The sequence below is a fragment of the Streptomyces sp. NPDC002868 genome (assembly GCF_055563295.1).
In genome coordinates this window covers 354,349-398,856 of sequence record NZ_JBVHDR010000004.1, presented here as the reverse complement: position 1 = coordinate 398,856, position 44,508 = coordinate 354,349, and the positions used below count along the sequence as shown (strand labels likewise).

The following is a 44,508-nucleotide window of genomic DNA, read 5'->3' as shown; positions in this document are numbered from 1 at the left end:
CCGGGGCGGTCGGGATCACCGGGCAGTCAGAGTGACCGGGGCGGTCGGGATCACCGGGCAGTCAGAGTGACCGGGGCGGTCGGGATCACCGGGCAGTCAGAGTGACCGGGGCGGTCGGGATCACCGGGCAGTCAGAGTGACCGGGGCGGTCGGGATCACCGGGCAGTCGGAGTGACCGGGGCGTTCGCAGCGCCGGGGAGGCCGAACCCACCGGGCGTAGCGGGAGGCACGGCCGTCACGGCGGGCGTGGCCGATCACAGGGCTGCCAGCACCTCGCGGGCCGCCCGCTCGCCCGAGCGCACAGCCCCTTCCATCAGCCCGTGCATCAGCGTTGCCGTCTCCGTGTTCGCCCAGTGGATCCGCCCCACCGGCCGGCGCAGTGCCGGGCCGTAGTTGGTCAGCGCCCCGGGCGGGAAGTGACCCACCATCCCGCCCAGCGACCACGGCTCGGCGGACCAGTCGGTTTCCAGGTAGCCGGTGGGGGACTGAGCCCGCGGGCCGAACCGCTCGGCGAGCGCCTTCAGCCACGCGTCCCGCCGCTCCTTGGGCTCCAGGCGGCCCATCTCCAGGGCGCCGGGGCCGAACGCGAAGGTGCTGAGTACTCCCGGCCGTCCCGAACGCGGCGTCTGGTCGATGGTGACCGAGACGGGCGACTGGGGCGCCAGCGTCTGTCCCGACAGGCGCTGCTTCCGCCAGAACGGCTCCGGGTAGACCGTGTGCACCCGGATGACCGCCCCGGGCACCACCCGTTGCAGGAGGTGGTGGTGGTCGGCGGGCAGCGGCGGATCGAAGGCGATCCGGCCGGCCAGCAGGGGTGGCGTCGCCACGATCACCCGCCCCGCCCGCACGGTGAGCGCGTCGCAGCGGACCTCCACGTCCGTCCCGTTGCGCGTGATCTGCCGGACCGGGCAGGACAGATGAACCGCATCCCCCAGGCGCTCGGCCATCCGGCGGGCCAGCTCCGGCGCCCCGCCGTCCACCAGGTGGGTCTCGGTCCGCCGGCTGTCGGTGTAGTAGGTGAAGCCGCCGCCGCCGCGGGCAAGGACCAGCGCCCCCAGCAGTGAGACTTCCGCCGGGTCGGCACAGAACACCAGGTTCATCGACGCCCTGGCCAGGGTGCGGGCCGTGTCCGAGGGCACGTTGAGCGGGTTGGAGAGCCACTCCCCGAGCGTGCGGGCGTCCAGTGCCCGGGCGCCATGTGCCTGCCAGGGGGCGTCGGCCGGAAGCCGCCGCGCCATCCGGTCCAGGCGCATGAACGCCACGCCGAGGGAGGCGACCGCCGCCGGTCCGATCTTGGGGATCAGCCCCCGGTAGCGGTGGTTGACGCCGTCCAGGCGCAGGATCTGATCACCCTGCTCGTACTGCGGGTACACCTCCAGGCCGACCTCCCGGCAGAGGTCGAACATCCGCTCCTGGCCCTTGCCCAGCCAGGATCCGCCCGCCGAGATCACCGGGCCCTCGGGCAGCTCGCGGTTCCACACCCGCCCGCCGACCCGGTCCCGGGCCTCGAGCACCACCACCTCGCGGCCGGCCTGCGCCACCTGCCGCGCGGCGGCCAGACCCGCGAAACCCGCACCCACCACGCACACATCCGCATCCCGGCGTTCCATGGCTCACCTCCGGGGTGCAGCGTTCCCGCCCGCGGCCCGTCGCGCCCTGCGGGTCACCCAGCCGAGGATGATCAGAACCCGTCCGAGGGAGCCACCGGCCCCGGATGGCCCCACCCGCCCGGCCGGAGCGCACCGGTCCCGTCAGGTCCCGTCAGGTCCCGTCAGGTTCCCGCGCTGGAGGCGCTCCATCTCTCGCCTGTCCCTCTTCGTCGGGCGGCCCGCCCCCCGTTCCCGGACCGCCACCGGGGCCGTGAACTCCCTCGGCGGAGGCGGCGGGCTGTTGTCCACGTAGCACTGGGTCGCCACCGGTGGGCCGACCCGTTTACGGACAATCTTCGAGACGACCACCAGGCGTTCACGGCCCGCGTGGAACAGCCGCACCTGGTCCCCCGCCCGCAGCGTGTGCGCCGGCTTGACCCGTTCGCCGTTCACGCGGACATGTCCCGCCCGGCAGGCCGACGCCGCCTGCGAGCGGGTCTTTGTGAGCCGGACCGACCAGATCCATGCGTCGACCCGTACGGTCCCCTCGTCCGAAACCTCTGCAGCCATACACCGACTCTACGATTCGACCGCCTCCGAGGCGCAAGGACGCAAGGATCGCCACCCACGGCGCCCCCACCCCACCGCCGACGTTCATCCGACTACGATGCGCACGTTCTCCCTTTACGGAGGCCTTCACTCCGCAGCGGGCGTTCGTTTCTGAGATGCCGGCATATGTCGTGCGGCACAAGGGCATTCAGCACCAGGGCGTTCGGAGAATCCCATGCGCAACAGCTCCGGCAGAGGGCTACAGCCCAATGTCCTCGGCACGTTCGACACCATCGTGATGGCAATCGCGGGCAGCGCTCCCGCCTATTCCATCGCGGCCACCACCGCCGTACTCGTCGCGTCCGTCGGCCTCGCCGGACCCGCCGCGCTGCTCTACTGCGCCATACCCATGCTCGGCATCGTGCTGGCCTACAGCAGACTCGGCCGGATCGATGTCAACGCGGGCGCCGGCTACTCCTGGGTGGGCCGCACCCTCCATCCCTTCCTCGGCTTTCTGTCCGGCTGGGCGCTGGTGGTCTCCGCGACGATCTTCATGGTGGCCGGTTCGCTGCCGGCCGGTGCGATGACCCTCGGGCTCTTCGACCCCGCGCTCGCCGAGAACACCTTCCTCGCGACGGCCGTCGGCGCCGCCTGGTTCCTGGCGATGCTGCTCGTCGTACTCGGCGGGGCGCGGCTGACCGTACGGGCACAACTCCTCATGTCCGGCGTCGAGCTGCTGATCCTGCTGTTCTTCATCCTCGCCGCGCTGCTGCACAACGGAGCCGCCGCCGCCTTCGACTGGTCCTGGTTCGGCTTCTCGCACTTCGACGGACCGGCAGGATTCGCCTCCGGCGCGCTGGTCGCCGCCTTCTACTACTGGGGCTGGGACGTCACGAGCAACCTCAGCGAGGAGACCCGCGACAGCCGCCGCACCGCCGGACTCGCCGCGCTCGTCGGCGTAGGCGTCGTCTTCCTCCTCTTCGAGGCCTTCACGGTCGCGGTGAACGTGCTCCTGACCGCCGACGACATCAAGGCCGGCAGCGCCAACGTCCTCGGTGTGCTCGGCGATGCGATCTGGCCCGGCGTCGGCGGGAAACTGCTGGTCGTGGCGGTGCTGCTGTCCACCGTCGCCACCTTGGAGACCACCCTGATCCAGGTGACGCGGTCGCTGTTCGCGATGGGCCGGGACCGTACGATGCCCGCCGCGCTCGGCACCGTGCACCGCCGGTGGAACACCCCGTGGGTCGCGGTCGCCGTCGTCGGTGCGGTGGCGCTCGCGATGTTCGTCGCCTCCACCGCGCTCGGCTCGGTCGGCGATGTGCTGTCCGCCGCGGTCGCCGCCATCGGCCTGCAGATCGCGTTCTACTACGGGCTCGCGGGCATCGCCGCAGTCGTCGCGTACCGCAAAATGCTGCTGACATCCGTACGCGACTTCGTCCTCGGCGGCGTGTGGCCGCTGCTCGGGGCGGTGTTCATGCTCTGGATCCTCTTCGAGGCGCTGAGCGAGCTGAGCGGGGCCTCGATCGCGATCGGCATCGGCGGTCTTGCCGCCGGTCTGGTGCCGATGATCCTGTACTGGCGGCAGGGGAGTTCGTACTACCGTCCCGCCCGGCTGGACGCGACCCGCGCCGTCGCCGCCGAGGAGCAGTACGCCAACTCCGCTTCGCGGAATCCGGATTACGCCGACAAGTCGCTGGCCACGGACTTCTGAGGGAAGTGCCGCAGATGGCCGCCGCTCGCCGCCGTTTCGTACCGGACTTCGATCCCGCCCTCGGAGACCGGCCGCTCGCCGACGCCGTCCACGACATCGTCATCGGCCGCTGGCAGGGCGTACGGGATCTACTGCGCGCCACCGGCGACGACTGGCCGCTGCGCACCCACCGGCTGCGGCTGCTCGCGCACGCGGCGGCGGGCTCGTCGGCTGTGGAGACCTGGCGAGCGGCGGAGCCCGACAACCCGGACGCGGCGGTGCTGCGGGCGGCGACGGAGGTCGTACGGGTCTTCCACCAGGCGATCGAGGCGGGCCGCGGGGTCGGGCTCGACGAGGCGCGGCTCGATGTGGCGGTGATGGCCTGCCTGAGCGCGGCCGACGCGCGGCCGGCCGATCCGATGCCGTGGGTGTCGCTGCTGACGGTGGCGCGGCTGTACGAGACGGGGATTTCGCGGCGCGAACTGCGCTCCTGGTTCGACGAATTGCGCCGCCGCGACCCGTTCAACATCGAGGGCCATGTGCAGCTGCTGCGCTACTACTCGGCACGCTGGCACGGCACGCACGGCAGGATGTACGACTTCGCCCGCGACGCGGCAGGCGCGGCGCCGCCCGGGTCGCCACTGCCGGTGCTGGTGCAGATCGCGCGGGTGGAGGAGTACCGCTATGCCACCGAGGGTGTGCTGGGCCGGGCGCCGGTACGGGACTTCGGGCGGCACTGGCACCACGAGCTGGCGGTGACCGAGGTGCAGCGCACCTGGGAGCGCTGGATCGGCGGCCGGGCACAGGGCCCTGCCGTCCCGGAGGAAGTCGGTGAGCTGAACTATCTGGCGCACGCGGCCTGTTACGCGGGGCTGAGCGAGGAGGCCCGGCTGCTGTTCGAGCTGCTGGGGACGCGGGCGGCGCGGGTGCCGTGGTCGTACACGGGCGACGCGACGGAGGAATTCACGAGGTGGCGCGCACACGTGCGCGCCACCTCGTAAAGCTACGACTTGTACGACTTACACGCCTTACACGCCGATGTCGCGGCCGTCCTGGCGCCAGACGGAGACGACCGACGGACGGACGATCTTGCCCGGTCCGTCCGGCCACGCGCTCGCGGGCTTCTCGACGGACGCGCCGTCGATCTCGCCCGGGTGCTGGACCGCGACCAGAACGCGGCGGTCCTGGATGATCGGGCCGCAGGTCTCGGCGCCGGCCGGGACGGTCAGGAACTGCTTGAGCTCACCGCGCCGCTCGCCATGGGTCGCGACGCCGAACAGACCGTCGTGGGAGCCGAGCTGGTTGCCGTCCGTGGAGATCCACAGGTTGCCGTACGGGTCGAAGGCGACGTTGTCCGGGCAGGAGATCGGGCTGACCTTCTCCTTCGGGAAGCCCGCGAAGTACGTCGACTGGTCGTTCGGGTCGCCCGCGACCAGGAAGAGCCGCCAGGCGAAGCCGTCGCCGGCCGGGTCGTCCCAGTTCTCTGCGAGCTCCAGGATCTGGCCGTGCTTGTTGAGGTTGCGCGGGTTGGCCTCGTCCGCACCGGCCTTGCCGGGCTTGCCGCGGTCGGTGTTGTTGGTCAGCGCGACGTAGACGCGGCCGGTGCGCGGGGACGGCTCGACGTCCTCGGGGCGGTCCATCTTGGTGGCGCCCACCTTGTCACCGGCGAGGCGGGTGAAGATGTACACCTCTTCGGCGGACATGCCGGGGACGAACGACTTGTCGCCGCTGGCGAGCGGGATCCAGATGCCGCTGCCGTCGAACTCGCCGTCGTTCGGGAGCTTGCCGCTGCCGTCGATCTCGGTCGCCGGGCTGTCGCCGGTGAGCTTGGCGACGTAGAGCGTGCCCTCGTCGAGCAGCGTGCGGTTGTGCTCGCGGGCGGCCCGGCTGCCGCCCTTCTTCATCTGCTTCGACGAGACGAACTTGTAGAAGTAGTCGAAGCGCTCGTCGTCGCCCATGTAGACGACGGGACGGCCGTCGTCGGTCAGGCGGGGCTGCGCGGCCTCGTGCTTGAAGCGGCCGAGCGCCGTGCGCTTGCGCGGCGTGAAGTCCGGGTCGTACGGGTCGAGCTCGACGACCCAGCCGTGGCGGTGGGCCTCATTGGGCTCCTGCTTCAGGTCGAAGCGCTTGTCGAAGAGCTCCCACTTGCGCTCGGTCGCGCCGGTGCCGATGCCGTAGCGCTTGTCGGTGGCGCTGGAGCCATTGGCAAAGTACTGGTTGAAGTTCTCCTCGCCGTGGAGCGTGGTGCCCCAGGGGGTGGTGCCGCCGGCGCAGTTGTTGAGCGTGCCGAGGACCTTGGTGCCGGTCGGGTCGACGCTCGTACGCAGCAGGGCGCTGCCCGCGACCGGGCCGGTGACCTTGAACTCGCTGGTCGCGGTGAGGCGGCGGTTGAGCGGGTGGCGGCCCACCGGGGTGAGCTTGCCGCTGCGGTGCTCCTCCTGGACCACGACGACGGACAGGCCGTGCGCGGCCCAGGCGATCTCGACCTGCTCGCGGGTCGGATTGGCGGCGTCGTAGCCACGGAACATCAGGACTTCGTCCGTGTACTCGTGGTTGGCGACGAGGATCTGCCGCCCGTGCTCGCCGCGGAGGGGGAGCAGGGAGAGGAAGTCGTTGTTGTAACCGAACTGGCCTGCCTGCGCCTTGGCGGTCTGATTGTCGGCGTCGAAGGCGGGGGCGCCGCGGAGGATCGGGTCGCCCCACCGGATGACGACGTTCTGGGAGTAGCCGTCGGGGACGGTGACCTTGTCGTCCTTGTTGGGCGCGACGGCGGCGAAGCGGAGCCCGCGGGCTCCGTCGGGCTTGCCGGGCGTGTTTCCGTGACCGTCCGTGGTCGCGGGCGCGGCGACGGCCTGGTCGCCGCCCTGGCCGATGACGGCGGCGGTGCCGGCGGCAGCGGCGACGGTGACGACGGCGGCGGTGCGCATCATCGATCGTCTCGAGAGCGCGCCGGCTATGACGTCGCCGACGTACTCGTTGTCGCTGGTGTTGGGCACTTCGTGGAAGCAGGCGTCGCCGCAGCGGTAGCGGCAGGTGAGAGCGGAACGACCGCCCGGGTGGGTGTTCGAGTTCAACAGCGGCAGCAGTTTGCGCACTTCGTCCTCCTACGGCGCAGCCTGCGCCGACATGGTGTCGGAATATGTTCCGCCGCGACGTTAGGGGCGTACGTGTGCAATGCGGCAGCCGTGAAGTGAACGGGGGATGAATCCGGCGCGGCTGAGGCGGGGTTGACAACGAGGGCCTGCCCCTGCCGGGGTCACGGCCCGGTGGCCGGTAACCTTACGTGTCCGCCCTGGCCAGGACACCCTATGGACGCCCGGCCCAAGTGTGGACATTCACGCACTCACTCATGCGAAAGGCCTGGCCCATGGGCATTCGGAGCTTGCTGCGCAAGGTGTTTGGACGCGACCAATCGGAGCTCAACGAGTCGGCGGCAACCTCCGTCCCGCCCCAGACCGAACGCTCGGAGCCGCCCACAGCGACGGTCCCGGCCCCGTCCCCGGCGGAACGGGCGGCGGCGGACCTGGTCTCGGCGGCTTTCGACAACCCGGCCCCGAGGGGCGAGGGCGCGTCGGTTCCGGCACAGGCGTCGCCGGACAGGGTGCCGCCGAGCCCGACGGAGGCGGAGGCCGCTGCGGCTACCGCCGAGCCGGTTGTTGAGCCGGTTGTTGAGCCGGAGCCCACCGAGCCTGTGGCCCCCGCTGAGGCGGAGGTCGCCCAGGCGGAGGTCGCCCAGGCGGAGGAAACCGAGCCCGAGCCCGCGGCGGAGGCCACCGAGACCGGCCCCACGTCCGAGCCGGAGGCCGACGAGCCCGCAGCCGCTGAGGTGGCGTCGAAGGCCACGGCCGAGAAGACCGAGCCAACCACCACGGCGGAGCCGGAAGAGGAGACTGCGGCCCCCACCGCGGCGGAGGCCGATTCGGCCGCCGAGACCAGCACCGCGCCCGAGCCGGAGGCTGTTCCGGCGGAGCCGGAGAACGAGGTCGACGAGCCCGTGGCCGAGGAGGTCACTGCGGCATCTGCCGAGCCGGAGGCCACCCCGGCCGCCGAGGCCGACACCGAGCCCGAGGCGGAGACCGAAGCCCCTGCCGCTGCCGCTGAGGCGGAGACCGAGGCCCCTGCCGCTGCCGCTGAGGCGGAGACCGAGGCCCCTGCCGCTGCCGCAGCGGACGCCGAAGCCGAGGAGAGCACCCCGGCTCCCGCCGCCGAGGCGGAGCCGGAGACAGACGCACCCGACACCACGCCCCAGCCGAAGGCCGACGCGCCCGAGCCCGTCGCCGCGGCCGTCGTCGAGGTCGAGCCGAAGGCCGACGCAGACGCAGTCGCCGACATCCCGCCCCACCTCGCCCCCCACTACGCCGCCGCCGACGCCGCCCTCAAGCAGCGAGGGCTCACCGGGACCCGCGCGCGTGTCTACCTCGTGCTCGACCGGTCCGGGTCCATGCGGGCCTACTACAAGGACGGCAGCGCCCAGCACCTCGGCGAGCAGGCCCTCGCGCTCGCCGCGCATCTGGACGACGACGCCACCGTCAACGTCGTCTTCTTCTCCACCGAGATCGACGGCACCGGCGAGCTCACCCTCCCCGCCCACCAGGGACGGATCGACGAGCTCCACAACTCCTTCGGCCGCATGGGGCGTACGAACTACCACCTCGCCGTCGAAGAGGTCCTCGCCCTGCACGCCAAGGCCGACGCCGACACTCCCGCGTTCGTGATCTTCCAGACCGACGGTGCGCCCGAGTCCAAGACCGCCGCCACCGCCGCGCTCGCCGCGGCCGCCGACAAGTCGGCACGGGTCTTCTGGCAGTTCGTGGCGTTCGGCGAGCACGACGCGAAGGCCTTCGACTACCTCCGCAAGCTCACCGCCGACAACGCCACGGGCAACACCGGCTTCTTCCACGCCGGCCCCGCCCCCCGCGAGCTCACCGACGCCGAGCTGTACGAAGGGCTGCTCGCCCGCTGGCAGAGCTAAGCCACCGGCAGCGTCACGGTGACGGCCAGTCCGCCCTCAGGGCCGGGCTCGGCCGTCACCGTGCCGCCGTGGGCGTCGGCGATCGAGCGGACGATCGAAAGACCCAGCCCCGCGCCGGGCCCCATCCGGTCCCGCCCCTCCCCCCGCCGGAACGGCTCGAACAGCACCGGCACATCCTCCGCCGCCACGACCGGCCCGGTGTTCCGCACCGTCAGTACCCCGTCCGCACAGGCCACGTCCACCGTCCCGTCCGGCACGTTGTACGCCACCGCGTTCGCGACCAGGTTCCCCACCAGCTGGGCCAGCAGCAGCCGGTTCCCCCGCACCACCCCCGCCCCGCCGGAGCCGGACCCGACCGCCGCCTTCACCTCGTGGCGCGCCGCCTCCGCCGCCACGACCTCCCCCAGGTCGACATCCTCCCGCTCCGCAAGTCCCCGCTCGCTGCGCGCCAGCACCAGCAGCCCCTCGATGAGCCGCTCGCTGCGCCGGTTGTTGTCGAGCAACACCGTTTTCGTACGGGCCAGTTCCTCCGCCGAAGCCGACTCTTCGAGCCCCACCTGGATCGCCGTACGCTGCGTCGCCAGCGGCGTACGCAGTTCGTGCGACGCGTTCGCGATGAACCGCCGCTGGCTGTCGAACGCCATCTCCAGCCGCGCCAGCAGCGCGTCCAGCGTGTCCCCGAGCTCCTTCAGCTCGTCGTCGGGCCCGCTCGCCCCGATCCTCTCGTGCAGCGTCCGCTCCGACAGCCGCCGCGCCTTCGCCGTCATCGCGTGCACCGGCCGCAGCACCCGCCCCGCCGTCCACCACCCCACCGCGACCGCGCACAGCGCCGTCCCCAGCAGGGCGAACGCCGACCAGATCAGCATCTGCTGCCCCGCCGCGTCCCGGACGCTGTCGGTCAGCTGGACGACCGTGACTCCGCGCACGTCCGTCACCGGCGGCGCGGGAACTGCGCGCCGCCTTATCGCGGCGACCTCGTCCTCCGTACCGGCGCGGGAGAGCAGATTGACGATCCCCAGCAGCACACCGCCGAGCACCAGAAAGACCCCGCCGTAGACGAGCGCGATCCGCGTCCGGATCGTCGACCCGGGCCCCAGGTAAGGACGGCTCACAGCGCGTACCCCACACCCTGCACCGTACGGATCAGCGGCGGCTCCCCCAGCTTGCCCCGCAGCTTGCTCATGCAGACCCTCACCGCGCCCGTGAACGGATCCGCGTGCGCGTCCCACGCCCGCTCCAGCAGCTCCTCCGCCGAGACCGTCGCCCCGTCCGCCTCCAGCAGGATCTGCAGTACGGAGAACTCCTTCGGCGACAGATCCAGATCCCGCCCGTCCCGCTCGGCCGTCCGCCGCACCGTGTCGAGCCGCACCCCGTGCCGCTCCAGCAGCGGCGGCACCGTCCTGGCGCTGCGCCGGCGCAGCGCCCGCACCCGGGAGACCAGCTCGGGGAACTCGAAGGGCTTGCCCAGATAGTCGTCGGCGCCCAGGTCGAGGCCCTCCACCCGGTCCTCCATGGACGCGGACGCGGTCAGCATCAGGATCCGCGTGCGGGACGCGGACGCGACCAGCCTGCGCGCCACGTCGTCGCCGTGGACCCGCGGCAGATCGCGGTCGAGGACGACGACGTCGTAGTCGTGCAGCCCCAGATACGCGAGCGCGGCATCCCCGCTGTACACGGTGTCGACGGCGAATCCGGCCCGCCGCAGCCCGGTCGCGACCAGCTCGGCCAGGACTTCCTCGTCCTCGGCGACCAGTACCCGCATATTGCCGTCCCCCTGCTCCCGCTCCCCACGCACCCGCCGCGCCCGCCTCTCCGCCCAGGATGCGCCTTTCTACGGGACGAGATGTTTCGCAGACCTCTCCGCCCCCTTTAACCGGGTGAGTGGACCTTCCGCGGGCCGTTAGGATTTCGACCATGGCGGCCACTGGATCCGAGAAGCAGGGGGCGAAGGCGTACTACGTCTCGACCCCCATTTACTACGTCAACGACGCTCCTCACCTGGGCCACGCCTACACGACCGTCGCAGGCGACGTGCTCACACGCTGGCACCGTCAGCGTGGCGAGAAGGTGTGGTACCTCACCGGCACGGACGAGCACGGTCAGAAGATCATGCGCACTGCCGAGGCGAACGGCGTCAGCCCGCAGGAGTGGTGCGACAAGCTCGTCGAGGAGGCCTGGAAGCCCCTCTGGGAGCACCTGAACATCGCGAACGACGACTTCATCCGTACGACGGAGAAGCGGCACACCGACCGTGTGCAGGAGTTCGTGCAGGACCTGTACGACAAGGGCGAGATCTACAAGGGCGGGTACGAAGGCCCGTACTGCGTGGGCTGCGAGGAGTACAAAATCCCCGCCGATCTGCTCGACGGCGAGGGCGAGTACGCCGGGCAGAAGCTCTGCCCGATCCACAAGAAGCCGGTGGAGATCCTCAAGGAGGAGAACTACTTCTTCAAGCTCAGCGAGTACGGCCCGAAGCTGCTGGAGTTCTACGAGGCCAACCCCGGCTTCATCCAGCCCGAGTCCGCCCGCAACGAGGTCGTGAACTTCACCAAGCAGGGCCTGCAGGACCTCTCGATCTCGCGCTCGACGTTCGACTGGGGCGTCCCGGTGCCGTGGGACCCCAAGCACGTCATCTACGTCTGGATCGACGCGCTGCTCAACTACGCGACGGCGGTCGGCTACAACGAGAACCCGGCGAAGTTCGAAGAGACCTTCCCGGCCAATGTGCACCTGGTCGGCAAGGACATCCTGCGCTTCCACGCGATCATCTGGCCCGCGATGCTGATGGCGAACGGCCTGCCGGTGCCGGGTCGCGTCGCCGCGAACGGCTGGCTGATGGTCGGCGGCGAGAAGATGTCGAAGTCGAACCTGACGGGCATCAAGCCGCAGGACCTGACCTCGCACTTCGGCGTGGACGCGTACCGCTGGTACTTCCTGCGCGCGATCGCGTTCGGCCAGGACGGGTCGTTCTCCTGGGAGGACTTCACCGCCCGGTACACCAGCGAGCTCGCCAACGACTACGGCAACCTCGCGTCCCGTGTCGCGGCGATGGTCGGCAAGTACTTCGGCGGCGCGCTGCCGGAGGCGACGGCGTCCGGCGAGGCGGAGAAGGCGGTCCAGGCGGGACTCGCGAAGGCGGTTGCCGAGGCCGACCGGAAGATCGGCGAGGAGCTGGACTTCCAGGGCGGCATCCTGGCGGTCTTCGACTTCGTGAAGCAGGTCAACGGCTACATCACGGAGCAGGAGCCGTGGAAGGTCGCCAAGGACGAGTCCGAGGAGGGCCAGGCCCGTCTCGCGACGATCCTGTACACGGCGGCCGAGTCGCTGCGGGCGGTCGCGGTGCTGCTGAACCCGGTCATGCCTGAGACCTCGCAGGCCCTGTGGGACTCGCTCGGCGCGGAGGCGTCGCTGGGTGCCCTCGGTGACCAGCGGGTCCAGGACGCGGGCGAGTGGGGCAAGCTCCCGGCGGGCGTGACGGTGACGAAGGGCGCGGTGCTGTTCCCGCGCCTGGAGGAGAAGCCCGCGTAGTCAGGCGTACGAAAGGGGCCCCGGACCTGGTCCGGGGCCCCTTTCACGTATGTCAGCTCACGTATGTCAGCTTCACGTATGTCAGCGTCCCAGCGCCGCCGCGTCGCCCATCACCACCACCGGCCGCTTCGCCGGGTCGAGCCACCGCAGCAGCTGCTTCATCCGGGCGAGCGGCAGTGAGACGCAGCCCTGCGTGGGGCCCCCGTGGTCGACGTGGATCCAGATACCGCCGCCCTTCTCCGCGCCGAGCGGCCGGGTCCAGTCCAGTGGGCTGTTCCCTGGCTCGCGGTTGTAGTTGATGGCCACGACATGGTCGAAGGACCCCTCGAGAGACTCCCCCTCGAAGCCGGTGCCGGGGGCGTCGAAGACGGGTCCCTCGTCGTACGGGAGCTTCGTGCCGGGGTCGGGCAGCTTGCCGCCCGCGTCCGTGAGGCCGAAGACCCCGATCGGCGAGCGATTGTCGGCCGTGCGGTGGTCGTCGGTCCAGCCGAGCAGAGCGTTGTGCGCCGGCCACGGGTCGGAAACGGGCTTCCAGCCCCGGACGGGATCCCGCTCGTAGAGCATGGCGACGGACTGATTGGAGTTGGGGTGGTTACCGACCACCACGACCGCCTGCCGGTTCGCCTCGGTGATCTTGGCACGGGTCCGTGGTCCGAGGGAGGGGATCTCCTTCGGCAGGATGGTCTGCGCCTGGGCGCCGAGCTGCCCGGCAGGGCCCGACTTGGCAGCGTTGCTCGCGGGTCTCTTCGCAGCAGCGGGCGCAGTTTTGCCGGTATCGCCCGCGCAGCCAGTGAGCAGCAGACCAGCGACGGCCAGTGCGACCGCCTGGAACGGTCCTGTGCGGAGGGACATGTGCGGGCCTTTCAGTTCGACAGCGTGATGTGCTTCTTCGGGGTCGGCGTCGGGGTCGGGGTCGGGCTGGGGCGTCCTCGGCCGCCTCGTCATTGAATCGGACATATACGATCATCTGTCGCGTTTCGGTCACAACGCGTGAGGCGTCGCCGGAGACACAGAGGCTGACGTAGATCACTGAGTCCGGAGCGGCCGGGACTCCGCCGATCAACAGGACCGGCCGGCTGCGTCGCCGCGAAGCCCCGGGACACCGTCGGCCGGTTCTGCGGGTCGGCCGGCATTGCCAGCGCCTGCCGGCCCGCGGGCAGCCGAAGCGTGAGGCCCGCGTCGCCGGTCTGCAGCCACGTCACCCGCGGCACGCAAGAAGGGCCCCGGAACCGTTCGGTTCCGGGGCCCTACGACGAAGGGGGTGCGTGTCAGCCGGTGCCCTCGTGCGTATCGTCGGGGTCGACGCCGAGCGTGAGCGAGGCCTGAACTCCCCTGGCTATGCGGCCCTTCTTGTACTTCAGAGTGAGCAGGCCGCCCTCGGCCCCGTTGCCGGGGTAGATGGTGTCCTCTTCGAGCGTGGTGCGTTCCGTGGTGCTGGTGGAGTACGGCGCGACCTTCGCGGAGTCCAGCACCGCCTCCTCTGCGAAGAAGAGCTGCCCGGTGTGGCAGGTGTGGCCGCCCTCGTAACCGGCGCTCGTGAGCTTGCCGCCGACGTGGACCTTGGTGTGGATGTGGACGCAGCGCCCGCGGTACCAGCCCGGGAACACGGTGGTGAACTCCACGAACCCGTTCCGGTCGGTCAGCTGCGTGCGCGCAGATACCGCTTGTCGTCGGTGGGCTCCTCGTGCCCGCCAGCGCCGCCACCGGGCCCGCCGACGGCGGCACCCCCGTCGGCGTACCACTCGGCGCGCCGCTCGGAGGCGTACCGCCCCCACCCCCGCCACCCGTACTGAGATCCTCGTAGCCGGAGTAGATCCCCAGCGCATCGCAGTGCCAGATGTCGACGGCCGCCCCGCGCAACGGCTTGCAGGTGTCGGTGTCGATCACCTTGAGCCGGAGGGTCATCGGGATGCCCTCCCGGTCCTCGGTGATGTCCCGGCGGATCTTGTCCGCGTCGATGTAGTACGGACCTTCGGTCGTCTCCGAGGTAAGGCGGTAGCACTCCTCGCCCGCCCCGGAGGGCTTCTTCTCCGAGCTCTGCCCGGCCGACGCGGTGCCGACCACCGCACCACCGATGCCGATCGCTGCCACGGCCGCACCGCCCGCGACGATCAACCGACGCCGCGTCATGTCCCGTTTGTGAGCGGGTCCCTGGATTTCAGTCATGACCCCGGACGCTAGGGAGCGGACCTGGCAGGGGTGTGGGTGCGGCCTGTGAGTTCCTGTGAACGCCGAGGGGGCCCCGGGACCTTCCGGTCCGGGGCCCCCTCGGCGTACGTACTACTTCGCGGGCTTGTCCTTGTCCGCGACCGGCTTGCGGAGCGCGATGTTCAGCTCCCGCAGCCGCGCCTCGTCCAGCTCGGTCGGCGCGCCCATCATCAGGTCCTGCGCATTGCCGTTGAGCGGGAAGGCGATCGTCTCGCGGATGTTCGGCTCGTCGGCCAGCAGCATCACGATACGGTCGACGCCCGGCGCGATGCCGCCGTGCGGCGGGGCGCCGTACTGGAAAGCGCGGAGCATGCCGGAGAACTCGTGCTCGACGGTCTCCTTCGAGTAGCCCGCGATCTCGAACGCCTTGAACATGATCTCGGGCTCGTGGTTCCGGATCGCGCCGGAGGACAGCTCGACGCCGTTGCAGACGATGTCGTACTGCCAGCCCAGAATGTCCAGCGGGTCCTGGGTCTCAAGGGCCTCGAGGCCGCCCTGGGGCATCGAGAACGGGTTGTGCGAGAAGTCGATCCTGCCGGTCTCCTCGTCCTTCTCGTACATCGGGAAGTCGACGATCCAGCAGAACCGGAACACGCCCTCCTCGAAGTGGCCGGCGCGCTTGGCGGCCTCGACGCGGACCGCGCCCATGATCTTGGAAACCTCTTCGAAGTCGCCGGCGCCGAAGAAGACCGCATGGCCGGGCGCGAGGGAGAGCCGCTCGGTGAGGACCTTGACGTTCTCCTCGGTGAGGAACTTGGCGATCGGGCCGGTCAGCGAACCTTCCTCGCCCACGCGCACCCAGGCCAGGCCCTTCGCGCCGTGCTCGACGGCGAAGTCGCCGAGGCCGTCGAAGAACTTCCGCGGCTGGGAAGCCGTGTCCGGCACCGGCAGCGCGCGTACGTGCTTTCCGGCGAAGGCCTTGAACTCCGAGCCCTCGAAGACGTCCGTGATGTCGACGAGCTCCAGCTGGGCGCGCAGATCCGGCTTGTCGTTGCCGTACTTGAGCATCGACTCGCGGAACGGGATCCGCGGGAACGGCGAGGTGACGTGCCGGCCGCTGCCGAACTCCTCGAAGAGCTCGGTCATCAGCTTCTCGATCGGCTGGAAGACGTCCTCCTGCTCGACGAAGCTCATCTCGACGTCGAGCTGGTAGAACTCGCCCGGCGAGCGGTCGGCGCGGGCGTCCTCGTCGCGGAAGCAGGGCGCGATCTGGAAGTAGCGGTCGAAGCCGGAGATCATCAGCAGCTGCTTGAACTGCTGCGGGGCCTGCGGCAGCGCATAGAACTTGCCGGGGTTCAGCCGGGAGGGGACCACGAAGTCGCGCGCGCCCTCGGGCGAAGTCGCGGTGAGGATCGGGGTCGCCATCTCGTTGAAGCCGAGCGCGGTCATCTTGTGCCGGATGGCGGAGATGACGGCCGTACGCAGCATGATGTTGCGGTGCATGCGCTCGCGGCGCAGATCGAGGAAGCGGTACTCCAGACGGCGCTCCTCGTTCACGCCGTCGTCGGCGTTGATGGTGAAGGGCAGCGGCGCGGCCGCGCCGAGCACCTCGACCTCGGAGACCTCAACCTCGATCTCGCCGGTGGGCAGATCGGTGTTCACGTTCTCGGCGCCGCGCGAGACGACCTTGCCGTCGACGCGGACGACCGACTCTTTGCTGACCTTGTCGAGAGTCTCGTAGGCAGGGGTGCCGGGGCGGGCGACGAGCTGCGTGATGCCGTAGTGGTCGCGCAGATCGATGAAGAGGATGCCGCCCAGGTCTCGCCGATTGTGCAGCCAGCCGCTCAGCCGGACGTCGGCTCCGACGTCAGAGGCGCGGAGCTCGCCGCAGGTGTGGGACCTGTACCGATGCATCGTCGTTCATCCAGTCTTAGCGAATTTGAGAGGGGTGGGCCCGTCAAGGGTACCGGCCTGCCTCCGGACACCTCATTGACATACGCATGCCAGGACCCCGGCAGGTCGTCGCCATGAAGATCCGAATAAAGTGAGGCAATGCGCACCGAGGACCTCCTGGCCGCGATCGCGACCGGCCTGTGGCGGTGGGACAACGCATCCGGGACGGTGACCCTCGACGCCGAGGCCGCCCGGCTGCTCGGGATGCCGGGCGGACCAGGTGCCTTCCCCGAGTCCGCCGTGCGCTCCCGTTTCCACCCGGTCGACTGGAACGAGATCACCGGCATCGTCAATCTCGCGGTCGCCGAGGGGACCCTGGCCGAGGCCAGACTGCGGATCGTCGACGAGGCGGGCCATGTGCTCCGTACCGTACGCAGCCGCTCCAAGCCCTTCATCCGCGGCGCCGACTTCGAACTGGTCGGCATGGTCCAGGAGGTCGCCGAGCCGCAGCCGGGCACGACCGCCGCGCAGAGTCCGATCACCGGCGACTGGCGGCGCTCGCGCGAGGCGTTCCTGCTGGACGCGGGCCGGGCGCTGGCCGAGGCCCGCTCCACCGCGGAGGTGCTGCGGGTCGCCGCTTCCCTGTCCATGCCGGGCTTCTCGCCGGACGGCCTGGCCGTCTTCGGAGTGGCCGGCGATCGGCTCACGATCGTCGGGCACCACGGGCACCGGCCGGGAGACGACCACCCGTTCACCGACATGCCGCTGGACGCGGACTATCCGGCCGCCGAGGTGGTGCGCACCGGCCGGGCCTCCTATCTGCCGACGCCGCAGGAGTACCGCCGCCGCTACCCCACCAGCTGGCCGCTGGCCCAGAGCTTCGGCCGGCAGTCGTGGGCCTTTCTGCCGCTGATCGTCGCCGGGCGCACGATGGGCGCCTGGATGGCGGCGTTCAAGCACCCGGTCGCCTTCACGCCCGACGAACGGTCCGTGCTGACGACGGTCGCCAGGATGCTGGCGCAGGCGCTCGCCCGCGCCGAGGTCGCCGACTCCGAGCGGGAGCTGTCGCTCGGCCTGCAGCGCTCGATGATGCCGGTGCTCGGACCCGAGGTCCCGGGGATGTCGGTGGCCGCGCGGTACGTCCCGACGGGCGGCGGGCTCCAGGTCGGCGGCGACTGGTACGACGTGATCCCGATGCCGACCGGACGCGTCGCCCTCGTCATCGGCGACGTCCAGGGCCACGATGTGCGCGCCGCCGGACTCATGGGCCAGCTGCGGATCGCCCTGCGCGCATACGCCTCCGAGGGGCACCGGCCCGACGCGGTGCTCTCCCGCGCCTCCCGCTTTCTGCACGGGCTGCATGATTATTTCGGGGCGGACACGTACGAGGAGGGCGACCACTCCAGCCCGCGCTTCGCGACCTGCCTCTATCTGGAGGTCGACCCGCCCACCGGCCGCATCGAGATCGCCCGGGCCGGCCACCCGGAACCGGTGGTGCGGACCTCCGACGGCACGGTGCTGGTGCGGCCCACCGACGGCGGGCTGCCGCTGGGCATCGACCCGGACACGGACTATCCGACGACGCGGCTGGTGCTGGAGCCCGGCGAGACGCTGATGCTCTGCACGGACGGTCTCCTTGAGACCGGCGGGCACGATCTGGACACGGGGTGGGCCCGGCTGCGTACGGTCCTCGAGGATCACGCGGACCAGTCGCTGGAGGAGCTCGCCGACGCCCTCGTCCAGGCGGTGCACGGCCCCGCATCGCACTCCACCACCGGGCCGCTCGCCGACCGGCGCGAGGACGACATCGCGGTCCTGTTGATCTCCCGGGACGGCACACCGACGCTTCAGGCCCCGCGGCGCACAGCGATGAACGTGGCCCAGGCGGAGCCCGCGCGGATCGCGGCCGCCCGGCAGCAGTTGCGGGAGCTGCTGCACGACTGGACGGACGCGGAGCAGATCGACTCCGCGGTGCTGATGGTCTCCGAGATGGTCACCAATGTGCTGGTCCACACGGACGGGCACGCGCTGCTGGTGGCGGAGGTGGCCCGCGGGGATGCGGCACGGCGGCTGCGCGTGGAGGTCGCGGACACCAGCGACGAGCTGCCGCACAGACGGCGGCCCGGCGAGATGGCGTCGTCGGGGCGTGGCCTGCTGCTGATGGAGATGCTCGCGGACGCGTGGGGGGTGGATCCGCGGGGCGAGGGCAAGTCGATCTGGTTCGAGCTCTACGAGCCGACGGCCCCGGAGACGGATCCGGATCCGGCTGCGTAACGCGTCCTGAGCTCGCTGATCACGCCGAAGGCGGCGGCGGTGAGCGGTACGGAGAGGAGCATCCCGAGAATGCCGGCGACGGACGCCCCCGCGGTGATCGCCAGCATCACGACCGCCGGGTGCATCTGCACCGTACGGCTCTGAATCATGGGCTGGAGCACATGCCCCTCCAGCACCTGCACGGCCAGGACCACGCCCAGCACCCATAGCGCAATCACGAACCCGCGGTCCGCGAGCGCTACGAGCACGGCGACGGCGCCGGAGAGGAAGGCCCCGAGATAGGGGATGTACGCCGCGACGAAGACGAGCGCCCCGAGCCCGACGGCCCCGGGGACGCGCAGGATCAGCAGGCCGACGGTGATGCAGATCGCGTCGATGAGCGCGATGAACGTCGTCCCGCGCATGAACCCCTCGACGGACTTGAAGGCGCGGCGCCCCATGGCCTCGACGACATCCCCGCTCGTGCGGGGCACGAGGGACCGCAGAGCGCCCGCGGCCCTGTGCGAGTCCCGCAGAAAGAAAAAGCTGAGCAGCAGCGCCAGCACGGCGGTGGCGATCAGCCCGCCCACCACACTCAGCCCACTGATCACCCCGGACGCGGCGGTCCCGCCGAACTTCCCCACCAGTTCCCTCGAGTTGGCGGCGATGTCGTCGAGCGAGGTCCCGGCGGCCCCGAAGTACTGGGCGAGATCCTCGGCGGCCCGCCGCAGCGAGGAGATGATCTGGTCGCCGGTCTCGATCAGCGCGTTGACGATGATGTACATGGCCCCGCCGACGACGGCGACGACGGCGGCACAGGTCAGCGCGGCGGCGAGCGAGCGATTCATCCTCATCTTGACGAGCCACCGGTTCAGGGGCCCGAGAAGGGCGGTCCCGAGCAGCGCGAGCAGCACGGGCGTGACGGCGGTCTTGAACGTCACGACCAGCCACACGCCGACCGCGGCCACCCCGGCGACCAGCAGCGCGACCACGCACCAGGCGGCAAGGCGCCTCACGGGCTCGGGAAGAAGGGTCTGCACACCCCCACCCGACCACAGCGCCCGCCGCCCCGTCCCGCCCACCACGCCGGGCTCGCCCGGGTCGGGGCCAGGCGGGTGACACCCGGGCCTGGCGAGGCGAGGGCTAAGGTGACATAAGGAACAAACGGATTCTCCCGGAGCGGTCATGCGTGAACGCCGCACCTCCCCGTCCGACAGTGCGTCCGACAGCGCGTCCGACAGCGCGTCCGACAGCGCCCAGGAACTCCTGATCAACCTGGGGCGTCTCGTCGACCACGCCCTGGACCGGATCAAATACCAGCGGGCCCGGGTGGAGCTGGCCATGGCCCTGCAGCGCCACATGCTCCCGCCCACGCTGCCGAAGCTGCCCGGCCTGCGGATCGCGGCCCGGTACACGCCCTCACAGGACGGCCTGGACGTCGGCGGCGACTGGTATGACGCCTTCCCGATGACGGACAGGTCGGTCGGGATCGCCATCGGGGACGTGGAGGGCCACGACGTGGAAGCCATCGCTTTCATGGGGCAGGTCCGCACCAGCCTGCGGGCCCTCGCCGGCCCCACCACAGACCCTGGTGAGGTGCTGAGCCACGCCAATGACCTGCTGCTTTCGATGGGCTGCAACCGCTTCGCGACCTGCTGCTTTCTGCGTTTCGACCCGATCAGCGGCGATCTCGCCTTCTCCCGCGCCGGCCACGTCCCGATGGTCTGGGCGAGCGCCGACGGACGCTCCGGCATCGCCCTCGACCGTGGTGGCCCGCCCCTGGGCGTCGTGTCCGGCGAGCGGTATCCGGTCACCCGCCTCCGGCTGCGGGCGGCGGGATCCCTCGTCCTGCTCACCGACGGAGTCGTGGAGGGACCGGAGTACCCGATAGAGGAGGGGCTGGCAGAGGTGGCCCGGCTGGTTTGCGCCGGATTCGGCGACGACCCCGACGACCTGGCCGCCGAAGTGGTCAAAGTGGCCGATCTGACCGGTCACAGTGACGATGCCGCCGTCCTGGTCGTCCGCTACGGCGGATTCCCGGCGGCCGCCTAGCCGCCGACGCCGCGATGCTGCCGGACGGCTCAGCCGGAACGGCGCTTGTCCGTGCCGATACATAAGCTGGGCCGGTGACTGGCGTGGTGCGCAACGAGGAGATCCGGCGTCATGGTTCTGCCGCTCTCTGGATCCTCGCTGTCGCCGCCGTCTACTACGGATCGGCACAGTTGGGGCTCCTCCAGCAACTGGTGCGCGGCCAGGTCACGCCGCTGTGGCCACCGACCGGCGTGGCCGTGGCCGGCCTGCTCATCCTCGGTCTGCGGATCTGGCCAGGAATCGCGCTCGGCGCCTTCCTGGTCAACGTGTCCATCGGGCCGTCGCTCCTCGCCGTACTGACCATCACCGCGGGGAACACGCTCGCCCCGGTCTGCGCCTACCTGCTGCTGCGACGTGCGGGGTTCCACAACGAACTGGACCGGCTGCGGGACGTGCTGGTGCTGATCTTCCTCGGCGCCCTGGGCGCGATGCTGATCAGCTCAACCGTGGGCAGCGGTGTGCTGGTGCTCGCCGATGCGCTGCAGCCGAGCGACTTCTGGCCGACGTGGTCGGTGTGGTGGACGGGGGACGCGATGGGCGTGCTCGTGGTCGTACCGTTTTTGCTGGTCATCCGCACGGCCCGGTGGCCGCGGGCCCCCCTTGGCCGTTGGGCCGAAGCGGCGGCGCTCTTGCTGGGCACCCTGTCTGTCACGTATCTGGCGACGGGCACCAGCAGCGCTTCCCTGCTCTTCCTCGTCTTCCCGTTCTTGATCTGGGCCGCGCTGCGCTTCCAGCTGGCCGGCGCCGCGCCATGCGCGCTGGCCGTCTCGACGCTGGCGATTTTTGCCGCCGCCCGCCGAACCGGCCCGTTCGCCCATCAGGACCTTTTCGTGAACATGGTCACGCTCCAGGCGTTCAACGGCGTCGCGGCGCTGACGGCGCTGCTGCTCTCGGCGGTCATCATCGAGCGGAACCGAACCCACGAAGAGATCAGGCGGGTCTTCGCACAACTCTCCGAGATGGTGGCCCAGATGGAGCCACGCCCGGCCACGTACCAATGGCCGCCGCCCGATGACGACGAAGGACGGGACCGCGACCGCTGATTCGCGGGGGCGGGGCGCGTCCCCCGTGCGCCGCACCCCGTCAGCCCTTCGTACTCACGCACTCACGCACTCACATGCCGTGCACAGCGGGGATCGTGCCAAGGCGTCCCGCCTGGAAGTCCTCCACCGCCTGCTGCAGCTCCGCACGGGTGTTCATCACGAACGGCCCGTAGTGCGCCATCGGCTCCCGGATCGGACGCCCGCCCAGCAGCACGACCTCGAGGTCCGGGCTGTTCGAGTCCTGGGACTCGTCCGCGCGGACCGTCAGCGATCCGCCCGTCCCGAACACCGCCGTCTGGCCCATCCGGACCGGCCGCCGGTCGGTGCCGACCGCGCCGCGGCCCGCCAGGACGTACGCGAGGCCGTTGAAGTCCTCCCGCCACGGCAGCGTGATCTCCGCACCCGGCCGCAGCGTCGCGTGAACCATCGTGATCGGCGTGTGCGTGATGCCCGGGCCCTCGTGCCCGTCCAGCTCACCCGCGATGACCCGCAGCAGCGCCCCGCCGTCCGGCGAGGTCAGCAGCTGGACCTGGCCGCCACGGATGTCCTGGTACCTGGGCTCCATCATCTTGTCGCTCGCCGGGAGGTTCACCCACAGCTGGAGCCCGTGGAAGAGCCCGCCGGACGTGACCAGCGACTCCGGCGGCGCCTCGATGTGGAGCAGGCCAGAGCCCGCTGTCATCCACTGGGTGTCGCCGTTCCGGATGGTCCCGCCGCCGCCGTTGCTGTCCTGGTGGACGAACGTTCCGTCCATCAGATACGTGACGGTCTCGAAGCCGCGGTGCGGATGCCAGGGCGTTCCCTTCGGCTCACCCGGCGCGTACTCCACCTCGCCCATCTGGTCCATCATGATGAACGGGTCGAGGTACTGGTAGTTGATCCCGGCGAACGCACGTCGCACCGGGAAGCCCTCTCCCTCGAACCCGGCCGGCGCCGTGGTCACGGCGAGCACGGGGCGCGGCACAGCCCCGGCCGGCGCGGCTACGCGCGCCAGGGTGAGCGGGTTCTCGACAGTCACTGCAGGCATGACGGGACCTCCTTGTGCGACCAGTTTAGTTGAAGACTGAACTTCTTGCCACTGGAACGCGAGACGCCCGGGAGGAATTCCCCCCGGGCGCCCCTACACGCACCGCAAGCCGCCGGCCGCGTCTAGCCGTACATACGTCTCATCGCGAAGTCGACCATCTGCTCAACGGCCTTCGCATCGAAGACCATCCGGTGATCGCCCTCCATGTCGAGGACGAAGCCGTACCCGGTCGGCAGCAGGTCGATCACCTCGGCCCCGGTGATCACGAAGTACTTGGACTCCTTGCCCGCGTATCTGCGCAGCTCCTTGAGCGTGGTGAACATCGGGATGACCGGCTGCTGGGTGTTGTGCAGCGCCAGGAAGCCGGGGTTGTCGCCGCGCGGGCAGTAGACCTTCGAGGTCGCGAAGACCTGCTGGAAGTCCTCGGCCGACAGCGACCCGGTGGTGAAGGCCCGCACCGCGTCGGCAAGCGAAGGCGGCGACGGCTCGGGGTACAGCGGCTGCTCGCCGTAGGAAGGCTGCTGCGGCACATACTGCTGCTGCTGAGCGCCCGGGGTCTGGTCGTAGCCGTACATGCCCGCAAGAGTACTGAGTCACAGATGCCCCTTGGGGGTTGCATCTTATTACCGACGGGTAGCATCATCGAAGCTACTTACTGGTACGTGGACAAAAATCCGCCTCCCGATCCTTACGGAGCCGTCGCCATGGGGCACTACAAGTCGAATCTCCGCGACATCGAGTTCAACCTCTTCGAGGTCCTCGGGCGCGACAAGCTGTACGGCACCGGCCCGTTCGCGGAGATGGACGTCGACACCGCCAAGAGCATCCTCGACGAGGTCGCCCGCCTCGCCGAGAACGAGCTCGCCGAATCCTTCGCGGACGCCGACCGCAACCCCCCGGTCTTCGACCCTGAGACCAACACCGCGCCCGTTCCGGCGTCCTTCAAGAAGAGCTACCAGGCCTTCATGGACTCCGAGTACTGGCGTCTCGGCCTGCCCGAGGAGATCGGCGGCACGACCTCGCCCCGCTCCCTGATCTGGTCGTACGCGGAACTGCTGCTCGGCTCGAACCCGGCCATCTGGATGTACTCCTCCGGCCCGGCCTTCGCCGGCATCCTCTTCACCGAGGGCAACGAGGCGCAGAAGAAGGTCGCCGAGATAGCCGTCGAGAAGCGCTGGGGCTCCACCATGGTGCTCACCGAGCCGGACGCCGGCTCGGATGTCGGCGCCGGCCGCACCAAGGCCGTCCAGCAGGACGACGGCTCCTGGCACATCGAGGGCGTGAAGCGTTTCATCACCTCCGGTGAGCACGACATGGAGGAGAACATCCTTCACTACGTGCTGGCCCGCCCCGAGGGCCACGGCCCGGGCACCAAGGGTCTGTCCCTCTTCCTCGTGCCGAAGTTCCACTTCGACTGGGAGACCGGCGAGCTGGGCGAGCGCAACGGCGTGTACGCCACGAACGTCGAGCACAAGATGGGCCTCAAGGCCTCCAACACCTGCGAGATGACCTTCGGCGACCAGCACCCCGCCAAGGGCTGGCTGATCGGCGACAAGCACGACGGCATCCGCCAGATGTTCATGATCATCGAGTTCGCCCGGATGATGGTCGGCACGAAGGCGATCGCGACCCTCTCCACCGGTTACCTGAACGCGCTGGAGTACGCCAAGGAGCGCGTCCAGGGCCAGGACCTGGTGAACTTCGCGGACAAGACCGCACCCAAGGTCACCATCACCCACCACCCCGACGTGCGCCGCGCGCTGATGACGCAGAAGGCCTACGCCGAGGGCATGCGCGCCCTCGTGCTCTACACCGCGTCCGTCCAGGACGAGATCGCCGTCAAGGAGACCGCGGGCGAGGACACCAAGTCCCTTGTCGCGCTGAACGACCTGCTGCTGCCGATCGTCAAGGGCTACGGCTCGGAGAAGTCCTACGAGCAGCTCGCCCAGTCGCTGCAGACCTTCGGCGGCTCCGGCTATCTGCAGGAGTACCCGGTCGAGCAGTACATCCGGGACGCCAAGATCGACACCCTCTACGAGGGCACCACGGCCATCCAGGGCCAGGACTACTTCTTCCGGAAGATCGTCCGCGACCAGGGCCAGGCGCTGAACACCCTCTCCGAGGAGATCAAGAAGTACCTGGCGGTCGGCACCGGCGGCGAGGAGCTGGCCCCGGCCCGCGACGCGCTCGCCAAGGCCGCAGTCGACCTGGAGGCGATCGTCGGCACGATGACGAACGACCTCATAGCCACCGGCGAGGACGTCAAGAACATCTACAAGGTGGGCCTCAACACCACCCGCCTGCTGATGGCTTCGGGCGATGTGGTCGTCGGCTACCTGCTGCTGCGCGGCGCGGCGGTCGCGGCGGAGAAGCTCGAGACGGCCTCCGCCAAGGATGTGCCGTTCTACCAGGGCAAGATCGCGGCCGCGAAGTTCTTCGCCGCCAACATCCTGCCGGGCGTCTCGGCCGAGCGCGCGCTCGCCGAGACGGTGGACAGCTCGCTGATGGACCTGGACGAGGCGGCCTTCTAGTCGCCCCTGACGTCTGTGATGCGGCCCGCCCCCGGGGAGGGGGCGGGCCGCATCCATCTGTATGCCCACGGCGCACGTCCCTCGTTAAGGTGACTCCATGAGCAGCAGCGCACCCGCCCACCCGTCGCCCGCCACCACCCCTCCAGCGAGCGCTACGCGCACATCTTCGCCTTTCGATCGCGGACACACCGACGACCTCATGTCCTTCCTGGCGGCCGGGCCCTCTCCGTACCACGCCGTGGCCGCCGCCGCCGAGCGGCTGGAGAAAGCCGGCTTCCGGCAGGTGCTGGAGACCGATGCCTGGGAGGGGACGACCGGCGGCAAGTATGTGCTGCGCGGCGGGGCGATCATCGCCTGGTACGTGCCCGAGGGCGCCGGCGCCCACACCCCCTTCCGGATCGTCGGCGCGCACACCGACTCGCCCAATCTGCGGGTCAAGCCGATGCCGGACACAGGTTCGTACGGCTGGCGTCAGATCGCCGTCGAGGTGTACGGCGGGACGCTGCTCAACACCTGGCTCGACCGTGATCTGGGGCTGGCCGGGCGGCTCAGCCTGCGGGACGGTTCGCACCGGCTGGTGAATGTGGACCGGGCGCTGCTGCGCGTGCCGCAGCTCGCGATCCACCTCGACCGGCAGGCCAACGACGGTCTGAAGCTCGACCGGCAGAAGCACATGCAGCCGATCTGGGGGCTTGGCGATGTCGCGGAGGGCGATCTTATCCGCTTCCTGGAGCAGGAGGCGGGGATCGCGGAGGGCGAGGTCACCGGCTGGGACCTGATGGTGCACTCCATCGAGCCGCCCGCCCATCTGGGCCGGGACAGGGAGCTGGTGGCCGGGCCGCGGATGGACAATCTGCTGTCCGTGCACGCCGGGACAGCGGCGCTCGCGGCCGTGGTCGGCCGGGATCTGCCGTACATCCCGGTGCTCGCCGCCTTCGACCACGAGGAGAACGGCTCGCAGTCGGACACCGGCGCGGACGGTCCGCTGCTCGGCTCGGTGCTGGAGCGCTCGGTGTTCGCGCGCGGCGGCAGCTACGAGGACCGGGCGCGCGCGTTCGCCGGGACGGTCTGTCTGTCCTCCGACACCGGGCACGCCGTGCACCCCAACTACGGGGAGCGGCACGACCCGACGCACCACCCGCGAGTGAACGGCGGCCCGATCCTCAAGGTCAATGTGAACCAGCGGTACGCCACCGACGGCAGCGGACGCGCGGTGTTCGCCGCGGCCTGCGAGAAGGCGGGGGTGCCGTGGCAGACGTTCGTGTCGAACAACGCGATGCCGTGCGGCACGACCATCGGCCCGATCACCGCCGCCCGGCACGGCATCCAGACCGTGGACATCGGCGTCGCGATCCTGTCGATGCACAGCGCGCGTGAACTGTGCGGAGCGGACGACCCGTATCTGCTGGCGAACGCGCTGACCGCGTTCCTGGAGGGCTGAAGTCCCTTCACCGGGCGGCCTGTTGCGAAACATCCGCGAAAGCAGGCGCACGGCACGCTGATGACCATGGTTCTGCTCGGTCATCAGACGGTCGGCGCGCACCGCCCGGGCCCGTCGCGCCGCACTCTGTCCCTCGCGCTCGCCTCGGCGGCCGCGGTCCTGCTCACGGGGTGCTGGTTCGTCGTCCGGCAGTACAACGAGCGGCCGCCCTGGGCGGATGACGTCGCGTACGAGGCTGGCTTCATCCAGGGCAACCGTGTCCGGCAGTACGACCCGACCGGCCAAGAGGTCGAGAAGCTCCTGGCCGGCGGGTGCGAAGAGCTGGCGTCGGCCGGACTCGGCGGGCGGAAGGCGTCGTACGACCCGGGCCTGTGGGTGGACGGATGCCTGGCCGGCGCGGCGGGGCGGCAGCCCGAGCGGCAGGGGCTGCTGCACTAGCCGCCGCTGCTACGCCTGATCCATCCCGGCCAGTACGAGCGGCAGCCGCGAGACCCCGTCCGCGCTCACGCGCACCGGAACCCCCCAGTCCTGCCGGTGGACATGACAGGCCGGGTACTCGTTCTCCGGGTCGTCGTCGCAGGACGCCGCCATCGCCGAGACATGCAGCACGCCCTCGGCGACCGCCGGGTCGATCTCCAGCTCGCGCGAGAGGTCGGTCCCCGCACCATCCCCGCCGATCAGGAGCTCGGGCGGGGTCGAGGAGACGAGCAGCCGGGTGGAGGGTCCGTACCGCGTGTCCAGCTTCTGGCCGACCGGAGCCTGGAAGACCACGTCCAGCTGAAGCTTCCCCGCGGCGACTTCGGTGGCGGCGCGCTGTGTCCGGTGGGCGACGGACTCGACCCGTACCGCCTCCTCCGGCAGCCGCAGCCGGGTCAGCCGGTGCCTGGCCGACTCGACGACCACGATGTCGTCGCCGACGAGGACGGCGCCGGAGGGTTCGCGCAGATCGGTGGCCAGCGTGGTGACCTGGCCGTCGGCCGGATCGTAGCGGCGCAGTGCGTGGTTGTACGTGTCGCTGATGGCCACCGATCCGTCGGGCAGCGCGGTGACGCCCAACGGGTGCTGGAGCAGGGCCTGTCCGGCCTCCCCGTCGCGGTGCCCGAAGTCGAAGAGTCCGGTGCCGACGGCCGTGTGCACGACCAGATCGCGGTCGATCCAGCGCACCGCGGAGGTTTCGGAGTCGGCGATCCACAGCCGGTCCTCGGTGGCCGCGAGTCCGGACGGCTGGGCGAACCACGCCTCGGCCGCGGGACCGTCGACCAGCCCTTCGTTGGTGGTCCCCGCCGCGACCTCGACTGTCCCCGTCGCCGGGTCGTACGTCCACAGCTGGTGGACGCCCGCCATCGCGATCCACAGCCGCTCGCCCCACCAGGCGACGTCCCACGGCGAGGAGAGGGACACATCGAGGGCCGGACCGCTGGTCGGCGATCCCTGCCACCACTGCTTGCCGGTGCCGGCGAGCGTCTCGATGGCGCCGCTCTCGGGGTCGTACGCACGGATGGAGTGGTTCACGGTGTCGGCGACCGCGATCCTGCCGTCGGGCAGCGGGGCGAGTCCCTGCGGCTCGTTGAACTCGCCGTCGCCGATACGCCGTACGACGCTCTCGCCGTCCGGCGCCAGCTCGACGAGCTGGTTCCGGGTGGAGTCGGAGACCAGGAAGTTCCCGGACGGAAGCAGCACGGCCTTGCCGGGGAAGCGCAGATCGGTGGCGACGGGCTCGGGCGCGACATAGGGGCCGTCGCCGCGTCGCAGCGTGCCCTTGGCGGCGTGCTCGGCCTCCAGCTCCTCGACGAGCTTCTCGATGGCGTGCGCATGCCCCTCGCCCGCGTGCTGGGCGACGACATATCCCTCGGGGTCGATGACGACGAGGGTGGGCCAGGCCCGTACGGCGTACTGCTTCCAAGTGGCGAGCTCGGGGTCGTCCAGTACGGGGTGGTGCACCTGGTAGCGCTCGACGGCGTCGACGACGGCCTGGTGCTCGGCCTCGTGCACGAACTTCGGCGAGTGGACCCCGATGATCACCACGGTGTCGCGGTGCTTCTCCTCGAGCTCGCGCAGCTCGTCCAGTACATGCAGACAGTTCACACAGCAAAATGTCCAGAAGTCGAGGATGACGATGCGTCCTCGCAGGTCAGCGAGGGTGTACTGGTGGTCGCCTGTATTGAGCCAGCCGCCCTTGCCGATCAGCTCGGGGGCCCGAACGCGTGCACGTGATGCCATACCTCCATCCAACCGCACCGATACGGGTACGCATTCCGCCATGAAGTATCTGGTGCGCGACAAAGTCTTCGCGATCGGCGACGACTACTGGATCGAGGACGAGCACGGGCGGCACGCCTTCCTCGTCGACGGAAAGGCGCTGCGGCTGCGCGACACCCTGGAGCTCAAGGATCCGGACGGGCTTGTCCTCGTCACGCTGCGCAAGAAGATGTTCAGCCTGCGGGACGCGATGACCATCGAGCGGGGCGACGCGCCGCTCGCCACGATCCGCAAGAAGCGGCTCTCGCTGGTGCGCAATCACTACCGCGTGACGCTCGTCGAGGGTACGGAACTCGATGTCAGCGGCCGGGTCCTGGACCGGGAGTTCGGGGTCGAGTACGACGGCGAGCTGCTGGCGCACATCTCCCGGCAGTGGTTCCGGGTGCGGGAGACGTACGCCGTGAATGTCGTACGGGAGGACGCCGACGCGGCGCTCATGATCGCGGTCGCGGTCTGTGTGATCCGGATGGCGGAGAAGGAGCGCGACGGCGACTAGCCCCTACCTCCACGGGGCTGAATTCAGCCCGTCCGGGCCTTGAGGACACGGCCGAAGGCCGTACCGGGGATCTGACCCCGATGCAGCGGGAAGGGGCGGGGTGGGGGAACAACCGCCGGAGGCTAAGCCCTCCGTGGCGCGTCCACCCCCAGCACCCGGTCCTTCAGCACCGGGAACTGCTCCCGCGTCGTCGCCACCTTCGCCGGGTCGAGCTCCACGGTCAGGACCTCTTCGTCCGGGCCCGCCTCGGCGAGCACCTCGCCCCAGGGGTCGACCACGATGCTGTGGCCGGCCTGCTCGACCCCGGCGTGGGTGCCTGCGGTGCCGCAGGCCAGGACGTACGCCTGGTTCTCCACGGCACGGGCGCGGGCCAGCAGTGTCCAGTGTTCCCGGCGGCGGGCGGGCCAGCCGGCTGGGACGACGAACGCCTGCGCGCCCGCGTCCACCAGGCCGCGGAACAGCTCGGGGAAGCGCAGGTCGTAGCAGGTGGCGAGGCCGAGGGTGAGTCCGTCCCCGGTCCCGGTCCCGGTCCCGGGCAGCGGGACGGTGACGAGCTCCTCGCCCGCGCCCATCATCACCGCTTCGCCCTCGTCGAAGCCGAAGCGGTGGATCTTCCGGTAGGTGCTGACCAGTTCACCGGCGGGGGAGAAGATGAGGGAGGTGTTGTAGAGGGTGCCGGGGCCCTCTGCGGAGCCGCTGTCGGATACGGCCTTCTCGACGATGGAGCCCGCGTGCAGCCAGACGCCCGCGTCGCTCGCGGCCTTCGCCATCACGTCGTACGTAGGTCCGGCCAGTGACTCGGCCTCTTCGGCGAAGGACTGGTAGGCAAAGGCTCCGACCGGCCACAGTTCTGGAAGAACCACCAGATCGGCGCCGTGCTGTTCCCGCACGAGCGCGGCGGCTCGCCGCCTTCGCGAATTGACCGATTCGTCCAGGTCTACTGCGATCTGGATGAGTGAGGCGCGCACACTACCACCGTCCTGGCATTCGAGCCTTCAACACGGGCCTACGATCGTCACACGAAAGCACTGCCGGGGTGCCGCCCGGCAGCGTAACTTAACTGCCGAGCCTCCCACGCAGCCCAGCAGTCAGCAGCAGCCCAGCCCGCGTACCGCAGAACCGCCGAGGGGTCCCGTGACCGTCCATCCCAGCCTCCAGACCTACGCCGACGCCTGGACCCACTCAATCGAATCGATAGCAGAGCTGGTGCAGCCGCTCGTCGAGGGCGAGTGGAACCGGCCATCGCCGTGCCCCGGCTGGTCCGTGCGTGACCTCGTCTCGCACGTCATCGGCATGGAGTGCGAGATGCTCGGCGATCCCCGGCCCATCCACACCCTGCCGCGCGATCTTTACCATGTGCAGAGCGAGTTCACCCGCTATATGGAGATGCAGGTCGACGTGCGCCGGCACCACACGGCGCCGGAGATGACCTCCGAGCTGGAGTACACGATCATCCGCCGGGCCCGTCAGCTGCGCAACGAGAACCGCGCCCCCGACACCATGGTCCGCGCCCCGCTCGGCGCCGAGCAGACCCTGGAACTGGCCATGCGTATGCGCGCGTTCGACACCTGGGCGCACGAGCAGGATCTGCGGATGGCGCTCGGCAAGCCCGGCAACCTCGACTCTCCCGGCGCGTACATCACCCGGGACTGTCTGCTCGAAGCCCTGCCGAAGGTGGTCGCCAAGGACGCGGGCGCACCCGCGAATTCGGCGGTCGTCCTCGATGTGCACGGCCCGGTGGAGTTCCTGCGTACGGTCCGGGTGGACGCGGACGGCCACGGCACGGTCGACGGCGCGCCCTCGCTCGGGCCCATCGTGACGCTCGCCATGGACTGGGAGACGTTCCTGCGGCTGGCGTGTGGCCGGGTGCGGGCGGCGGCGGTGCAGGACCGGGTGAAGGTGGACGGGGACGCCGATCTGGCGGCGGCGATCCTGCGGGAGTTCGCGGTCACGCCGTAGCGGTCACGTCCCAGCGGTCACGCCGTGGGCGGGGCGCCGGGCGCGCGCCGTTCGACGGTGGCCGCTCGGACCGGGCCGCTCACGCCGGTACGTGCACGGCCTCCACGCGGCTCGCCACCAGCCGTTCCCGCTCCCGCCGCACCGTGCGCGCCCGCAGCCGCAGGATCTGCGCGATGCCCAGCGCCTCCAGCACGAACACCGACGAGAACGCGATCCGGTAGTTGCCCCCGGTCGCGTCCAGCAGCACCCCGACCGCCAGCAGTGTCGTCATCGAGGCCACGAAACCACCCATATTGACGATTCCCGACGCCGTCCCCTGCCGCTCCGGGGGATTGGCCGGGCGGGCGAAGTCGAAGCCGATCATCGACGCGGGACCGCATGCCCCGAGCACCGTGCACAGGGTGATCAGCAACCACATCGGGGCCTGGTCCCCGGGGTAGGCAATGATGGCCGCCCACAGAAGCGCGGTCGCCCCGACCGTGCCGAGGGCGAGCGGGGTCCGGGCCGCGTGGTGGCGGGCGATGACCTGCCCGTACACCAGCCCCACCACCATGTTGGAGAGCACCACCAGCGTCAGCAGCTCGCCCGCGGTCTCCCGGGACAGGCCTTGCGCCTCGACCAGGAAGGGCATCCCCCACAGCAGCAGGAACACCATGGCGGGGAACTGGGTGGTGAAGTGCACCCACAAACCGAGCCGGGTGCCGGGCTCCCGCCAGGACTGGGCGATCTGCTTGCGTACGAAGGCGGATCCGGCGTGCTGGGCGGGCGGGGGCTCGTGGCCCTCGGGGTGGTCCTTCAAGAAGAGCGACAGCAGTACGAGGACGACCAGTCCGGCCGCCGCGCTGCCCGCGAAGGTGGCGGTCCAGCCGACGCCGTGCAGCAGCCGCGAGATGAAGATGGTCGAGACGAGATTGCCCGCCATCCCGAAGAGCGCGGCGACCTGCCCGATGAGCGGCCCGCGCCGGGCCGGGAACCAGCGCGAGCCGAGCCGCAGCACGCTGATGAAGGTCATCGCGTCGCCGCAGCCGAGCAGCGCGCGCGAGGCGAGGGCCGTGCCGTACGAGGGGGAGAGCGCGAAGCCCAGCTGTCCGACGGTGAACAGAACGACGCCGAGAGTCAGCACCTTCTTGGTGCCGAGCCGGTCGACCATCAGGCCGACGGGTATCTGCATCCCCGCGTACACCAGCAGCTGGAGTATGGAGAAGGTGGACAGGGCGGAGGCGTTGACGTCGAAGCGGTCGGCGGCGTCGAGGCCGGCGACCCCGAGCGACGTACGGAAGATGACGGCGACGAAGTAGACGGCGACGCCGATGCCCCAGACCGCGGCGGCGCGCCGTCCGCCGGGTGGATCGCCCGGCAGGGCGACGGCGGCGCTCATCGGACCTCGCCCCGCGCCAGGTTGCTGAACCAGCCGACGTGCCGGTGTACGAGAGCGGCCGCCGCGTCCGGGTCTGAGGCGCGCAGGGCTTCGAGGATCTCGCTGTGCTCGGCGACGTTCTTGGCGATCCGGTCGGGATGGGAGTGCATCACGGCGACGCCCATCCTCAGCTGCCGGTCGCGGAGTTGGTCGTAGAGGCGGGAGAGGATCTCATTGCCGCCGCTGCGCACGATCTCGGCATGGAAACAGCGGTCGGTGACGGCGACGGCCGCCAGGTCGCCCGCCTCACCCTGTCGCTTCTGCTGCTCGAGAAGCTCTTCGAGCCGGGCGAGGAGCTGCGGCGACGCCGGTACGGCCTTGCGGGCGGCGTGCTCCTCGACCAGCAGCCGGGTCTCCACCACATCGGCGATCTCCTGCGCGGAGACGGCGAGGACGAGCGCGCCCTTTTTCGGATAGAGCTTGATCAGCCCTTCGACCTCGAGCTTGAGGAGCGCCTCCCGGACGGGCGTGCGCGATACGCCGACGGCGTCGGCCAGTTCACCCTCGGTGAGAAGGGTGCCGCCCTCGTAGCGGCGGTCGAGGACGGCTTGCTTGATGTGGGCGTAGACGCGTTCGGCGGCAGGGGCGGCGGCGGGCATGCGCACAGCTTAGATACAACACAGGTGCATCAGAAAGCCACGTCCACGATGCAGGACAGAACTGATGGGGCGTCGCGTACATCCATTCGGCCCGCTCAACGGTCTCGCATCCGGGCCCTGTTTACATTCAGGTCCCACTTCGACCCTTTTCTATGCATTCGCGAACTCGGAGCGATTCTTGAGAACCAGCCTTCCGGGCGTACGCAAAGCCGCCGTTGTCGTTTTCACCACCGGCGCGCTGCTGACCGTCTCGCCTCTGGCCGCGCCCGCTCACGCCGTCCCCGTGCCGCCGATCGCGAGCAAGGGCGCGATCCTGCTCAACAACGCGACCGGCACCGCCGTCTACACCAAGACACCGGACACCCGTCGGCAGATGGCCAGCACGACGAAGATCATGACGGCCGCGGTGGTGGTGAACACCAAGGGCATAAACCTGAACCACGTGGTCACCATCAAGCAGACGTACCGCGACTACGTGGTCAAGCAGGGCGCCAGCACCGCGGACCTGAAGACCGGCGACAAGGTGACCGTCCGTCAGCTGCTGTACGGCACGATGCTGCCTTCCGGCTGCGACGCCGCGTACGCCCTCGCGGACCTCCTCGGCAAGGGGACCACGCCGGCCGCACGCACGCAGTCGTTCATCGCCAAGATGAACCAGACGGCCACCTCCCTCGGCCTGAAGAACACCAAGTTCGACTCCTTCGACGGCATTTCGAAGGCCGGCAACAACTACACGACGCCGCGCGACCTCGCGAAGATCGCAAGCTACGCGATGAAGAACGCCAACTTCCGCGCCGTCGTCGCCGCGCCGAAGTACGTGACCTCCGCGACGACCAGTACGGGCGGCAAGCGCACGTACACCTGGTACAACACCAACCAGCTGCTCGGCTCCTACAAGGGCGCGATCGGCATCAAGACGGGCACCGGCACGGCCGCGGGCCCCTGCCTGGTCTTCGCGGCCACGCGCGGCGACAAGACCTTCGTCGGGGTCACCCTGAACGGCGCCGACCGCTACAAGGACGCCGCGAAGCTGCTCGACTTCGGATTCGGTTCGAGCACCGCGCAGACGATGCAGCTGCGGAGCCTGCCGCAGGGCGCCGAGCGCGACTGATCAGCCGCGCCGCAAGGACCGCAGGCTTCATGACGACAGCCGCCCCGTTCCGCACTACGGAACGGGGCGGCTGTCGTCAGGCCGGTCGCGGGCCGGTCAGGCCCAGGTGATCAGCCGCTTGGGCTGTTCCAGGATCGCCGCGACATCCGCGAGAACCTTGGAGCCGAGCTCGCCGTCGACCAGCCGGTGGTCGAAGGAGAGCGCGAGCGTGGTGACCTGGCGCGGCTTCACCTTGCCCTTGTGGACCCACGGCTGGAGCTTGATCGCACCGACCGCGAGGATCGCGGACTCGCCGGGGTTGAGGATCGGCGTACCGGTGTCGACGCCGAAGACGCCGACGTTGGTGATGGTCACCGTGCCGCCCTGCATCGCCGCCGGGGTCGTCTTGCCCTCACGCGCGGTGGCGACCAACTCACCCAGCGCCGCGGCCAGTTCGGGCAGGGTCTTGTCGTGCGCGTCCTTGATGTTCGGGACGATCAGGCCGCGCGGGGTGGCGGCCGCGATGCCCAGGTTGACGTAGTGCTTCTGCACGATCTCCTGGTTGGCCTCGTCCCAGGCGGCGTTGACCTGCGGGTTGCGCTTGATCGCGACCAGCAGCGCCTTGGCGATGAGCAGCAGCGGATTGACCCGCAGCCCCGCCATGTCCTTGTCGGCCTTGAGCTCGTCGACAAGCTTCATCGTCCGCGTCACGTCGAGCGTGATGAACTCCGTGACGTGGGGCGCGGTGAAGGCGCTGCCGACCATCGCCGCCGCGGTGGCCTTCCGTACGCCCTTGATGGGGATACGGGTCTCGCGCGCACCCGCCGCGACTGGCGCCGGGGCCTCGGCCACGGGCTGCGGCGCGACAGGGGCGGGCTCGGCCGCAGGTGCGGGCGCCGTCGCCGGAGCGGCCGCCGCGTGGATGTCCTCCCGAGTGATGACACCGTCGGGGCCGGTCGGGGTGACCGTCGCCAGGTCGATGCCCAGGTCCTTGGCGAGCTTGCGGACCGGCGGCTTGGCAAGCGGGCGGGCCGCGGTGGCCGTGGCCGTGCCGCTGTGGCCGTTCATCTCGGCCTGGACCGCGGCTGCCGCGGCGGCCTGCTCCGGCACCGCCGCCGTCCCCTTGCGGGCGCGGCGCTTGGTGGAGGTCTCGGCGACGCCGTAGCCGACGAGGACGGGCTGGCGGCCCTTCGGCTCGGCCTCCTCGACGGCGGGAGCGACGGGCGCGGCCGACGTCTGGGCCACGGGCGCGGCCGGCGCGTCACCGCTCCCAGGCGCCACATCGATCGTGATGATCGACGTGCCGACGTCGACGGTCGTGCCCTCCTCGAAGCGCAGCTCGTGCACCACGCCGTCGTACGGAATCGGCAGCTCGACGGCCGCCTTCGCCGTCTCGACCTCGCACACGACCTGGCCGTCCGTCACCACGTCTCCGGGCTGGACGTACCACTTGAGGATCTCGGCCTCGGTCAGTCCCTCGCCCACATCGGGCATCTTGAACTCACGGAAGCGAGTGGAAGTGTCAGTCATGGTCACGGCACTCCTCAGTACGCGAGCGAGCGGTCGACGGCGTCCAGCACCCGGTCAAGCCCCGGGAGGTACTCCTCCTCGAGCCTGGCCGGCGGGTACGGCGCGTGGAAGCCGCCGACCCTCAGCACCGGGGCCTCCAGTTGGTAGAAGCACCGCTCGGTGATCCGGGCGGCGATCTCCGCGCCGGAACCGTAGAAGACCGGGGCCTCGTGCACCACGACCAGCCGGCCTGTCTTCTCCACCGACGTCTGGATGGTGTCGAAGTCGATCGGGGACATCGAGCGCAGGTCGATGACCTCCACCGACTTGCCCTCCTCTGCGGCCGCGGCCGCCGCCTCGACGCAGACCTTCACCATCGGACCGTACGCCACGAGCGTGATGTCCGAGCCGGCCTGTGCGATACGCGCCTTGTGCAGCGGGCCGGGGATGGCCTCGGTGTCGACCTCGCCCTTGTCCCAGTAACGCCGCTTGGGCTCGAAGAAGATGACCGGGTCGTCGCTCTGGATCGCCTGCTGGAGCATCCAGTACGCGTCGGAGGAGTTGGACGGCGAGACCACCTTGAGGCCCGCGACATGTGCGAAGAGCGCCTCGGGGGACTCGCTGTGGTGCTCGACCGCGCCGATGCCGCCGCCGTACGGAATGCGGATGACGACCGGCATCTTGATCTTGCCGAGCGCGCGGGCGTGCATCTTCGCGAGCTGCGTGACGATCTGGTCGTACGCGGGGAAGACGAAGCCGTCGAACTGGATCTCCACGACGGGCCGGTAGCCGCGCAGCGCGAGCCCGATCGCCGTGCCGACGATGCCGGACTCGGCGAGCGGGGTGTCGATGACCCGGTCCTCGCCGAAGTCCTTCTGCAGTCCGTCGGTGACCCGGAAGACGCCGCCGAGCTTGCCGACGTCCTCACCCATGATCAGGACCTTGGGGTCGGTCTCGAGCGCCTTGCGCAGCGACTCGTTGAGTGCCTTCGCGATGGGGAGCTTCTGTACAGCCATGGTTAGTTGCCCTCCTCGGCGAAGGACGCCTGGTACGCGATGAACTGGGCGCGCTCCTCGTCGACGAGCGCGTGCCCGTCGGCGTAGACATTCTCGAAGATCGCCAGGTGGTCGGGGTCGGGCATGGCCCGTACGGCCTCACGCACCCGCCTGCCGAGCGTCTCGCTCTCCTCGTCCAGGGACGTGAAGAACGCCTCGTCGGCGAGGCCGGCCTTCTCCAGGTACGTACGGAGCCGCAGGATCGGGTCCTTGGCCTCCCAGGCCTGACGCTCCTCGTCGGCCCGGTACTTGGTCGGGTCGTCCGAGGTGGTGTGCGCGCCCATCCGGTAGGTGAACGCCTCGATCAGCGTCGGGCCCTCGCCGCGACGGGCCCGCTCCAGCGCGGAGCGGGTCACGGCCAGGCAGGCGAGGACGTCATTGCCGTCGACGCGGACGCCGGGGAAGCCGAAGCCCTGGGCGCGCTGGTAGAGCGGCACCCGGGTCTGCCTCTCGGTCGGCTCGGAGATCGCCCACTGGTTGTTCTGGCAGAAGAAGACGACCGGGGCGTTGTAGACCGCGGAGAAGGTGAACGACTCGGCGACATCACCCTGGCTGGAAGCGCCGTCGCCGAAGTACGCGATCACGGCGGAGTCGGCACCGTCCTTGGCCACGCCCATCGCGTAGCCGGTGGCGTGCAGCGTCTGCGAGCCGATGACGATCGTGTACAGGTGGAAGTTGTTGGTGTTCGGGTCCCAACCGCCGTGGTTCACACCGCGGAACATGCCGAGCAGATTGGTCGGGTCGACCCCGCGGCACCAGGCAACGCCGTGCTCGCGGTAGGTCGGGAAGACATAGTCGTCGTCGCGCAGCGCGCGACCCGAGCCGATCTGTGCGGCCTCCTGGCCCAGCAGCGACGCCCACAGTCCGAGTTCGCCCTGCCGCTGAAGAGCGGTGGCCTCGGCGTCGAAGCGGCGGGTCAGGACCATGTCCCGGTACAGCCCGCGCAGCTCGTCGGGGGTCAGGTCGATCTCGTACTCCGGGTGCTCGACGCGCTCTCCCTCAGGCGTCAGCAGCTGTACGAGCTGGGGCTCGGAACTCTGTGGCTTGTTCGCGGCGCTGACGCGCTTGCTGCTGCGTCGCGGTTTGCGCGCGGCAGTGCTCTCCACGGTCACGTGCGTGCTCCTCCGTCGGTCCGGCCCCCGGGTTCGCCGGTTGGCCAGTGCGGCTCGCCTGTTTCCCGTACCCGTGCACGGGGTGGGGTGCCGCTCGGCCGGAATCAGGCGTGACAGGTGTCCCGGCGAGCGCCCTGCCAATGGCACGTTACCCAGTGGGAAGCATTACTGCGAAACCCCATTTGACCTGCGATTTTGCTTGGATTTCCAAGTAAATCGAGAAATTCGGGAACAACCACTGGTCACAGCCTTGCAGGCCGCCGGAACACGGGCACGTTATCCCGGGCACCCCGGACACGGGAAGAGTAGATGTGCGAGACCGCTTTCGCGCGCGAAGAGGGAAAAATCATTCTATTTCTCTATGCACACTCTGGCATTATCTGCAAGAGCTGCCGCTCGGCCACGCTGCGTGATCTAGCATCTGGCGAGTGCCGCGCTCATCTGTAACTGCCCCACCCGTCGATGCGCTGCTGCGCCGCTACGCCGACCCGGGCGAACCCGTCTCCTGCGAGCCTGTCACCCAGGGGCTCCTGAACCGCGGCTACCGGCTCGCCACCACCCGTGGCGCGTACTTCCTCAAGCACCATCTCGACGGCGACCACGAGGCCATCGCCCGCCAGCACCGGGCCACCCAGCGGCTCCAGACGCTCGGCGTGCCGGTCGCGCCACCCGTCGAGGACGCGAACGGAGACACGGTCGCGGTCATCGGCGGGCGGTGTTACGCCCTGCACCCCTGGATCGACGGACGGCACCGCGACGGGGCACAGCTGACCACACTCCAGTCGCGGCGGCTCGGCTCACTCCTCGGCCTCGTACACACCTGTCTGGAGCAGGTCATGGCGGTGGACGCCACGGCGTGCCGGGAGTACGAGAGCGCCGACCCCGAGGAGACCTTCACGCTCATCGACGAACTGCTGGGGCTGGCGCGCAGTGCGCGGCCCCGGGACGCCTTCGACGGCCTCGCCGAGCACCGGCTGCTCGAACGGCGCGCGCTGCTGGAGCGCCATGCCGACCGCAGACCGCCGCCGGCCTCCGCGGGCGGCTGGGTGCACGGCGACTTCCACCCGCTGAATCTGCTCTACCGGGGCGCGGAGCCGGCCGCGATCGTCGACTGGGACCGGCTGGGTGTGCACCCGCGCGCGGAGGAGGCGGTACGGGCAGCGGCGATCTTCTTCGTCCAGCCGGCCGGGGAGCTGGAGCTGACGAAGGTACGGGCGTACGCACAGGCCTACCGGCGGGCGGCGGGCGCGGACGCGGCGGAGCTGGCGGCGGCGGTGCACCGGGTGTGGTGGGAGCGGCTCAACGACTTCTGGATCCTGCGCTGGCGCTACCAGCTGCACGACCGGAGGGCCGACCCGCAGTTTCCTGCGGCGTCGGCCCTGGCGGTGTGGTGGACGAGGGAGTACGAGGCGGTGTGCGAGGCCTTCGCGGGGTGAGACCGTCGCGGGGGTGAGACCGTCGCGGGGCCCGTCAGCCCCCGTTGCTTCCCGGGTCGCCCGGGTTGCCCGTCGACTGCGTCGGGTCGTCGGTCGGCTCCGTGGGATCGGCCGTGGTGGGGTCGTCCGTCGGGTCGCCGGTCGGCTCCGTCGGCTCGGCCGTGGTCGGGTCGTCCGTCGGCGTCTGCGGATCGCTCGGCGTGAACGAGGGAGGGTCGGACGGCGTCCAGGACGGCTGCTCATCGTCGCCCGTGGGGCCCGGCTCCTCGCTCTGCTCCGTCTCCTCGTCGGTCGGCGTCGGCGAGGTGTCCGGCGTGGACGGGGTCTGGGAGATTGTGGTGTTGTCCTTCGGGCTCTTGCCGGTGTTGCCCGCCTTGTCCAGCGCGAAGGCGACGCCCGCCGCGATGGCGATCACCGCGAGCACGGCGAACAGCCACATCTTTCCGCGACCGCCGCCCTTGCCGTTCCGGCCGTCCCGGTTACCGCCGTCGTATCCGCCGTCGTTCGGGTTCATCGGCGGCAGGATCGGGCTCTGCGAGGTCTCGCCGTGCACGGGGTGGTGCATCGCGGTCGGCCCGGTCGTCCCCATCGCCGGGGTGAATCCGCCGTCGTGCGTCTCGACGGGACCGGTGCCCCAGGTGCCGGTGTGGCTGCCCTGCTGCTGCAGCATCTGCAGCCCGTACTGCACCAGACCGCGCATCTCCTCCGCGCTCTGGAACCGGTCGTCCGGGTCCTTCGCGAGCGAGCGCATCACCAGACCGTCGAGCTCCGGCGGCACCGCGTCGGAGACGTCGGACGGCGGCACCGGGATGTCCTGGACATGCTGGTAGACCACCGAGAGCGGGGTCTCGCCGGTGAACGGGGGCCGCAGGGCGAGGAGTTCGTAGAGCAGACAGCCCGTGGCATACAGATCGGAGCGGTGGTCGACGGCCTTGCCCAGCGCCTGCTCGGGGGAGAGGTACTGCGGCGTGCCCATGACCATGCCGGTCTGGGTCATCGTCGATTGCGCGCCGTGCAGGGCGCGCGCAATGCCGAAGTCCATCACCTTCACCGCACCGGAGTTGGTGATGATGACGTTCGCGGGCTTGATGTCGCGGTGCACGATGCCGTGCTGGTGCGAGTAGGCGAGCGCCTCCAGCACCCCGGAGACGATGATCAGCGCCTGCTCGGGCGGCGGGGCCTCCGCGTTGACCAGCAGATCGCGGATGGTGCGCCCCTCGACCAGCTCCATCACGATGTACGGGACGGTCTGGCCGCCCACCACGTCCTCGCCGGAGTCGTAGACCGCGACCACGGCGTGGTGGTTGAGGCCGGCGACCGACTGTGCCTCGCGCGTGAAGCGGGCCTTGGAGACCGGGTCCTCGGCGAGGTCGGAACGGAGCAGCTTGACGGCGACCGTGCGGCCGAGCCGTACGTCCTCCGCCGCGAACACCTCGGCCATGCCGCCGCGTCCGAGACGGTGCGTCAGGCGGTAGCGGCCGTCGCCGACCACTCCGCCGATGCCCCAGGAGTCCGCCGCATCCGGCACTCCGCCGCCGCCTGCTTCGGGTTCGGGTGCCATCAGTCCTCGCCGTCGTAATCTGTCCGCGTGCGTACCGTGCCTGCGGGTGTTCGCTGTCGTCCTCAGGGTGCTCTGCCACGTCACGCTACAGCCTTCGCGTGAGTGGCCTCTTTCGATGTGGACCGGCCATCAAACCCGCTGCCCGTGCGGCCATGCAAATTCCATGCTTTTCCTGTAACGCTTCCGAGACGCTTCCTATGCGTACGGTCACGGAACGGGCACCTGGCTTGACGTGCCGGACCCCTCGGGCAGACTTGCCCCAAAGAGCAACGGGATCATCGCGGGCCATCGGGCCTTGCGCCGAGGGGGATGCACAGTCATGAGCCAGGACGGCGCACAGGGCCGCTATGCGGGTGGTTCCGTAGCGGGCGGCCGGTATCAGCTTCGCGACCTGCTCGGCGAAGGCGGCATGGCCTCCGTGTATCTGGCGTACGACTCGGCGCTCGACCGCCAGGTCGCCATCAAAACGCTCCATACGGAACTGGGGCGGGAGCAGTCCTTCCGCGAGCGGTTCCGGCGCGAGGCGCAGGCGGTCGCCAAGCTGTCGCACACCAATATCGTCTCGGTCTTCGACACCGGCGAGGACGAGCTCGACGGCTCGCTGATGCCGTACATCGTCATGGAGTACGTCGAGGGCCAGCCGCTCGGATCCGTACTGCAGGCGGATATTCAGCAGTATGGCGCGATGCCGGCCGACAAGGCGCTGAAGGTGACGGCCGATGTGCTGGCCGCGCTGGAGACCAGCCATGAAATGGGCCTGGTCCACCGCGACATCAAGCCCGGCAACGTGATGATGACCAAGCGGGGCATCGTCAAGGTGATGGACTTCGGCATCGCGCGCGCCATGCAGTCGGGCGTCACCTCGATGACGCAGACCGGCATGGTGGTCGGCACTCCGCAGTATCTGTCGCCCGAGCAGGCGCTGGGGCGCGGCGTCGACGCGCGGTCCGACCTGTACTCCGTCGGCATCATGCTGTTCCAGCTGCTGACCGGGCGGATCCCGTTCGACGCGGACTCGCCGCTGGCGATCGCGTACGCGCATGTGCAGGAGGAGCCGGTCGCGCCGTCCACGATCAACCGCTCCGTCACGCCCGCGATGGACGCACTGGTCGCGCGGGCGCTGAAGAAGAACCCCAACGAACGTTTCCCGAACGCCGCAGCGATGCGCGACGAGTGCGCGCGGGTGGCGAGCGCCGGGCAGACGGGCGCGCCGGTGATCATCGGCGGCGCTCCGGCGGCGAGCGGCGCGGGGGTGGGTTCCGCGGTGTTCCCGCCGCTGGATCAGTCGACTCCGGCGCCGCAGAGCGTGCAGACGCCGTACCAGCCGGGTCCGTACGGTCCGCCGACTCCGGCGCCGGCGCCCGCGCAGGCGCAGGCGCCCATGCAGAGTCACACGCCGGCTCCGACGCCGCAGTACGGCTATCCGCACACGCCGCCCCCTCCTGCCTACCAGACGCCTGGGCCGGTGGCGTCGACGCCGCCGCCGTACAACATCGCGCCCCAGACGAGGGTTTCGGGCGGCGGTGGCGGTGGCGGCAAGCGGAACATGCCGGTCATCGTGGGCGCGATAGTGGTGGCACTGCTGGCGGTCGGCGGCCTGATCACGGCGATCGCGCTGAACAAGAACTCGGGGGGCGGGGACAACACGGGCGGCGACCCGAGCTCGAGCGAGTCGGCTGATTCCGGGGGACTGGCTCCGGACCGCACCCGGACGATCGAGAAGACGAAGTGCTCGGAGGCCACGGAAGACGGCACGGACCCGGCGAAAGTCCAGGCCCCCGACCTCCTCTACAAGGACCTTCTGTCGGTGAAGGAGTGTCTGCGGGCCGCCGGGTGGACCTGGAAGGTGACCGAGGTGGACAACCCTCAGTACCCCAAGGACGCCGTGGTTGTGCAGTACCCCAGCCAGGGACAGGCCGTGGTGCCGGAGAACCAGGAGTTCGAGCTGACGATCTCCACGGGCAAGTCGGGGTAGCCCGAGCCGCACCGCACCCCCGGGGACGGCCCGGCACGCACTGCGTGTGCCGGGCCGTCCCCCATTCCCCTCCCCCGAGATGCCGGAAGTGTCAAGGCATGTGACGCTGAGTCCGATATGGGCGACATCTCGGCGACTTCTCGGCGACTCGGCACGGGAGGGGGTCCCCCCGTGACTCCAATGCTCCGCACACGGTGCGCGATCGCGGTCGCCGCGCTCCTGGTGCTGGCCACGCCCCTTGCGTACGCCGAGGAGTCCGAGGCCCCCGACCGCGCCCCGGCCGCCAGGCCTGCCGCCACGCCTGCCGCCGCGCCGACCGCTTCCGCCTCCGCTTCGCTCGCGGGGCGGCAGGCCGGGGAGGGGCGGAAGAGGCCCGGACGGACTTCCCAGTCGCACAGCCCGGACGAGTCCGAGAGCCCGGACGGCGAGGGCCGCCCCGACCGTGAGCCGTCCGCCGCACGGTCCGCATCGCCTTCCGAGTCCGAGTCCGATTCCGATTCTGCTTCCGCGTCTCGTTCTGCTTCGGCCACTTCGTCCCGTACGCGACCCTCCGCGCCGAAGTCCCCTTCTGCGGAGGACGAGGTACTCGAGACGGAGGAGCAGGAGGAGCAGGAGGAGGCCGAGGAGGCCGAGGAGGCCGAGGAGTTCCCGGCGCTCCCGCCCAGCCCGACGCCACCCGCCGCCGCACGTGACCAGGCACCCCAGGCACTACCCGAGCCTGTCGTGCACCAGATCTCCCCGCTGTCGCTGGGAGTCGGGATGGCGCTCATGGGGCTCGGAATCGGCTTCCTCGGGGTGCGGCTGCGGCGTCGTTGATCTTCTCGTCCTCCTCAGGATGGAGGCACAGACTCCGCCTCTCGATGGTTGGCGGCGGTCGGCATACCCGGTATACATACCGAGTATGTCCATCCGCCACGGGCTCCTTGCCCTCCTCGAGCACGGCCCTCGCTACGGCTCCCAGCTCCGCACGGAGTTCGAGTCGCGCACCGGAGCCACCTGGCCGCTCAACGTCGGTCAAGTCTATACGACCCTCAACCGCCTGGAGCGCGACGGAATGGTCGCCCAGGGCGGCGAGGACGACGCGGGCCATGCGCTCTACGTCATCACCGACGCCGGGCGCACCGAGCTGAAGAGCTGGTTCGCGACGCCGGTGGACCGCAGCAGCCCGCCCCGTGACGAGCTGGCGATCAAGCTCGCGATGGCGGTCGGTGCGCCAGGCGTGGACATCCGTGCCGTCATCCAGTCCCAGCGCCACCACACCGTGAAGGCGATGCAGGACTACACC

General features: G+C 70.1%; 35 protein-coding genes and 1 pseudogene (1 of these 36 only partly in view). 17 read left to right on the top strand and 19 right to left on the bottom strand.

From position 1 onward, the window contains the following. Positions 1 to 254: 254 nt before the first annotated feature. Both ACZ3H8_RS15965 and ACZ3H8_RS15960 read right to left on the bottom strand, forming a co-directional pair. Positions 255 to 1,610 carry a flavin monoamine oxidase family protein gene (locus tag ACZ3H8_RS15965; RefSeq protein WP_467402000.1) on the bottom strand — a complete coding sequence of 452 codons (1,356 nt, stop codon included), beginning with the start codon at positions 1,608 to 1,610 and terminating at the stop codon, positions 255 to 257. Between the two features lie 141 nt (positions 1,611 to 1,751). Further along, the gene (locus ACZ3H8_RS15960) at positions 1,752 to 2,159 is read right to left on the bottom strand and encodes an RNA-binding S4 domain-containing protein (RefSeq protein ID WP_467401997.1); all 408 of its coding nucleotides are present in this window, start codon (positions 2,157 to 2,159) and stop codon (positions 1,752 to 1,754) included. 214 nt (positions 2,160 to 2,373) lie between these two features. Between ACZ3H8_RS15960 and ACZ3H8_RS15955 the strand changes: the two genes are divergently transcribed. Beyond that, positions 2,374 to 3,849, top strand: coding sequence for an APC family permease (locus ACZ3H8_RS15955; RefSeq protein WP_467401995.1), 1,476 nt, complete (start codon positions 2,374 to 2,376; stop codon positions 3,847 to 3,849). Positions 3,850 to 3,863: 14 nt separating this feature from the next. Beyond that, on the top strand, positions 3,864 to 4,829 hold the full coding sequence (locus ACZ3H8_RS15950) for a hypothetical protein (protein ID WP_467401994.1): 966 nt from the start codon (positions 3,864 to 3,866) through the stop codon (positions 4,827 to 4,829). A 27-nt stretch (positions 4,830 to 4,856) separates the two neighbouring features. Here ACZ3H8_RS15950 and ACZ3H8_RS15945 read toward each other — a convergent pair whose 3' ends face one another. Continuing rightward, positions 4,857 to 6,923 (bottom strand): PhoX family protein, encoded by a 2,067-nt coding sequence (locus tag ACZ3H8_RS15945; RefSeq protein ID WP_467401992.1) that lies wholly within the window; start codon positions 6,921 to 6,923, stop codon positions 4,857 to 4,859. Positions 6,924 to 7,195: 272 nt separating this feature from the next. Between ACZ3H8_RS15945 and ACZ3H8_RS15940 the strand changes: the two genes are divergently transcribed. Further along, the gene (locus tag ACZ3H8_RS15940) at positions 7,196 to 8,800 is read left to right on the top strand and encodes a VWA domain-containing protein (RefSeq protein WP_467401989.1); all 1,605 of its coding nucleotides are present in this window, start codon (positions 7,196 to 7,198) and stop codon (positions 8,798 to 8,800) included. Here ACZ3H8_RS15940 and ACZ3H8_RS15935 read toward each other — a convergent pair. After that, on the bottom strand, positions 8,797 to 9,912 hold the full coding sequence (locus ACZ3H8_RS15935; RefSeq protein WP_467401986.1) for a sensor histidine kinase: 1,116 nt from the start codon (positions 9,910 to 9,912) through the stop codon (positions 8,797 to 8,799). The two genes, ACZ3H8_RS15940 and ACZ3H8_RS15935, sit on opposite strands and share 4 nt — an antisense overlap. Beyond that, positions 9,909 to 10,562 (bottom strand): response regulator transcription factor, encoded by a 654-nt coding sequence (locus tag ACZ3H8_RS15930; protein ID WP_467402305.1) that lies wholly within the window; start codon positions 10,560 to 10,562, stop codon positions 9,909 to 9,911. The genes ACZ3H8_RS15935 and ACZ3H8_RS15930 overlap by 4 nt, the downstream gene beginning before the upstream one ends. Positions 10,563 to 10,714: 152 nt before the next feature. Between ACZ3H8_RS15930 and metG the strand changes: the two genes are divergently transcribed. Further along, positions 10,715 to 12,328: a methionine--tRNA ligase gene (metG, locus tag ACZ3H8_RS15925; protein ID WP_467401984.1), complete on the top strand. Its 1,614-nt coding sequence runs from the start codon at positions 10,715 to 10,717 to the stop codon at positions 12,326 to 12,328. Positions 12,329 to 12,409: 81 nt separating this feature from the next. Here the strand turns inward: metG and ACZ3H8_RS15920 are convergent, their stop codons facing one another. From ACZ3H8_RS15920 to aspS, 3 genes and pseudogenes are all read right to left on the bottom strand, one after another. Continuing rightward, entirely contained in the window at positions 12,410 to 13,180 is a 771-nt protein-coding gene (locus tag ACZ3H8_RS15920) for a L,D-transpeptidase family protein (RefSeq protein WP_467402302.1), read from the bottom strand. 416 nt (positions 13,181 to 13,596) lie between these two features. Continuing rightward, positions 13,597 to 14,458 (bottom strand): annotated as a pseudogene (locus ACZ3H8_RS15915) (intradiol ring-cleavage dioxygenase). 150 nt (positions 14,459 to 14,608) lie between these two features. Further along, positions 14,609 to 16,390 carry an aspartate--tRNA ligase gene (gene aspS, locus ACZ3H8_RS15910; protein WP_467401982.1) on the bottom strand — a complete coding sequence of 594 codons (1,782 nt, stop codon included), beginning with the start codon at positions 16,388 to 16,390 and terminating at the stop codon, positions 14,609 to 14,611. A 138-nt stretch (positions 16,391 to 16,528) separates the two neighbouring features. Here aspS and ACZ3H8_RS15905 point away from each other — a divergent pair, with 138 nt between their 5' ends. Then, positions 16,529 to 18,643, top strand: coding sequence for an ATP-binding SpoIIE family protein phosphatase (locus tag ACZ3H8_RS15905; RefSeq protein ID WP_467401980.1), 2,115 nt, complete (start codon positions 16,529 to 16,531; stop codon positions 18,641 to 18,643). Here the strand turns inward: ACZ3H8_RS15905 and ACZ3H8_RS15900 are convergent. After that, positions 18,598 to 19,662, bottom strand: a complete 1,065-nt coding sequence (locus ACZ3H8_RS15900) for an AI-2E family transporter (protein ID WP_467401977.1) — start codon at positions 19,660 to 19,662, stop codon at positions 18,598 to 18,600. The two genes, ACZ3H8_RS15905 and ACZ3H8_RS15900, sit on opposite strands and share 46 nt — an antisense overlap. 145 nt (positions 19,663 to 19,807) lie before the next feature. Between ACZ3H8_RS15900 and ACZ3H8_RS15895 the strand changes: the two genes are divergently transcribed. Both ACZ3H8_RS15895 and ACZ3H8_RS15890 read left to right on the top strand, forming a co-directional pair. Then, complete coding sequence (locus tag ACZ3H8_RS15895) at positions 19,808 to 20,674, top strand: PP2C family protein-serine/threonine phosphatase (protein ID WP_467401975.1); 867 nt, start codon at positions 19,808 to 19,810, stop codon at positions 20,672 to 20,674. An 83-nt stretch (positions 20,675 to 20,757) separates the two neighbouring features. Continuing rightward, positions 20,758 to 21,756, top strand: coding sequence for an MASE1 domain-containing protein (locus ACZ3H8_RS15890; RefSeq protein ID WP_467402300.1), 999 nt, complete (start codon positions 20,758 to 20,760; stop codon positions 21,754 to 21,756). A 70-nt stretch (positions 21,757 to 21,826) separates the two neighbouring features. Here ACZ3H8_RS15890 and ACZ3H8_RS15885 read toward each other — a convergent pair whose 3' ends face one another. Together ACZ3H8_RS15885 and ACZ3H8_RS15880 are read right to left on the bottom strand one after the other, a co-directional pair. Then, entirely contained in the window at positions 21,827 to 22,783 is a 957-nt protein-coding gene (locus ACZ3H8_RS15885) for a pirin family protein (RefSeq protein ID WP_467401973.1), read from the bottom strand. A gap of 122 nt (positions 22,784 to 22,905) precedes the next feature. Continuing rightward, positions 22,906 to 23,358 carry an SseB family protein gene (locus ACZ3H8_RS15880; protein ID WP_307662241.1) on the bottom strand — a complete coding sequence of 151 codons (453 nt, stop codon included), beginning with the start codon at positions 23,356 to 23,358 and terminating at the stop codon, positions 22,906 to 22,908. A gap of 129 nt (positions 23,359 to 23,487) precedes the next feature. On the opposite strand from ACZ3H8_RS15880, the gene ACZ3H8_RS15875 reads away from it, so the two are divergent. The 3 genes from ACZ3H8_RS15875 to ACZ3H8_RS15865 all read left to right on the top strand — a co-directional run bounded on the left by ACZ3H8_RS15875 (position 23,488) and on the right by ACZ3H8_RS15865 (position 27,193). Next, positions 23,488 to 25,314: an acyl-CoA dehydrogenase gene (locus tag ACZ3H8_RS15875; RefSeq protein WP_467401970.1), complete on the top strand. Its 1,827-nt coding sequence runs from the start codon at positions 23,488 to 23,490 to the stop codon at positions 25,312 to 25,314. Positions 25,315 to 25,411: 97 nt separating this feature from the next. Then, positions 25,412 to 26,755: a M18 family aminopeptidase gene (locus tag ACZ3H8_RS15870; protein ID WP_467401968.1), complete on the top strand. Its 1,344-nt coding sequence runs from the start codon at positions 25,412 to 25,414 to the stop codon at positions 26,753 to 26,755. Positions 26,756 to 26,815: 60 nt separating this feature from the next. Next, on the top strand, positions 26,816 to 27,193 hold the full coding sequence (locus tag ACZ3H8_RS15865; protein WP_467401965.1) for a hypothetical protein: 378 nt from the start codon (positions 26,816 to 26,818) through the stop codon (positions 27,191 to 27,193). Positions 27,194 to 27,202: 9 nt separating this feature from the next. On the opposite strand, the gene ACZ3H8_RS15860 is transcribed toward ACZ3H8_RS15865, so the two are convergent. Continuing rightward, a complete protein-coding gene (locus ACZ3H8_RS15860; RefSeq protein WP_467401963.1) occupies positions 27,203 to 28,975 on the bottom strand; it encodes an NHL domain-containing thioredoxin family protein in 1,773 nt (590 codons plus the stop codon). A gap of 40 nt (positions 28,976 to 29,015) precedes the next feature. Here ACZ3H8_RS15860 and ACZ3H8_RS15855 point away from each other — a divergent pair, with 40 nt between their 5' ends. Next, complete coding sequence (locus tag ACZ3H8_RS15855; RefSeq protein ID WP_398990170.1) at positions 29,016 to 29,510, top strand: LURP-one-related/scramblase family protein; 495 nt, start codon at positions 29,016 to 29,018, stop codon at positions 29,508 to 29,510. A 122-nt stretch (positions 29,511 to 29,632) separates the two neighbouring features. Here ACZ3H8_RS15855 and ACZ3H8_RS15850 read toward each other — a convergent pair whose 3' ends face one another. Then, positions 29,633 to 30,478 (bottom strand): carbon-nitrogen family hydrolase, encoded by an 846-nt coding sequence (locus ACZ3H8_RS15850; protein ID WP_467401960.1) that lies wholly within the window; start codon positions 30,476 to 30,478, stop codon positions 29,633 to 29,635. A gap of 166 nt (positions 30,479 to 30,644) precedes the next feature. Here ACZ3H8_RS15850 and ACZ3H8_RS15845 point away from each other — a divergent pair, with 166 nt between their 5' ends. Beyond that, on the top strand, positions 30,645 to 31,469 hold the full coding sequence (locus ACZ3H8_RS15845) for a maleylpyruvate isomerase family mycothiol-dependent enzyme (RefSeq protein ID WP_398990172.1): 825 nt from the start codon (positions 30,645 to 30,647) through the stop codon (positions 31,467 to 31,469). 79 nt (positions 31,470 to 31,548) lie between these two features. Here ACZ3H8_RS15845 and ACZ3H8_RS15840 read toward each other — a convergent pair whose 3' ends face one another. Both ACZ3H8_RS15840 and ACZ3H8_RS15835 read right to left on the bottom strand, forming a co-directional pair. Beyond that, complete coding sequence (locus ACZ3H8_RS15840; RefSeq protein ID WP_467401957.1) at positions 31,549 to 32,847, bottom strand: MFS transporter; 1,299 nt, start codon at positions 32,845 to 32,847, stop codon at positions 31,549 to 31,551. After that, positions 32,844 to 33,485, bottom strand: a complete 642-nt coding sequence (locus ACZ3H8_RS15835) for a GntR family transcriptional regulator (RefSeq protein WP_467401955.1) — start codon at positions 33,483 to 33,485, stop codon at positions 32,844 to 32,846. Before ACZ3H8_RS15835 ends, ACZ3H8_RS15840 begins: the two co-directional genes overlap by 4 nt. 178 nt (positions 33,486 to 33,663) lie before the next feature. Here ACZ3H8_RS15835 and ACZ3H8_RS15830 point away from each other — a divergent pair, with 178 nt between their 5' ends. Further along, the gene (locus ACZ3H8_RS15830) at positions 33,664 to 34,596 is read left to right on the top strand and encodes a D-alanyl-D-alanine carboxypeptidase family protein (RefSeq protein ID WP_307662251.1); all 933 of its coding nucleotides are present in this window, start codon (positions 33,664 to 33,666) and stop codon (positions 34,594 to 34,596) included. Between the two features lie 96 nt (positions 34,597 to 34,692). On the opposite strand, the gene ACZ3H8_RS15825 is transcribed toward ACZ3H8_RS15830, so the two are convergent. From ACZ3H8_RS15825 to pdhA, 3 genes are read right to left on the bottom strand one after another with little or no spacing between them, the layout of a single operon-like run. Continuing rightward, positions 34,693 to 36,105 (bottom strand): dihydrolipoamide acetyltransferase family protein, encoded by a 1,413-nt coding sequence (locus ACZ3H8_RS15825; RefSeq protein WP_467401951.1) that lies wholly within the window; start codon positions 36,103 to 36,105, stop codon positions 34,693 to 34,695. A gap of 14 nt (positions 36,106 to 36,119) precedes the next feature. After that, a complete protein-coding gene (locus ACZ3H8_RS15820; RefSeq protein WP_356224509.1) occupies positions 36,120 to 37,100 on the bottom strand; it encodes an alpha-ketoacid dehydrogenase subunit beta in 981 nt (326 codons plus the stop codon). Between the two features lie 2 nt (positions 37,101 to 37,102). Next, positions 37,103 to 38,251, bottom strand: coding sequence for a pyruvate dehydrogenase (acetyl-transferring) E1 component subunit alpha (gene pdhA, locus ACZ3H8_RS15815; RefSeq protein WP_467401948.1), 1,149 nt, complete (start codon positions 38,249 to 38,251; stop codon positions 37,103 to 37,105). Positions 38,252 to 38,679: 428 nt separating this feature from the next. Here pdhA and ACZ3H8_RS15810 point away from each other — a divergent pair, with 428 nt between their 5' ends. Continuing rightward, positions 38,680 to 39,687, top strand: a complete 1,008-nt coding sequence (locus ACZ3H8_RS15810) for a phosphotransferase (protein ID WP_398990179.1) — start codon at positions 38,680 to 38,682, stop codon at positions 39,685 to 39,687. Positions 39,688 to 39,721: 34 nt separating this feature from the next. Here ACZ3H8_RS15810 and ACZ3H8_RS15805 read toward each other — a convergent pair whose 3' ends face one another. Beyond that, positions 39,722 to 41,248 carry a protein kinase domain-containing protein gene (locus tag ACZ3H8_RS15805; RefSeq protein ID WP_467401945.1) on the bottom strand — a complete coding sequence of 509 codons (1,527 nt, stop codon included), beginning with the start codon at positions 41,246 to 41,248 and terminating at the stop codon, positions 39,722 to 39,724. A gap of 319 nt (positions 41,249 to 41,567) precedes the next feature. Here ACZ3H8_RS15805 and ACZ3H8_RS15800 point away from each other — a divergent pair, with 319 nt between their 5' ends. The 3 genes from ACZ3H8_RS15800 to ACZ3H8_RS15790 form a co-directional block, all read left to right on the top strand. Beyond that, positions 41,568 to 43,223: a protein kinase domain-containing protein gene (locus ACZ3H8_RS15800; RefSeq protein WP_467401943.1), complete on the top strand. Its 1,656-nt coding sequence runs from the start codon at positions 41,568 to 41,570 to the stop codon at positions 43,221 to 43,223. A 180-nt stretch (positions 43,224 to 43,403) separates the two neighbouring features. Further along, complete coding sequence (locus ACZ3H8_RS15795; RefSeq protein WP_467401940.1) at positions 43,404 to 44,039, top strand: hypothetical protein; 636 nt, start codon at positions 43,404 to 43,406, stop codon at positions 44,037 to 44,039. 85 nt (positions 44,040 to 44,124) lie between these two features. Further along, positions 44,125 to 44,508, top strand: the 5' portion of a protein-coding gene (locus tag ACZ3H8_RS15790) for a PadR family transcriptional regulator (protein ID WP_467401938.1). The gene runs 342 nt beyond the window's last position; only the first 384 of its 726 coding nucleotides appear in the window; the start codon lies at positions 44,125 to 44,127; its stop codon lies beyond the right edge, outside the window.

Excerpts from the sequence above, each read along its gene's own strand:
- ACZ3H8_RS15965 (WP_467402000.1), bottom strand. The coding sequence starts at position 1,610 with ATGGAACGCCGGGATGCGGATGTGTGCGTGGTGGGTGCGGGTTTCGCG.
- ACZ3H8_RS15960 (WP_467401997.1), bottom strand. The coding sequence starts at position 2,159 with ATGGCTGCAGAGGTTTCGGACGAGGGGACCGTACGGGTCGACGCATGG.
- ACZ3H8_RS15955 (WP_467401995.1), top strand. The coding sequence starts at position 2,374 with ATGCGCAACAGCTCCGGCAGAGGGCTACAGCCCAATGTCCTCGGCACG.
- ACZ3H8_RS15950 (WP_467401994.1), top strand. The coding sequence starts at position 3,864 with ATGGCCGCCGCTCGCCGCCGTTTCGTACCGGACTTCGATCCCGCCCTC.
- ACZ3H8_RS15940 (WP_467401989.1), top strand. The coding sequence starts at position 7,196 with ATGGGCATTCGGAGCTTGCTGCGCAAGGTGTTTGGACGCGACCAATCG.
- ACZ3H8_RS15930 (WP_467402305.1), bottom strand. The coding sequence starts at position 10,562 with ATGCGGGTACTGGTCGCCGAGGACGAGGAAGTCCTGGCCGAGCTGGTC.
- metG (WP_467401984.1), top strand. The coding sequence starts at position 10,715 with ATGGCGGCCACTGGATCCGAGAAGCAGGGGGCGAAGGCGTACTACGTC.
- ACZ3H8_RS15920 (WP_467402302.1), bottom strand. The coding sequence starts at position 13,180 with ATGTCCCTCCGCACAGGACCGTTCCAGGCGGTCGCACTGGCCGTCGCT.
- aspS (WP_467401982.1), bottom strand. The coding sequence starts at position 16,390 with ATGCATCGGTACAGGTCCCACACCTGCGGCGAGCTCCGCGCCTCTGAC.
- ACZ3H8_RS15905 (WP_467401980.1), top strand. The coding sequence starts at position 16,529 with ATGCGCACCGAGGACCTCCTGGCCGCGATCGCGACCGGCCTGTGGCGG.
- ACZ3H8_RS15895 (WP_467401975.1), top strand. The coding sequence starts at position 19,808 with ATGCGTGAACGCCGCACCTCCCCGTCCGACAGTGCGTCCGACAGCGCG.
- ACZ3H8_RS15885 (WP_467401973.1), bottom strand. The coding sequence starts at position 22,783 with ATGCCTGCAGTGACTGTCGAGAACCCGCTCACCCTGGCGCGCGTAGCC.
- ACZ3H8_RS15880 (WP_307662241.1), bottom strand. The coding sequence starts at position 23,358 with ATGTACGGCTACGACCAGACCCCGGGCGCTCAGCAGCAGCAGTATGTG.
- ACZ3H8_RS15875 (WP_467401970.1), top strand. The coding sequence starts at position 23,488 with ATGGGGCACTACAAGTCGAATCTCCGCGACATCGAGTTCAACCTCTTC.
- ACZ3H8_RS15870 (WP_467401968.1), top strand. The coding sequence starts at position 25,412 with ATGAGCAGCAGCGCACCCGCCCACCCGTCGCCCGCCACCACCCCTCCA.
- ACZ3H8_RS15865 (WP_467401965.1), top strand. The coding sequence starts at position 26,816 with ATGACCATGGTTCTGCTCGGTCATCAGACGGTCGGCGCGCACCGCCCG.
- ACZ3H8_RS15860 (WP_467401963.1), bottom strand. The coding sequence starts at position 28,975 with ATGGCATCACGTGCACGCGTTCGGGCCCCCGAGCTGATCGGCAAGGGC.
- ACZ3H8_RS15855 (WP_398990170.1), top strand. The coding sequence starts at position 29,016 with ATGAAGTATCTGGTGCGCGACAAAGTCTTCGCGATCGGCGACGACTAC.
- ACZ3H8_RS15840 (WP_467401957.1), bottom strand. The coding sequence starts at position 32,847 with ATGAGCGCCGCCGTCGCCCTGCCGGGCGATCCACCCGGCGGACGGCGC.
- ACZ3H8_RS15835 (WP_467401955.1), bottom strand. The coding sequence starts at position 33,485 with ATGCCCGCCGCCGCCCCTGCCGCCGAACGCGTCTACGCCCACATCAAG.
- ACZ3H8_RS15825 (WP_467401951.1), bottom strand. The coding sequence starts at position 36,105 with ATGACTGACACTTCCACTCGCTTCCGTGAGTTCAAGATGCCCGATGTG.
- ACZ3H8_RS15820 (WP_356224509.1), bottom strand. The coding sequence starts at position 37,100 with ATGGCTGTACAGAAGCTCCCCATCGCGAAGGCACTCAACGAGTCGCTG.
- ACZ3H8_RS15805 (WP_467401945.1), bottom strand. The coding sequence starts at position 41,248 with ATGGCACCCGAACCCGAAGCAGGCGGCGGCGGAGTGCCGGATGCGGCG.
- ACZ3H8_RS15800 (WP_467401943.1), top strand. The coding sequence starts at position 41,568 with ATGAGCCAGGACGGCGCACAGGGCCGCTATGCGGGTGGTTCCGTAGCG.
- ACZ3H8_RS15795 (WP_467401940.1), top strand. The coding sequence starts at position 43,404 with ATGCTCCGCACACGGTGCGCGATCGCGGTCGCCGCGCTCCTGGTGCTG.